The organism is uncultured Bacteroides sp. (assembly GCF_902491285.1).
In the GTDB taxonomy this organism is placed as follows: domain Bacteria; phylum Bacteroidota; class Bacteroidia; order Bacteroidales; family Bacteroidaceae; genus Bacteroides.
Map to the genome: position 1 here is coordinate 1 of NZ_CABUHK010000045.1, position 46536 is coordinate 46536.

Genomic DNA, 46536 nt, shown 5'->3' on the forward strand with positions numbered 1-46536 from the left:
AAAGTGGATTGCACCACTTCTTCAGCCATATATTGATTGCCGGAAGAAAGCCGCATAATAAAATTGTACAGTTTGCCACTATACATCGTATATAACTTTTCAAATGCCTGAAAAGAACCTTCCTTTAACTTGATTAATAAAAGTTTTTCAGCAGTAGAGTCAATCATATTTTAGAGTTTTGTGACAAAGGTATGTTACTGTTGGTCTGAAACAGATGACAATATTATTAATATTTTCTCAATTATCCGATTTTTCGGGAAGGTTTCTGCATAATATTTATTTTTACTAAAGTCCAAAAATAGTTAATTAACTCCTTAGACTATTCAATATTCCGCTAGCATACAAGGATATTTTCTATCTTTGCAATAGAATTACGTTATCAAAGATGAAATGTAATTTTAAGATTAAATATAATGGGCAATATCAAGACAAAACAAAAAAATATATCTTCTCAAAAGCAGAAGAATAAAATCAATCCCTCAAAAATTGATGATGGGAAAAAGTTTGTATTGTCTGATGTATCCAAAGAAGAACTAAGTAAAAGAAGGATTCCAGTATACCCTTACCTCCTCTAAATGTTAGAAAGCGCTTACCCATTCTTTTTCATTCAAAAAGATGAAGAAAATGAGGATGGACTTCTATCTATATCATTATACAGATTCAAATCCACTAAATCAAATTTGGTTTATATCGTTCGAGTAGAACAATATGAATACAATATCTATGCTGTAAAATTCTATCAGAAAAGCCATAGATTGTCCCATAATAAATACAGGATAATGACCAATACATTCGAGCCTAGAAGGATTATAAATACCTGTATTAATATTATGCTTTCTATTTATGAAGAAGATCCAAAAGCTTCATTTGGTTTTATTGGAGCCAACGGCTTCAACGAAGATACTAAGTGTACTAAAAGATATAGAGTCTATTCAAGAATTGTAGCAACTTATTTTAGCGACAGGGTTTTCTATCATAAAGAAAATATAGAGAAAAGTGCATATATGCTTATCAACAATATAGCACTAAAAGAAAATCCCGACTTGATTCAACAAATCGAGATTTTCTTTATCAACCAATATGATTATTTTGAATAATAGTTATTCTTATTAATAAGTCAAACGAATACCTGCCTGTATATTGAAATTGAACGGATTCTCCTTACGTATGGTCTGAATATCCGAACCGTCATCAAAATAATAAGCAACACCCGGTTCTACATAGATACCGACACGTTTCGTTGCATTCAACTGCGCACCTACTGCACCGGATACCGAGAATTGCAAGGGTTTCACTGTTTCTTTTTCAGAACCGAGCTTTCCATAGACGCATTTCTCAATCATACCGCCACCGGATACATAAAGAGTAACGAGCTTCTTATCAAGGAAATTCCAGTTGGCACGCAACGGGATACCGATATAATGGAGCTTCTGTTCTATCTGCTGGTCATTATCAGCCAGTTTGGCATCCGAAGAAAGCAGCGTATAAATCAAACCGGATTCCAGGGAGAAACCTTTGCCCAAAGCCTTACGAACAGACAATCCGAAAGAGATAGGCTGATGGTGTTTAATATCCACGATCTGTTTTGCCTGACGCAAGTAAGGTACTCCGTCTTCAAAAACCAAAGTTTGGTCGTTGGGAATTTGCATCAAGCCGTTTGAAACGGAAAGCATACTGACACGAGAATAAGGATATGCACCCGACCCTACTTCTGATGAAGCACCGCCCGAATTTCCAACTCCCAGTCCCATAGACCAGGTTCCTTTCTGAGAAGATGGCTTTTCTGTCGGGATATGATATTTATCTCTTCCGGAAGGACGGCGCGGTCTGTTGCTCGCTGTCGGTCGTTCCGTATCTTTCGTTTGAGTTTGACCGGCATTTGTTTCTTCTGCCGGTTCTCCCTCTTCGACAGCTTTTCCGGGTTCGTTTTCTTCAATTACAGGTTCCGGTTCGTCTTTCACTACGGGTTCATTAGCTACCAGTGTTTTATGTTCCGGGATATTCCGGTCTGCTTTCGCCAGCCGGTCTTCACGGGCAACGGGACGCAGGACAGGTTCGGCAGAAGTTCCTTGCACATCCGGTTGTTGCACGCCCGGCAAAGCATCGGGTGTGGAAGCTAATGCCGGTGTTTGTATATGACGCATTTCATCTGCCGCAGGTGTCCCCAGGAAATACAGGCTTACTGACGAGACGACAGCCAGCAATATAACAGCCGCAGCAGCCATCATCCATTTTCGATAAGGATATATCTTCTTCTCCACAGGGGGCATAAGCTCTTTCTCCAGTTGTTCCCAACCGGAAGCAGGTGTCGGCTCGGAATAATCTGCGAGCTTCTCCTTCAACTTATTCATCCACAATTCTTTCTCTTCCATCTCTATCTATCCATTATGCATTATCCATTCTTTTACTCTTTTTGCCAATACCGTCTTCGCCCGAAACAGTTGCGAAGCCGAAGATTTCTCATTAATACCTAATACCTGAGCGATTTCTTTGTGTGATTTATCCTCGAACGTATAAAGGTTGAACACTGTACGATACCCCGCCGGCAGTTCTTCGATAAACTGCATCAACACCTTTTGGGGTATCGCTTCCACATCGGAAGCATCCGGCTCTTCATATTCTTCGGGCAACTCTTCCAATGACGTTGCCTGATTGATTACATCATTCTTCCGGAGATACTGCAAAGCGGTATTGACCACCACCCGCTCCATCCAGGCCCGCAGGGAGCCTTCACCCCGCCAGGTGAACTTGTCGAAAGAGTCGAATATCTTTATAAAACTGTCGTGAAGCAGATCCTGGGCCGTATCACGGTCGCCGGCATAGCGCAGACAGATGCCAAGCATACGCCCCGCATACTGCTCATACAGTTCCTTGCGGGCCCGGTTGTTTCCTTGCCTGCATTGCTCCGACAACTCTAATTCTTCCATTCTCTTACACGTGTTTACCTTATAAATGCAGCAAAGATAGAAATACTGCATAGAGAGAACAAGTCTTTTAGCACTTTTGTTTCTTTAACAGATGCAGATGCAATATTTTGGGTTCCCGTGCATTTTTTGAGTACAAAGCAGTATTATTAATCAATCTAAAACTTAGTTTATATATGAAGAAATTGAAATTCATTGCCTATATCTTTGCTATTATGACCACAATGCCGATTCTCCAGTCTTGCCTGGACGACGATGACAGTCCGTCCGACTTACTGGTTATCAGCACAATAAATATGATGAGCCAGGATAGCAAGGATTTTTATTTCACCTTGGATGATGGAAAGAAGATGTATCCAAGCAACGGACAAGGATGGAATAACGCAGATTTTGCGGATGGGCAGCGTGCCTTTGTCATGTTCAACGAACTGGAGGAGCCGGTAGGCGGATATGACTACAATGTACGGGTAAAAGAGATTAAGGAAATCCTGACCAAGGACATCGTCACTATGGATGAAGAAGAAAACAATGAGGAAAAAATCGGAGACGATAAGATTAACGCTACTTATATGTGGATTAACAAGGATAAGAAATATCTGACTATCGAATTCCAATATTATGGTACGCACAGCGAAGATAAGAAGCATTTCCTGAATCTGGTTATCAATAACCTCACCCCGGCTCCTACCGCAGACGAGGATAGTGAAGAGGATGAGTTTATCAATCTGGAGTTCCGCCACAACAACGAAGGGGATTATCCTCAGACTTTAGGCGAAGGATACGTATCCTTCAGACTGGACAAAATCAAGGAACAGATGGAAGGAAAGAAAGGATTAAGAATCCGTGTCAATACTCTATATGGCGGAATAAAAACATATGAAGTGAAATTTCCCTAATCTGCTAATCGAAACATGAAAGACACTCTTTTTTAATATAATATATTAATTACGCAAAAGAGGGCGGTAGTTGTGAAACTCCCGCCCTTCTTATTTTTTGTTATAGGGAATGTAAAAACAAAGTTTCGGCAATGTACTTTTTCATACTTAATCAAGAAATTGTTTATTTATGGATTTATTCTCCCCAAATAGATAATTAACTCAGGGAATCAAAGTCTATATGTATAATTATGATTAACTTTGCGACATTTTTTAAACAAAGAAAATTACACCGAATGAAAAAAGGACTTTTTTATGCTATACTGGCCTCTGTTTTATGGGCTATTGTCAATCCATTTATCAAACAAGGACTAAGTTACGATTTTACTCCGATGAACTTTGCCGGAATCCGTTTTACTATTGTGGGGATTATTCTTTTCGCATACACCTGGCACAAGGGTATGTGGAAAGAGATACGTCAGCACAGCAAGTTATTCCTGAATCTGATTCTTATCAATATGTTTATGGGATATACGGCTTTCTACTTCGGTGTGGATTTTGTGAGTGGTGCCATCTCGTCTATTATCATGGGGATGACCCCGCTTATCAACGTGCTTCTGGCGCATTTGCTTGCTAGTAATGACAGACTGAATGTCCATAAAATAATCAGTCTTGTGGTCAGCCTTATCGGATTGTTTCTGATTATAGGAATGGGAAGCGATGGTGCGCCACTCGATTGGAAAGGAATCGCCGGTATTGTGCTGTTACTGCTCAGCATTATTTTTCAAGGATATTCCGCTATCTCCGTTTCGGAAGATAAGGGAAAAGTAAATCCTATTTTTCTGAATGCCGTGCAGATGTTCTTCGGCGGGTTACTCATATATATGATAGGACTGGGCACGGAAGGTTATCATTCTTTTATCGGAAAGCCGGGCGGATTCTACATCAGTCTTGGCATTCTGGTGTTTATTTCTGTCTTTGCTTTCAGCTTTTGGTTTATTGCTCTGCAAAGTAAAGGTGCGAAAGTCAGCGATATTAATATGTGCAGGTTGATTAATCCGATTCTCGGCGCAGTGTTGAGTTGGATGATGCTTCCGGACGAATATCCGACATTCAGTACGGTAGCGGGAATGGTTATTATCGTCAGCTCCTTGATTATTTATTTCAAAGGAGCTGAGATAAGCCAATGGGTCAAGAAGAAAACAGTGAAAGCAAACTGAGTTATTGCAGAAGCTGAGTTATTGCAGACTTTAAATTATAGTCTGCTTAGATTATAGTCTGCTTGAATTATAGTTGACTTTTAATTATAGTCTGCTGAATTATAGCAGACATTGAATGGCCTGCAAAGTCAGCATTTCTTTAGGTACCGCCGCTTTTATTTCTTCTTTCAGTACACAGAGCAGGCTATGACGCACGAAATCTCTGCTAGTGGTCAGTACAACTTGACGCGTGGGACGTGGTATAGCGAACGGACGTACCAGTTTCCGCTGCTCTTCTGATAATTGGGATACTGCCAATTCGGGAATAAAAGTTATCCCTTTCCCGCTTTCCACCATGCGCATAAAGGTTTCCATACTCCCCAAGCGGTAAGCCATCTGACTTACTTTTACAGCTTCCATCTGACAGAAGCGGACAAGCTGGTCACGGAAGCAATGTCCTTCATCCAGTAACCAAAGGCGTTCGCCGGTTATATCGGAAGTGCGGACAACCTCATGTTTGAAAGAGGGTTCTTTCTTGGATACATAAGCATAAAATTGCTCGTAGAACAATGTCTCCTCCGTAAGAAAAGCATCTTCCAGTTTGCTGGCTATGATTCCTGCATCCAAATCCCCACTATGCAATGCCTGCTGAATATCCTGCGTTTTCATTTCTGTGACACGAATATCCAATTCGGGATATTTCTCCATCAGTTGCGGAAAGAAGCGGGGAAGCAGATAGGGTGCAATAGTGGGCAATACTCCCAACCGGAATATACCGGATAGTGATTGCTTTTCTTCACTGATGATTTCTTTTACCTGAGCTGCCTGCGCCAATATCACACGAGCCTGGTCTAGCACTTTTTGCCCGATAGCTGTCGGGCAAACGGGTTGAATACTCCGGTCGAACAGTTTCACTCCCAATTCATCCTCCAGTTTCTGAATCATAGCGCTCAATGTGGGTTGTGTCACCCGGCAATATTCCGCTGCACGGGCAAAGTGCCGGAACTGGTCAACGGCTAAGATGTATTCTAATTGTTGTATTGTCATCTATCAAATTGTTTGATGTTATAGATTGTATCTATGCAAAGATAGAAATTTTCAGTTTGACAGCAAGCACTTTCCGCCTTATCTTTGCAGTACAGAAAAAGAAAACAAGTATAAATCATTAAAATAAAAAAGTATGAAAACTTTAGAATTTATCAAACTGAACGAATCGGGAGCAAACAACGTAGTAGCATCTTTGCAACAATTATTAGCAGACTTCCAAGTGTATTACACCAATCTTCGCGGTTTCCACTGGAATATCAAGGGACATAATTTCTTTGTACTTCACAGCCAATTCGAAAAGATGTATGATGACACTGCGGAAAAAGTAGACGAAATCGCAGAGCGTATACTTATGCTGGGCGGTACTCCTGCCAATAAGTTCAGCGATTATCTGAAAGTTGCCAATATCAACGAAGTGGATAAAGTAAGCAATGGAGACGAGGCACTGAACAGTATCCTTCAGTCTATCAGTTACTTGATTGGTGAGGAACGCAAGATTCTGTCTATCGCTTCACAAGCCGGAGACGAAGTTACCGTTTCGATGATGAGCGATTATCTGAAAGAACAGGAAAAACTGGTGTGGATGTTGGTTGCTTATAATAGCAAGTAATTTATAAAGGTTCAGGTTTTAAGTGAAAAAGAGAGAATATTTCCCCCAAAAGGAATATTCTCTCCTCCTGAATTAAAGACACTCTTCAAAAAGTTTCTGCATTTGAGGATATTTATCATCAGTATCTTCAGTCTCCATACGCAATTTTATCATCTCCTTTTTCATTTGTTTAATAACAGGAGCATACTCCTTCTCATTATACACACTACGATCTTCTTTCGGATCTTTCTGTAAATCATAAAAGTCCCACACGGGTGCAGTAGGAGTCTCCTGTCCATCCGTCATATCCAATGGTTCGCCATAATAGAAAATAAGTTTATAACGTTCATTACGAATTCCCATATGAGCAGGACGAATAGTATGATGTGTCCAGTAACGATAATAAAAACTACGCCGCCAATCAGTGGGTGTTTTTCCGCAAAGATTATCTACAAAACTGCGTCCTTGCATCTCTTTAGTAGGTTTGACACCGGCTAATTGTGCCAGAGTTGGAGCAAAATCAACATTCAGGATCAAGTCTTTCACCCGTTTCCCGGCAGGAAGTTTTCCCGGATAACGAATAACAAACGGCATACGAGCTGCTTCTTCATAAAACATACGTTTATCAAAAAAGCCATGTTCACCCAAAAAATACCCCTGATCTGAGACATATACAACAATCGTGTTATCAGCGATTCCCATATCATCCAATACTTTCAGAAGCCTGCCTATATTATCATCGACTGTTGCTCCGCAACGTAAATAATCTCTAATATATTTTTGATATATAGCTTTACGGGCTACCGCACGTTGCATTCCTTTTGTAGAAAACGGTAGTCCGGGATAACGGCACCACCATTTATCAGGATCGGCAGAAGCTAACTCCCATCGCCTTCCTATTTCTTCTAACTTTTGCCCGACAAACCCTCTTCCATTAGTTTCAGGCCCCCAGTCCATCAGATTTTCCGGTTCAGGGAAAACAACTCCATCATACAAATGTTCCATTCTAATCGGATAATCATACGGTTCATGGGTAGCCTTGAAATGGCAACACATCAGGAACGGCTGTTTATCTTCCCTGTTTTTCATCCATTCAATTGCTTTATCTGCCACAATATCTGTCGAAAAACCTTGTATACACTCACCAAAATTACGATTACCGGGCCAAGGATCAGTACTATTGATAAATAATGGATCGCGATATACACCTTGATCGTGAAAGATTGAATAATAATCAAATCCTTGTGGCTGTGACTTCAAATGCCATTTGCCTACCAAAGCGGTCTGATATCCGGCCTGCTTCAATATTGTCGCAATCGTAGGCAATGAAGTATCCAATGAATCGGCTAATGTATATACTCCGTTCTTATGGCTATATGCCCCTGTAAGAATGGAAGCCCGACTGGGTGAAGAAATTGAATTTGTACAAAAACAATTATCCAGCACCACTCCTTCGGAAGCTAAACGGCGAATGTTAGGATTATGAACATAATCGGCTAATATCCCTCCATAAATACCCCATGCTTGTGATGTATGGTCATCACTTAAGATAAAAAGAATATTGGGACGTTCATTTTCTGTATTCTTTTGCGCCCAAGCTTTTCCATTCGAGTATGCAGCCAATACCCCCAACACAGTCAGTGAAAAGATTCTATTCATTGTATTATTTTTATTTTATCAAAAAACTTCTGCTTATTTGGAACAGCCCTCGCTACAGGATATCTGTAACGAGAGCAAAATCCTACTTATATACAATCTATCGTATATTTATGTAACCAGTATATTCAAAGCCCATAGTAATTGCGGGATGTGGGAGACTCGCCGGTAAATTAAGCGCCCCTTGAATAGTATAAATCCGAGTCGTTTCATCATACTGGATAGTAAACGAACCAGGGTTATCAGTATCAAAGTTTCTATTGTTACCGAGGTCTGACGCTTTTAAGTTCACATATGAAATCTCATCTATTTGAGCTTTAGAATATTCTCCCGGAAGTAAAGCCGACTGCTTGATTAGAATCGCTGCCGTATTACCAAGATCATCTATAAGAACCAGCACCAAATTACCCTCCATAGATCGGCACTGTGCAGTTGTGAACTTGAAATACACATCTATATCAGATGCATCTTTTACCTCTATCATAACTTCTTTGGAAACTCCGCTATCATCATTCGCTATTATCTCAATAACCGCAACACCCGTTCCAAGGGCTTCAATTATGCCATTCTCCAATGAAATGACTCCATTTCCTTCTTTCAAATTATAAGAGACAGATTTATCAGCCGCATTATCCGGTAATACGGTGAGATTAGCATTCAAATCGAAAGTATCACCTACTTTCAGGCTCAAACTCTCAAATCCACCAGCCACAATAATTTCTTCAACCTTCACGACATAATCTACAGCTACTCTGTATTTGGATTGGAATCTCACCACATTTGCGTTATCCACCAATGTGATAGTCAGTTCTGCTTCACCTGCAGCAACACTCGTGATTACCCCTTCCCAATCTACAGTAAAAACTCCCACATTGCTCGAACCAAATCTGAAAGAGTATTCCTCCAAATTGCCAGCATTGTCCGGAATAACACTAACATGCAGGGTGGTGGTAGTTCCTAATCCCTCAAGCGTAATAACTCCTTCTTCGGTCATTAATTCATTTTCAACAGAAACTCCAGTAACAGGATTCTTCACCGCCTCCGCCTGATAGATTTCGTCATCATCACTACAAGCTGCGCATATAGCAGTCATAGCAAACATTAAATATAGTAATTGTTTTTTCATACTTGCCTAATTATTAATTGATTGGTTGATTTTCTATTCGGGACAACGTACTCCTTCTGTCCAACTAAGAGTCTTATTAATGTCCCAGCCATTACCAGTCCAGTCTTTGATTACCGAACCTTCTCCTTCATTAAATCTCCAATAAGCAATCATATCCTGATAATAATCCGGAGAAATATAACACATATTATTCTGAATCTCATTCTGTGTCAGAGCTTTCTTCCATACACGGACTTCACTTATGGAGCCATTCAAAAAGCGGGAATTCAACGAGGAACCAATACAGAATCTACGTTTATCGGTAGTTCCACATAGAGTAATAGGTCTACGTGGCGCATCTACTTGTCCGTCCAGTTCACCGTTAACATAAAGCTTAATACTGGAACCATCAAATACAACGGCAAGATGATACCATTTGTCAACTTCAAATTCTGTTTTTCCCGTTACGGGGAAACCACCACCAGCCAATTGTATTTGATTCGGTTTAATAGTAACATCTCCAAATCGTAATAAGAACTCCTCTTCTACTCCCATTACAGTACTAATATAGGGACTAGCCGTAGCAAACTTATTAACCTTAACCCTTGCCTCCATTGTCACCTGCGGAACACTTGCCAATGAAGGTTCATTTTCAAAAGGAAGTTGCATATTAGTGCCCAAAAGAGTAGCGGCATTGACAATCATCACCTGATTCAAAACAAGATACATTGTCCGGGAAGAGTCTAAAACAGGCATATCTCCAGTTACATCCGTGATAGTCAAAGGTACACAATAAGTGACTCCCTCCTCTAAATTTGTAGTCCTCAATAAAGAAAAGATTAATTGTTCTGAAATGTTCCCACCGGCTTTCAACACAATCTCATTATTGGATAACATATAATCCTCGGTCGGGACAATTTTATATTTTTTCCCGTACAGCGCGTTATAACCTTCCAGTTTATCCGGATCTACTTTGATTCTTATAGATTGATCACTCATAGTCTGGCAAGAAGCTGAAACCGTCACTCCGATTTCAGTCGGTCCATCTATAGTATACTTAACAGCAGGAGAATCTTCCGTACCGGTAAAGTATAAAACATCTTTAAATGTTTCCGCATTTGTACAGGCTGACAGGATGCCTACCCAAAATATAGTCAATAATATATATTTTACCTTCATATCTTTTTTCTTTTTAGACATTATTTTTTTGCAGGATTCATTATCTGAATAGCTTCACGAAGATATTTAAATTCAATATCCGTATGGTTGTACTCATATTCCATATGATAACTTCCCACTCCTCCTTTATGTTGATTTTCCGTTATATTTTCCGGCTGCCAACGTGCCATTCCAATCAAAGAAGGAATAGTTCCCAGTTCCGGATCAGCGTAGTCAACTCCTCCCGTTGACCAGTAACTTTCAAAATTCTCCGTAGCTATAAAGCGCTCCGGAGCAATATATTTACTCACTTTATTAAATCTATTTTGTAATGAAGACGGTCTGGAAGTACCATATGCCTGCGCAATTGCATAATCAGCATATTGCCATCCTTCTTCTGTGATTTTTTCAATGAATCCGTCTACACAAATAAGCTTGTCTTCTCCCAGATTAGCACGCATTTCTCTCAATAGAGTAGTCATATTCACTGCCTTATTGAATAAATCAAATCCACTACATTCATGGTCAAAGTCAACCCCATCATATCCATATTTGAAAACACTGTCAGCCACGGCCTTTGCTACGGCTGGAATATTTTCCGCTACATTTTCAAAGTTACCGGGAAAGTTAGCCATATTATGGGAAAAGATAGTAAATGTCACCTTGGTACCGTATACTTCTTGCACATATTTCAAGTCTTCAATCTGTGCAGGGGTCAAACTGTGCCAAGTTCCCCAAATAGATACCACATCTACGCTATCGGGCAAGTTACGCAAATATTTTACCGGAGACGTTCCGGTTGCTTTCCAACCTCCGAACCATCCAAAAGCCAACTGATGTTTTGACTTTTTATAAGCTCTCAAATTTTCGTAATATTGAGCATCGCGCACTACAGGCTTTTGAAGTGGAATATTTTCTATTTCTGTATCACATGCTACTATAATTATAGCCAATACGAAAAAACAAAAGATTCTATTAATTATTTTATTCATAATAATAAAATTAAATACATGATTAATTATTTCTTATCCCACCACAACTTTACATTTCCATAGTCATTACCACCAAGAAAATCAGTCACGGCTTTATTGACCTCCGTTGTATTTGTATCATACTCTGTAGATGGGAATGGAATACGACGGGGACCGGACTTATCTACCTGCCCAGCACTAGCATTCGTACCATACAAATCAAACAACTTGGGATAACCGGTACGACGATATTCACTCCAAGCTTCTTGTCCTTCCGGAAACATGGCAATCCACTTTTGCGTAATAATACGTTCCAGCTTCTTATCCGCCACATCATTTTCATTCCATGCAATGGTAATCGTTGATGCTGCGGCCACACTGCCCAATGTTCCCGATGGCGCAGTAAACCGTACAGGTTTATACGTATCACCTCTTGTCAAATAATCACCTAAAGCAACTCCCCATTGTTCAAAAGATTTCGTGATGCCTGCCTTATACAGTTCTTCAACTTCACCACCCATATTCCAACCATGGAGTTTTCCTTCAGCACGCAAAAAATAAATTTCCGCTGCACACATCCATTGAACGGGGCTTTCGGCAAATATATTCGGAGAAGACAACTTGACATAATTTTTCTTATCCGTAACATTGACTCCCAACCGGGCACCATGAAATTTATCACTGGCGTCTCCATATTCTGATTCCTGAAAATATTTAGAAAGCCGGGGATCGTTATATCCCTTCATTATAGACTCAATATCAGCTCCCATACGTACATCCGAATAATTGTCCCAACAAATTTTCAACGGATGGAATACTGAAATTCCGTTTCCGGATTGCAACAAAGCATTTTCAGCATTTTCTGTAATAACTCCGTCTTTTACTGCTTCTTCGGCTAATTTCCGTGAGGTTTTTCCATTCACCTCAAATCCATTCACATAATATGTGCGCATAGCCAAACGCAGTTTTAAGGAATTTGCGAACTTCAACCATTTAGTAAAATCACCACCATATACCAGGTCATATTTATTTAAAGGTTTACTTCCCGGATGGATAGCAATATAATTCTGCAACTCTGCTATTGCTTCATCCAAGTCTATAAAAAAAGATTTATAGATATCTTCCTGCGAATCATAAGGAGTTTCTAATCCCCCGTGACCAAATTGTAAATAAGGCAAAGGTCCGTATATATCTGTTACTCGATGCATAGTTGCCACCTTCAATATCTGCGCAACCGCATAAGCCTCCGGGAATTCCTCCTTGCCATTATCCCGGATCTGTTTCCAGGCCGGCATCACATTAGTAAATGCCACTTTAAAAGCAACATCATTCCATTTATCATATCGCAAATTATAATGAACTGCAGAGCTCGTCCCCCACGTACCGATCGGAGTCATATAACCGGAATGCATATCCCCACACAAATTTTGAGCACGTTGAAACTGATTAGCATCGACATCACTGGTAGGTATTACGTCCATCTGCATAGCAGGAAAGAAGTTACCGATTTTCATCAATCCGACTAACATGTCTTCAGGAACTTCAGTAGGGTTGGTATTCCATTCTTTATAATTATCAGTACATGAAGCAATCATCATAGCTACTCCCAATGTACATACTATACGTCTTATTTTTCCTAATCTTTTCATTGTATTATTCCTTTCTGGTTAATTAATATTGGAATTTCACACTAAACCCGATGCTACGTACACTTGGTTGCATAAAATAATCAAACCCTTGATAATATGTACCCGTAGAAGCAGATAACTCCGGATCAAAAGGTGCCTTATTATGGAACATGAATAGATTTTTGCCAATGAGCGACACTGTCAGATTTTGTATCTGGTTACCAAACCATTTTGTCGGGAAAGTATATCCTAAAGTCGCTTCTCTAAGCCGTACATTCGTCATACTATAGACGTAGTTTGACAGGACTCCGGTCGAGCCATTACCGAGCACATTATAATAATCTTTTGCAGTCACCCGACCGCTATTAAGGTTTACTCCACCATTATCACGTGCCATAGCCGATGTTTTAGAAGTTCCATAATAATCCATCTTAGCTTGTGTAGCCGAAACACCTACTCCACCGATACGAGCATCAATCAGGAAACTAAGATTAATTCCTTTCCAACTAAAACTGTTGTTCCATCCCCAATTGAATCGGGGTGCCGCACTACCGGCTTTTATCCAAGTGTTCGGATCAGCTTCAATAGCACCAGTATTCGCGTCAACTTTGATATTGCCCAAATAGTCCATCTTCAACCCTGTCACATAAATATCACTCAAAGTACCACCCTCTTTCACTATCATTTTATAGCTTCCTTGTGGATTGAAAGGTTCTATCTCTGTAATAGAAATTGGTTCTCCTGTAATTGGATTGGTAGCACCACCAGGCAACAGATAGACAACCTTATTACGATTCATTGTGAAAGTCAGATTTGAATTCCATTTCACAGGCCCAAGATCGGTATTGATACCCAAACGAGCCTCAATTCCCCAGTTGTTTACCTTACCGCCATTCAGCATATAATCACCGTAACCTGTACTTGGCGGCATAGTATAATTAATAAACTGGTTGTAGGTATTACTATTATAATAGGTAAGATCAATATTCAGCAAATTCTGAAACATTTTCAGGTTCATACCTACCTCTACCGATTTTGTACGTTCAGGTTTCAGGTCAGGATTCAATAATCTTGAAGAGGTATTGATAACACCATCTTTTATAGTATATGTAGGCATCGTAATCTGTCGCATCGGAGGATTACCAACTTCACTATATGAAGCTCTGACTTTTAAAAAGGAGATATATGCTTTTGACAAATCAACAATCTCACTAACAACTGCCGATACCCCTACCGACGGATAAAAGAACCCGCTTCTCTCATTATCAGTATTAGCGAGAGTAGAGAACCAGTCATTACGGGCAGTCAAATCCAGATATGCCCAACTCTTATATCCTAGTTGGAAAGTTGCAAACACGGCCTGATTATTATCTATATATCCGCCCTGTTCGGCCTTAGTATTTGCACCATTCTTACTTATATTGTTAAAAGAGAAAAAGTTAGGAACACTCGCCAGATGCCCTTCATAATTCGTCATTTCATAGGTTTGATGATTGAAACTGGCACCTAGGTTTGCTGTAATTCCCCAATTCTCCCAACGCTTGTTAACTTGGGCCATAACATCACCGTAGGTATTTTTATATCCCGACTTCATGTTCATATAATTACCATACTCTGATGCAAACAATTGGTCGGAAGAGGCCGCAATTTTACGTTCATAGGTGTCATTGCTATTATCTATACGCATACGGCCAACAACATTCATCCAGTCAAACACCTTATAATTCAAATTTGCCGAGAACATATAACGTGATTTATGATTACTCATATTCTCACGATTTACAATCCAATACGGATTTTCGATTGCCATTCCCTGATTACCATAAGGCCAGTATTGCACATCATAATATTTCTCACTATTATAACGTTCATATACTTTATACTTATTCAAATCATCCCCTCTGGGCATAAGGTATAACGCCACAAGAGGATTATGGTACTGCCCCTGAGACATCATATTATTGTCATTGGTGATCACATAAGAAGCACTCATGTCCAATGTCAATTTATCTTTTATTAATTCAGTGGTATTACGCAAGGTAAAATTATACCGATTATAAGTATTATTAGGTATAATACCGCGCGCATTAGTCGATGCTGCTGAAAAATAAGTCTGATTGCGGTCATTACCTGCGGACAAACCTAACGAGTTCGTTTCTGTGAACCCTGTTTGAAAGAAATCTTTAGGTTCCCATGTGGCATCCTTTTTAACTCCCCAACTGGCAAATTCACCTTCCACCGATCCATAAGTTGTCTGAAATTCAGGCATTACCAACGGACTCATAAACTGAGTATCGTTGGAGTAATTAATTCTCAATTTCCCTTCTTCTCCTTTTTTTGTTGTAATCAGCACAACACCATTGGCCCCCTGCGAACCATAAAGAGCTGCAGCAGCCGCACCCGTCAATACGGACATTGACTCGATATCATCCGGATTTATACTGGAAATCCCATCACTATCTCCTCCATCGGCATTCTCATAAAAGCTTTTTTCCTGATTAGAACGCATAGAAGCCATCGGAATACCGTCAATTACATATAAAGCATTGTTGTCATTCGTTATAGATTTCAAACCACGCATCACAACACGGGTGGAACCACCAATACCGGACGCACTTTGATTAATAGTCACACCGGCAATCTTACCTGCCAGGCTATTCATGAAGCTAGCATCCTTTACAGTAGTAAGATCGGCAGCTTTCATTTCTTGTACATTATAGGTCAATGATTTTACTTCGCGTTTGATACCCAAAGCAGTAACGACCACCTCATCCAACACTTCATTATCCGGACGCATAGTTATACTATAAAAATCCTTTCCGGAAACGGCTATTAACTGAGTGGCATATCCAATATAAGATACTTTCAAAGTAGAATTAGCCAAAGCTGACATAGAAAAATTTCCATCCAAATCGGTGATGGTACCAGTATTAGTACCATCCACTGCTACATTCACGCCAATCAAAGGTTCTCCCTTCTCATCAACAATTTTTCCTTTTACAGTCTTTGTAGTCTGAGAATTCGTTTCCTTTTTCTCAGGAACAATCATAATGTATTTATCGGTCAATTTATAAGAAAAGCCTGTTCCTTTCAAGATTGTTTTTAAGGCAGCCTCTAACGGTTGGTTTACTATATTCAAAGATAATTGTCGTTTATCTGAAAGTTGAGACTGATTATAAGCAACAGATAATTTAGATTGTTTTTCAACTTCGATTAATGCATTCTGTAATGTGATTTCTGCATTCTTTATAGTAATACGGATATTACTTTGGGCAAATACTGCAGTTTGCAATATAAACAAACAGCAAATAATTAGTGTACTTTTAGCTGTTTTTAGATATAAATTCATATCTTCGTAGCGTTTTTAGTGTTAAACTCATAATATTAATTCCATCAAAAACTTAGTATTCTATTTTTTTAATACTAAAAAACTTATTTCATATCCGGAACCTGGCGGCATCCTCGTTCCGGATACTTTTTTACATAATGATATATTTTAAGGTTAAACAATCACGTTTCTTATTCTATTCTACAGTTTTCATATAGCAAATATTCTTATCGATTTTGTAAGTGAACTTTCCTGTTACTTCTTTCATCACCTCCATCACTTCTCCAATATCCGTATTCTTGTTAAAGCTAAAATTATATTCATCGTCAGTAAACAAACTCGTATTATATTGGAAAGTAATGTCAAAGCGCCTTTCCAAAGTCAACAGAATCTCTTCCATTGTACTTCCACGAAATATAATCTGTCCTCTCTGCCAAGCTGTAACATCTTCCAAATTAGCGTCTGCTATTTTACTTTGGGCTGTCTTTCGATTATAAACGACCTGCTGACCCGGCCTCAAAATATAAGAATTATCCGACTGTTCATAGCCGACTTTTACCTTACCCTGAATCAAAGTAGCAACAATCTCCGGATCTTCAGGATAAGCAGCCACATTAAATTCAGTCCCCAAAGCCGTAACAGACATATTTGCAGATCGTACAATAAAGGGCTTATCCGGATTCTTCTTAACCTTAAAATCAGCTTCCCCTATTAGGTAAACAGTACGGGTATCTCCTTTAAAAGCATCCGGATAGAGCAACAATGTACCAGAGTTCACATGTACCCGGCTACCATCCGGTAATTCGAACTCATGTGTTTTTCCATCAGGAATATATTGTTCGATCATTGCAACCGCTTTCTCTTTAAATGTATTCTTTGTTAACCAAAATGTACCAGACACTGATACAACAAACACAGCGACTGCTGCCGCATATTTCCAAGGAAACAACCGATATTGCTTTTTAGTGCCGGCAGATACTCCGACTTTATGATATACATTCTCTAAAGAAGTCCATGTGCCTGCATCAACTTTTCCTTCTGTTTCGTTCCATAATGTATTCAATGCAGCATCTTTTTCGTCAGCATGTTCTTCATCCACTAACCATTGATGTACTTCTTTGGTTACATTCTCACTATGCTCGGAAGCAGTGAATACATTGATAATTTTTTGAATATAATTCTTCATTTTAGATTTGCCTTATATAATATAGACAACTTGCTAAAACGGACTACTCAACTGAAATAGAAAAAAAATGCAATTAAGATGACTTTTTTTAATTCTTGTAGTGCAAGGTAGATGTGGCGCTCCACTGTACGAATAGAAAGTTGCAGTCTATCAGCAATTTCCTGATTACTCATTCCGTCTTGCCGGCTCATAGAGAAAACCTTTCTACGTTGCTCCGGCATATTATCTAAAGAAAGTTTTATCAGAAGCTGTAGTTCCTTTGCATAAAGCTTGTCGTATATATCAAATTCAAAAGAAGGAGAATCTTCCTGCAACAGCTTCTCCTGATAACTAAGTTCTACGGACTGATGCTTCAAAAAGTTATAGATCTGATTACGAGCCATCGTATAGATATAATTATCCCATGTTTCTTTGTTTTCCCAGATTTCCGGATTATCCCACAGTTTGACAAATATATCCTGAGCAATATCTTCAGCATCTTCTTCCGAACGCAAAATCTTCCATGCAAAAGCTTTTACCTTCGGAAAAGTAAGAATGAAAAATTGCTCGAATTTCTTCTTCTTTTCTTGTTCACCAATATGTGTCATCAGAGATTTTCGGTTATTATCGTTTTTAACGAAGCCCAAAAATAGAAGCTTTTGCACAAAAAAACAAATAATAGCAATAATAAAAGTTACTTTTGATATCCATCAACTGGCTGACACGAGAAAAGTACTATTTCACAGAAATAGAATCTTTCAATCTGATATCATCCGAAGAACAACCAATCATTATCCGGAACATTCCAGGCTCAACAACTGTCTCCAGATTCTGATTGACAATGGATAGTTCATCTTTTGTCAAGATGAAAGTAATTGTTTTCCCCTCTCCTTTCTTTAAATGGAAACGTTCAAAGTGTTTCAACTGCTTCATCGGTTGGACAACTGATGCATATTCATCTCTTATATAAAGTTGCGCAACTTCTTCGCCATCATACTTTCCCGTATTCTTCACTTTAAATGAGACTTCAAAAGAATATGGTGCTTTCTGTGTTATCTGTAAATCGGAATATTCAAAAGTGGTATAACTCAATCCATAACCGAAAGAATATAACGGAGTAGCTGACATCTCTACATAATCATGATTTTGAGGAGCTTTCTTATTATAATATATAGGTATTTGTCCAACCGAACGAGGTACGGTGATGGGCAAGCGACCTGCCGGATTATAATCTCCAAACAAGACATCGGCTATGGCATTTCCACCTTCCTGTCCGGGATAGTAAGCCGTTAAAAGCGCATCGGCATATTCTGAAGCCCAATTCTTTTCTAATGGGCGACCTTCGATATAAATCACAATCAAAGGTTTTCCCGTCTGTTTCAAAGCATGCAATAATTCTTGTTGCCCGCCAAGTAATGATAAAGTAGCACGGTCGAATCCTTCCCCACATTCCATATCGCTGATACTGCCCTTTCCGGTGACTGCCGCCCCTGTCTCTTTATAACTTGTCTTGAAATCACGGGCACTGGACCCGCCCACTACTGCAATGACAACCTCAGAACGGCGGGCAGCCTCAACAGCTTGCTCTATTTCATTCACAGCGGTATCACGGATAGCGCAGCCTTTCACATATTCTACACGCGAAGGAGATAGCTTGGCCATCACCCCGTCAAGCACAGTTTTCACATTACTATCTTCCTGAGGAGCGGTATAGTCCCCTAACATATTGTACCGATTATCAGCATTAGGGCCAATAACCGTTACCTTATTTATTTTCTTACTTAAAGGTAGAACAGAGTTTTTATTTTTGAGAAGTGTAATGGAAGCCTGTGCTATTCTACGCGCCAAACCGATGTGCTCTTTACTGCGTACTGTCCTTGCAGCAATCTTCGGTTCCACATAAGGATGCTCAAACAACCCCATTTCAAACTTCATTCGTAATACACGGCATACCGCTGTATCAATCACCATCCTATCAATTTGTCCGGTTTGAACAGCATGACAAAGATGAGTATAAGCCTCTCCACCCAAATCAACATCTACCCCTGCCAAAATAGCTTGTATTGCGGCATTTTCTTTTGTCGGAGCCACAAAATGACTTTCGTGAATCCCTTCAATACTATATAAATCGGAAACCACAAAACCACGGAATTTCCATTCATTACGCAATAACTGAGTCAACAGATAATGGTTCGACGTGCAAGGGATACCATCTATTGAATTATACGAAGTCATTACAGACAACGCTCCTGCATCTATTGCCTTACGAAAAGGCGGAAGAAAATTTTGATGTAAATCCCGAAGACCGACTGACGCATAATTACCGTTCTGACCGCTTTCCGGTACAGCATACGCCAAGAAATGCTTCAAAGTAGCTATGGTAGCATATTCCTGTGACAAGTCACCACCACCTAACCCAGCAACCATGGCAGCTCCCAACGCGCTACTCAGCACAGGGTCTTCTCCAAATGTTTCTTCTACACGCGACCAACGAGGATCCCGACTTAAATCAAGCACAGGTCCATAACTGATATGCCCTCCCTGAGAACGAATTTCTTTAGCAACAGCGTTTCCTACTTCTTTGATAAGTTCCGGAGACCACGATGCCGCCATTCCTATACCGGTAGGAAAAACAGTAGTTCCAATAGCCATATGCCCATGAGGGGCTTCTTCCGCCAGAAATATCGGAATCCCCAGACGGGTATTCTCCATCACATATTTCTGCAATGCATTTCCCGCTTTAGCAGCAAGTTTCGGATTGAGTCCGTTCTCCAATGTCTTCCTCGTCCACGGGTCTGCACGATAAGTCGCCCAAAGCATTCCTGCATTTCTTTCTTTGACAAGTTGCTTGAACTTCCCGGAAGGATAAACTTCATTTCCCTGTATCTCGTACATTTCCCAGCCCAGAGGACAAAGTAACTGACCGACCTTTTCTTCTAATGTCATACGGGAAAGTAAATCCGCAACCCTCGTCTCCGTAGACAAAGCCGGATTCTTATAAGGTAAAGAAGAAGTCTGAGCAACAGACAGAGTAGTTACTACTAATACTAATATCAGAAGATTTAATCGGTGCGCCATAATACAAGATGTTATTATATTCATTTCTTTGTTACAAATGTTAGTTTTTAGTGTTTGCAATCATCTACTTTACCCTAGTATTTTCCTTCAAACACAATAGTATATACAGGACGCTGCACATCATTTGTTATAATTTTCACTTTGGCATCTAAAGAATGTTCCAATAAAGAGGGATTCAAATCAAATAAAATATCCAAAGTTTCATTTTGCTTTAACACCAGCTCTTTTTTGATATTTGTTGCAATATACTTAGGAGATTCTATTTTACGTATAATAAGAGGTTTCTTCCCTTCATTAGTTATCTTCGCCTTTTTTTGAATAGGCTCTTTCGTAAGAATCTTGCCCAAATTGAAATAAGATTGTGAACATTTGATTCGAGGAGCAGTCAATGTACTCACATTTCGCATATCATCAATCACTATACCAAAAACTCTTACAGGAGAAGAAGCCTGTACGGAATTTATCAGAAATCTTATTTTATCATTAAATGTTCCATAAAAGCCTTTTAAGGGAGAAGCTGTTATCTTTATAGTTGCAAAAGAATGTCCCCGAAGGGTTAATGGCATAGATACTTCCAAACATCCACTCTTATCCGATATAAAATGAGATAACTTTACTGTTGCGGCTGAACGATTATACAATTTTATTTCCAACTGTTGCGGGTTTCCATTTTGTTGTAACTGATTATACGATAAAGTCAGTTTATCAGCCATAATCTCCGGTGATAAAGAATAAGGGTATTCTTCCTCTATACTATTAGTTATATGAATGGTTCCTTTGATCTTTAAAATATTGATACTCTGTCCGGAGTTACAGACCACTCGTATATTCTTCGAAATATAACTCGTTTGTCCCTTAGGATCAAAAGTGATTGTAACTGCACCTGTTTTTCCCGGCATGACCGGTCGTTTGCTATATGCAGGAATTGCACATCCACAAGTAGATACCACTTCTTCAATCACAATTGGCGAAGTATGGATATTTGTAAAATGAAAAGTATGTGTCACCTTGCCCTTTGTCTCAGAAATACGCCCGAAGTCCCAAGTCGCATTATCAAAATGCAACACAGTTTTTCCCTGCCCGGCAAATGTCTCGACAAAAAAACAGCCCCAAAATACAACCAATAGCAAACATCTCACTTCCATTCCTTAACTTTATATAGTATTGGGAGTCACTCCCTATCCAAGCAACTCCCAACACAAAATCAGATTCTATTTTTCAGGTAAATTATTAAATTCCGCATTCCAAACGATATTGGCAGCTTCGGAGAAAGACAAATCTCGACCATTTCCAGAACTATCTTTCAATGTATTCCCTTTTCCTTCATCCATCTTCCAATACCCATATAAATCAGAAGCAGACGGAGAGGTTACCGTACGCAGATTTGCTTTTACCTCTTCTGCTGTCAGACATTTTTTCCACATACGAATATCAGCAATCAAACCATCAAAATACATACTTGAACTTGTATTACCAAATTGAATACCCGTCAAAGTATATCCCACCTGGAATCTTTGTGAGGAAGTAGGGCCATAACGTTTCGTTGGCTTGGCTGAAGCAACCTCCTCTCCGTTAAAGTAGAGCCGATAAGCAATTTCCGTATTTTGTCCGGTCTTCGTCCCGTCACAAGTAACCGTTACTCTGACCCACTGATTGGTCGGTAGATTGATACCCTGATTAGCCAAAGTCAAATCACATTGCCGATTGCCAATATTGGACGCTCCGGTTGCCCCAGTTACACGAAGTTCACAACCACCAAAAGCTTCATCTTTATTATTGGAATCCTTCCCACACCATGTACCTATATAATTGGTTCCACTATGCCAGCTATACGGATATATAAGCACTTCAAAAGTATGCGTATTCTCATCGATTGTAACGACCTCATTATTAGCGAAACTTAATGTAGTATACATATCTTTTGAGTAAGTGCTCATTTTCAATCCCGGTATATAATCCAGTTCACCGTCAATATTAATTGTGAAATAAGCGACCGAACGAGTATCCGTTGCAAATTCTCCGACACAAGTTTCATCTATTTCAGCAACAATAGGAAGAAGATACTCCTCTCCACCTACCAAACCATATAATGAAGCAAATTTCACAGACAGTGCGTTTGACTCTTGCTCGCCTGTTTTAATTACCACATTTTTAGCCTGCAATTCATATACAAATGAAGGCATCATCTTATAAGACGTATTGTGCTCTGCATTATATGTATCCACTAAATTTTCATCAACAGAAATGCTGCACAATAAAGGTGTAGAAGCCGGCTTATCCAGTTTTACCGTATAATCATAAATAAAACTCCCCTCATTCAATATTTCCCTATAATCAACAGCCACAGGTCCCATATCCGACTGAGGCATTTCAATTACCGGAAGTTCCATGGTAATATCATCATCATCCGAACAGGCAGTAAAGCCCAACCCTCCTAATAATACAATCAAAAGGAGAGATAATCTATCTATCTTGGTTTTCATTTTCATAATGTCTATTCATTAATCTATGGTTTACTCTATACATTTATTCGTATCGTCATACGTCCAATCAATCGTTATGCCATTTTTGTAGCTTATATCCCGCTTAGAAGGTGACAAATCATAAAAAATGGTTCCTTCGCCTTCATTCATTCTCCAATAAGATAACAAACCATTGGTAGAAGGATCTACACCACACACATTTGCCTTGATCTCACGAGCAGACAAAGGACGATTCCAAAGCCGCATTTCACTCAGACGTCCGTAAAACAATTGCGATGACTGATAACCACTTGAAGGCATTCCTATCTGTACGCCATACAGCGCATATTCATAAGGAGATACTGTTATTGAATTATCTTTCTCCCCATTAATATATAATGTCAAAGTATTACCATCGTTCACCAAAGCCACCGCATACCAAGTGTTCAAGGCAAAACGAGTATTAGAAGACATCTTTCCCTGCTTAGTCGTTACATGCAGTTGGTTCGGGTCATCCGTTCCCTCACCGAAACGGAGCAGATTCTGGTCGCACTTGAAACCACCGTCATCAATAGCCCCGCCTTCTACCGAGGATTCATTTCCACCAAAAGAACAGACACGGGTAGTACCGGAAGCTCCGGAAGAACGGAATTGAGTAGCATAAATCTTCACTTCCCATGTATAAGTAGGCAATGAAGGAATAGGATCCGGAAGTAAAAACTGGTAAGCCATAGCAGCCTGCCCCACATAGGGAGCATAGAAACGTAATGTTCGAGACACTTTCAGGAAAATAGTCCGCCCAGACTCTATAATATCCAGCCCACCTGTTGCACTTTTTATTGTAACCGGTATCAGATAAACACGCCCAGGTACGAAATCCGTATCATCATTAATGGAGAGAGAAGCTGTTGAAGAAACTGCTTGCCCCGCCGATATAACGACATTCTGATTTTCCAGTTTATAAGAGTTGTCCGGAATAGGATAATAATTAGTACCCATTTCCGCATTATAGCTGTCCACCAAATTCTTATCCACAGCCAACTCCACCTGCACATCCGACTCTACACGAGAAGTCGAAGTCACGGAAACAGCATAGATAGAAGGAAATCCGTCAATAGCAAACTTCACTAAACGGTCAGAACTGGTTCCGGTCATCAACAGTCCGTCACCTCGTTGAGCCGCTTCCTGACATCCTCCCAACACCAAAAATAAAACTCCAATAGCAAGAGCAAAGAGTGTTCTTATTGTATTTTTCATCGTTTTCATTTTTATCATGTATTAATCATACAAACAATTATTTACCTGCCGGATTCTGTTCCTGAATACCACGTCTAAGACTGTAATATGGAATAGCCACTTTTTCTTTATCCCCAATAGATTGATTTGTAGGCCGAGTAGTATTATATTCATACTCAAAGTAATATCCTCCAAATCCACCTTTCCGTCCCTGTATCGGATTCCAACGAGCCATGCCAATCACCGAGTATAACGGATTTCCCCATGAGTCAACCGTATTTCCATCGGCCTCCGTAAACTTTACTCCGCCATTCTCCCAGTACCAGCCCATCTGTTCTGTGGCAACAAACTTTCCGGGCGGACACCAGTTACTAAGTCCGTCATATTTTGACTGTAACGTCTGGGCTGAACTACTTGTATAACATTGTCTTACAAAATAGTCAACATAAGGTTCTGTTTCAGCAGGCGGTACTTGATTGTAGAAATCAACTATCAAAAGCTTGCCTGTTCCAGACTGTGGCCCAAAGTAATTGCCTAATACCTTGATAAATTTTGTAAAGTTAGCATTCTGCAACCAATCGCCTTCCGGTTCATAGTCCAAATCCAGTCCGTCCAGGTCATTACGCAATACACATCTCACAAGATGCATGGCATAGGCTTCAATACCCGCATCCGTTTTAGGAAACTCCGTATTTGCAATCCGGCAAATCGTACACATCACCACTCTTGTTCCTTTCACTTTACGGATATAATTCATCTCTTCATAAGCGGTGGGCAAATAACGTTCATTATATTGACTTGTCTCCACATAAGCCGGATTATTGGAAGGAATACTCGACCACAAACTTACAATATCCAGACTATCCGGCAATCCGGTGAAATGAAGTCCTGCCGATGGAGATGCTTCTGATGTATAACCGGCATACCAACCGAAACAAATAGCATGATCCGACTTTTTATATTCACGCAGATTCTGAAAATACTCTTCACTATATGCATTCTCTTTCTGAATGATTTCCGGTTCTATGTCAGTATCACAGGCTCCCACAGCAAATGCCAGAAACCATATCAACATAATATATATATAATTTTTATTCATATCCAACATGATTTTAAATGACTATTATTTTTTTGCGTCCCACCATAACTTAACACCAGGATTGTCTACACCGCCCAACAAAGTAATACCCTTATTCAGTTCCACCTGATTCGTATTATATTCTGATTCAGGATAAGGCAATCTTCGAATCTGTATATCCGTATCGACGCAACCGCCGTTACTTTCATTTACAACCACCGGGAATACCCTAGGATATCCGGTACGGCGGAACTCCGTCCATGCCTCTTGTCCTACGGGATAAAGAGCGATATATTTCTGAGTAATGATTTGCTCCAGATTCTCATCAAAGTCAGCAGACGTTTTCCATGCAATCGGAATGCTACCCAAAGCATCCTTTGAATGACCGGAATTGACCGGATCTTCATATTTAGCCGGAACATATCCTTGCTCCGAGGTCCTTGCCAGATATGAATCCACATCGGACGCACTGTGCTCATCAAAAGACATTCGGATGCCCTCTTCATAATACCTCCGGGCATCATCATTCGTTCCCCACCGCAAAGCATATTCCGCAAGTAGGAAATAAGACTCGGACGCACGCATCCAGACAACATTGGAAGTAGCCGTCGCTTTAGGAGTAGAGAATAAGCCGGTAGTATAATCCGCTTTTTTCGTATCCTTAGACAAACCGGCTCTTATCCCTCTATATTTTCCGTCGGTAGCTGCATCAAAAAAGGAAGAGCGACGCGGGTCCTGATATCCGTTCATATAAGAATCAATAGTTGCTCCCATACAAATATCATCCCAACCTTTAATGATATACAACGGACTTTCATAATTGGCTATTGGAGTGATATGTTGCAATTCCGCTATATCATTCTTTGCCTCCATCAGCCCGTAACTATTACCGATAGCCAGATCTGCTTCTGATTTTGCTTTTTCTTCATCAGCATAAACAATATGCATAGCCAAACGTAAACGCAAGGAGTTTGCAAACTTCACCCACATCTTCACATCACCGTTAAACACGCAATCCCATGAAGAAAACACCTTACTTCCGGATGCGGCATAACTGTCCAAATTCTTTATAGCATCATCCAGTTCTTCAAAAAAACGGTAGTAAACATCCTTCTGCGAGTCATAAGGTACTTCTTTGGATATTCCAAAATTCAAGTAAGGAATAGGTCCATAAGTATCCGTTACCCGGTGCATAGCCGCAACTTTCAGGATCTGCGCCATAGCAAAACGCGGGTCCGCATCATCGTCAACCGCTTTTCTCATCTCACGCCAAGCATTCATGGTGGTCAGATAATTGGTGGTGAACATATCGCCATACCAACTCCTTTTATCCCAATTGTACCGACCGGCCGAATTGATAGAGGATGAGGGAAAGCCGAAATAACCGACAAAACCATCCCCGCCCATTACTTCTACCGTTTGATACCTATCGGTACCGATACTTAGTCCCGGTTGTGCCACAACTAATACGTTCTGTTCCATCTGCAACAAAAGAGAACCAGTCCTCACATTGTCCCAGTCGGTCATTTCTTCAGTTGCCTCATTTGGATTGGTATTGTACTCCAGAAAATTATTCGTGCAACCTGCATTTATCATAGCTACTCCGACAAGTAGATATAAACTCCTTACTTTAAAAAATTCACGTATGCTCATCATCATTTTTTTTAAAGGTTATCCAATTAAAAAGAAATCTTTGCGGAAAATCCCATAGACCTCAAACTGGGCTGCATGAAATAATCCATTCCCTGATTGTAAGTTCCCGTACTTGCCGTAGATTCCGGATCAAACGGCGCTTTGCAATAAAGCATCCATAAGTTGCGGCCGACAAATGAAACGTTTAGTCCTGAAATCCATTTGCACCATTTCTTTATAGGGATGTCATATCCTACGGTCAGTTCTCCTAAACGAACATTTGTCATGCTATATACATACATGGAACCTACATATCCAATCCCGTTGGCACCAATAGTCTGATACCATGTTTGCGCATCAATCATCTGTCCGTTAATCTTCACGCCACCATTATCTCTGGCTGTTGCCGATGTTGCGGATACTCCATAATAATCCATGACGGCTTGAGTCGCAGAAACTCCGACACCGCCCACACGGGCATTCAACATAAAGCCGAGACTTAGACCTTTCCAATTAAACTCATTTCTCCAACTTAATGTATATTTCGGATTCGTATTGCCTGCATAGACATAATTATTTTTATCCGTTTCCAATGCTCCTGTCATGGAGTTTATCCAGATTTGTCCATGTTCATCAGTCCTCATTGTGTTCACATATACGTCTCCCATAGAACCACCCACGGTTAAACGTTGCTTGGCTCCTCCCAAAGAGTAGACATCCATTTCATCCAAGTGTACAGTTACACCTAGCTCCTCATTCGTATATTCGGGGAGCAATTGGTCTATACGGTTTCTGTTCAATGACCATAACAGAGTAGTTTTCCAGTCTACCGGCCCTATGTTCTGTTTAAATCCGAGTGACAGTTCAATACCTTTATTCGTCACTTTACCCGCATTTACATACAATTTGGAATATCCGGTTGTAGTAGAGATTTCCGGGCTGAACAGTTGATTCTCCGTATATGTTTTATAAGCGGTTACGTCCAACGTCAATTTGTTATTGAAAAAACCTAAGTTGAAACCACCTTCCCATGAATGGGTTCTTTCCGGCTCCAAGTCTGTGATCGGGAAATAAGAGGTTGTATTCAATCCGCCCATTACCGAATAAGTGGTGATAGCCTTGAATCTTTCCGGAGCATTACCCACTTCACTATAAGAAAGACGAATCTTGGCATATGAAAGTAGTTCCGATTTCTTTGCAAACATATTGGTCAGGATAGCAGACGCACCGATAGAAGGATATAATATACCCGAGTGATTTGTTCCGGCCAGAGCAGATATCCAGTCATTACGCAACGAACCGTCCAGATAGACCATTCCTTTATAGCCCAACGAGAATGTTCCGAATAAAGAATTTGTGCGATCATGATAATTGGCATTCTTATAGGTCAACTTATTCGATACATCCACATTGTTTGATGTAAACAAATTCGGTATAGTCAGCAAGCCACCGCCGAAATTAAGTTCTTTATAATCCAGGTCAAGTAAGCTGACACCGACAGATGCCGTCAAATTCCAAATATCATGATAAAAATATTTATTGATATTCACCATTGCATCTGCATAAATCTGCGTAGTGTTCCTGTTCGTTTGCACATACGATCCTTTATCAGAGTTTTCGGAAATCACGTTCAATGTAGAAGCATACATTTTCTTTTCCACATTGACCGCTTCTCTATCTAATTTTACACGACCTGATACATTCAGCCAATCCGTCAAGGTATATTTCAAAGAAGCGCTTGTCAGGAAACGGTCTTTCTTATTGGTGTACATATTACGATTCGTAATCCAATAGGGATTCTGCATAGATAATCCATTTTCCTTCAACGGCCAGAACTGTGTCTGGATATTACGGTCTACATCATAGCGTTCATAATACTGGTATTTTGAGAAATCGTCTCCACGCGGAAACAAATAAACCGGCACCAACGGATTGGCATATTCTCCTTGCGCAAGCATATTCTGTTCTTTCACATTCGAATACATAAAACTCAGATCCATATCTAATTTATCATTCAACATGGAAGTTGTATTGCGAACTGAAAAATTATATCTGTCGAGATCATTGTTCTGGATGATACCGCGGGCATTCACCGAACCAATGGAAACATACGTCTGGTTCTTCTGCGTGCCGGTAGTCAGGCTCACTGTGTTGGCAACATTATAACCCGTCTGAAAGAAATCTTTAACATCATAATCAGATGGATTAGATAATTTAGAAGCCCAGCTATACCACTCTCCTGTTTCCGACCCGTACGTATTCTGAAATTCGGGAGTAATAAACGGAGAATAGAATGTCGTATTGTTACTGTAAGTCAGTCTCGTCCTGTCAACTGCCCCTTTTTTGGTAGTAATAAGTACTACACCATTTGCAGCAGCCGAGCCGTACAACGCAGCAGCAGCGGAACCGCTAAGGACCGAAATAGACTCGATATCATCAGCATTGAAATTGGCCAATCCGTCGCCGGACTGTCCTGCCCCGGTATACTGGTCGCTGGGTTGTTCGCCTGAAATATTTGCCAATGGCACACCGTCCACCACATAAAGCGCATTGTTATTACCGGATATAGACTTCGTACCACGCATCACAACGCGGGCTCCACCACCGATGCCGGCTGCACTTGAATTAATATTCACCCCTGCCACCTTACCGGCCAGACTATTCATCACATTCATATCCTTCACCTTAGTCACTTCATCGCCACTAATTTGCTGAACATTATATGTTAACGATTTCGACTCACGCTTAATACCCAAAGCAGTTACGACAACTTCATTCAAAACCTTTGTATCTTCTGTCATTACAATAGACAACGGTTTATTATCAGTAACTTTAATCTCCTGCGATGCATATCCGATATAGGAGACTTCCAATGTTGCACCTTTCTTAGTCTGAAGGGTGAATTTACCGTCAAGATCAGTGATTGCCCCCGTACTAGTTCCCTTCACTTTCACATTTACACCAATCAGGGGATCACCTTTTGAATCCAGAACTACCCCTTTTATCAGTAATTCAGGTTCTTGCTCCGTTACATTCAATTTATTGGTGGACAGGATAATCTGTTTATCAACTACCGTATAAGTAACATCTGTTCCTTTAAAAATATCATCAAGAATATCAAGAATCTTACCGGAGTTATTCTTTACGGAGATGATACGATCCTTTTGAATCGTCTTATCATTGTAAAGAAAAACATAGTCGGAAGTTTCTTCTATTTTGTTCAGTACCTGTTCGACAGATACATTGGCCATGGAAATAGCAACCCGCGTACGCTGGGCATAGCTATTTTCAGCAGAAAGTTGTAAAACTACTGCAAAAAGTAGTGCTAGACTAATCCTCATAACTAAAGGAAGTTTTAGATTTAAAGCATATTTAGGACATAATGCAATAAATGAATGATTTTTTTTCATACATTTGCGGTTAACTAGAGTTTATTACTAAAATGGACTATGGTTCGATTCCGGATAGCGTTTACGAGACCCTGTACCGTGAATCTTGAAAAATCGAGGGGAAGACAGCTGTTGGTAGCAGCTTTCTTCCTTTTTTGTTATTTCTGTGTTATATCATAGGCTACTCATATTTTTAATTGGGTTACTAATATAATTCGACTATTATCTTTTTCTTTGTAAACGTACCGTCCGCCTGTTGTACAGCTTCCTCAGACCTCCACTTCAAGGCCGCAGATTTTGCTAAATAATCCAATATCTGCAACAATGTCTCATCACGGAAAGTCGCACGATACTTATATTCTTTCCCTGACTTATTATCGAACTGGATATCCACATTAAAGTGCCGCGCCAAGCGTTTAAATATCTCATCCAGTTCGGCGTTGCGGAATATCAGTTTGCCGTCTTTCCAAGCCACTTTCTCATAGACATCGACTTTACTCTTCGAGAATTTCCGGTCAGATTTATTATAAAGCAATCGTTCGCCCGGAGCTAACTGGACAGTCGTTTGCCCGTCGGGAGAGATAACATTCACTTTACCTTTCTCCAATACTGTTTCTATGCAGCTATCCTCTTCATAAGCATTTACATTAAACTTCGTTCCATAAACATATACACTTACTCCTTCCGACATATGTACATAAAAAGGACGTTTCCGGTCTGCCTCTACTTCAAAGTACGCTTCACCTTTTAATTCCACGTTGCGGTTGTCCTTCTTAAAAACCGTAGGATAACGCAAAGTACTACCGGAATTCAGCCAGACTACCGAATTATCCGGAAGCTCATATCGAATCACCGACCCCGTTGCCGCTATTACCTCCGCATATTTCTCCTCCGTATTCATTCCACTCCAATACAGATACCCTAAAACCAAGGAAGACAGCAATAATGGTATAGTCAGAAACGCAGCATAACGCATCAACTGGCTATATGCACTCTTTTTACTGTTCATCCTTACCCGGGCTTGTGCCTGGCGATAAGCACCCGATACATCAATGGACTCCATTTCTTTAATATCATCCCCCAATGCCTGTGCTTTACGAAGTAATGATTCCGGATTCATATTTTCCATATTCTCTTTCAAAATCTTATCTTTTAATTGCAATTACACTAATAATACAAATGACCTCACCGGAAAGGGACAGGAAAACCGAACTTTTTTTATTTTATTTTTCCAGCCAGGCCAGATTGAAACGATAATGCAGTCTACTACTAAGAATATGTATCACATTATCAGGAGTTTGAGTACCGGCAAGATACCCTCGTGGTTCCGCATGGTTTTGATCCATTTCAAAATATCCCGTCCAGGCTCCTCCATTTAAAAAACGTTTTTCTCCATCCGTAAGCAATCTTTTTACCGGCCATGTCTTCCCTTCATCATAAGAAAGGGCTGCGTACATACCATACCCCTTAGAAATATTTCCGTCTTTATCCTTAAACTCCAATCCCCGCTCTTCCAACGGAGTACGCAACGGATGATCCGTAAAAGAGACTAATAATAAAGGACCTTCATTCAGTCGCATCAGAACAAGGCGTTGCCCACCGTCAATAGGGGGAAGTTCACTTGCCATATACTTCCAACTTTTTCCCATATCGTCAGATATACTCATAGGCATCCGAAGTTTTCCCTCTTTATTCTGTATGCTGTTGCCACGCCCCAATGCCATCAAGCCGCCCTCTTTTAGTTGTACAATTCCAGCATGAATACCCGCAATCGTACTTCCGGTTCCACCGTCCTTGAAATCCGGCAGGGGAGCGCCGTCCCAAGGATCATACCAAGTCTCACCTTTATCTTTGCTGACTTGGACAGCAGCCCCGTCGTGACTGCCCGGACCGGCATCACACGCCTGAACCAACCAGCCTTCACGCGTTTGAATAGTACCGGCAATCACCTGATGACGTTTTGTATGTTCGGGAGCAATCAGTCTGGGAGTACTCCATGAGGCACCATTATCTATACTGGTACGCAATACCATTGCCAAATTCTGCCAATCTCCCGAGGCTTCTACTCCATTGACGTGATAGATTGTCCCTCGACCGTCATTCAAAAGAGCACTCCCCGTCATATTCCGATCAGGAACTTTGAAAAACAAGGAAGCTTCATCCCAACCTTCACAACCTGCCCGTAAACGGGAAGCAAGAACTACCATCCCTCTCCCATTCTCTTCATTTGCAGAAAACCATACCGCTAATAAATCTCCATTATCACACCAAGTAACTGCGGGTTGATGATTATGCAAATAAAAAGGAGTGCCCGAATCACACGCCGGACGAATAACAAATGGTATTGGCGGCAAGAACATCGGCAGTGTAGCAGACACCTTCTTCCATTTATTTTGTTTCTGCTCCACGTATTCCTGATTTAGCGGTTTGGAAGCCAATGCACCGGATACATTCAGATGGGTATCAGATTCCACTATCCTGAATCCGGTTTGAGAATGTTTATCTCGCGGAAGCATTGCCATACGATTGGCACTTCGCAAATATTTCTCCGGTGTATGATGGCTTCCGCCCCTTGTCACACGAAAATCTCCCGATAACGGCCCTACCGGATCTATCTGCTCCTTTCCGGAGTAAGGAGCATACCAATCCAAGCACCATTCTTCCACATTCCCATGCATATCATACAGCCCGAAAGCGTTGGAAGGAGTTTGAGCTACTTTCAAAGATATTGTATCAAAATCACGAGCAACCTTTTGATTGCGATGATAAACGGCCGGTAAACCGTCTCCCATAGAGAACAAAGTGTATGTACCTGCCCGGCAGGCATATTCCCACTCCGCCTCGGTAGGCAAACGATAGTTTTTCCCCTCTTTCCGACTAAGCCATTCGCAGAAAGCAACAGCATCAAAATAACTCACATTCACTACTGCTTCTTCGTCTTCCAAAGAAACTCCATTTTTCCCACGCAATGCCCGGTGTTCCGGACGGAAGGCTTCATATTGCGCATTGGTTATTTCTGTCATTCCCATACGAAACGGACGAGATATTACTACTTGATGAACAGGAGCCTCATCAAAGTCTTCACCCAATCCTTCACTTCCCATATAAAAACTTCCGGCCGGAATCTCAACCATAGGAATAAAAGATTCGGAAATTCCCTGCGAATGTAAAGGTAAACAAAAAGCCATAGCCAATAAAAAAAACTTGTTTTTCATACTTTCAATCTTGTTTGTATATAATACAATTGTGCTACTTATAAAAGGACAGCCCTATTGGTATTTTTTCCAGTCTCTTCCATTGAAAGACAAAAAAAAGAATGGGAAATTTAGGTTTTGATAATTATCTTATTATATATTTGCAGCAAAATGAAAAACCACAGAATCTCTAAATAATGAAAATATCTTTTTCCAAACAGACCAAAGAACGAACTTTCAAACAACTTTATGAGGAATATTACGCCCCATTCTGTTTGTATGCAAAAAGGTTTGTTGACGATAAAGACATACGGCAAGATATTGTCTCGGACGTGTTTACTTCATTATGGGACAAGTTGGACACCGATTCTTTCGACTTACAGTCGGACACTGCATTGGGATATATCAAGATGTGCGTGAAAAACAGTTGTTTGAATTATCTGAAACATCAAGAGTGTGAATGGAGCTACGCTGAGAATATCCAGAAGAAAGCTCCCATCTATGAGACGGAACCAGATAGTGTATATACACTCGATGAATTATACAGAATGTTGTACGAGACATTGAACAAACTTCCCGAAAACCATCGCACAGTCTTTATGAAAAGTTTCTTTGAAGGCAAAACCCATGCGGAGATTGCGGAAGAGATGAATCTCAGTGTAAAATCCATCAACCGATACAAACAAAAGACCATGGAACTTTTGCGGAATGAATTGAAAGAGTATATGCCACTACTTCTCTTACTATTTTCCTATCCTGAATAGTTTTCATGCACAAGTTACCCTCATACCCTCACTATCAGCCCCTCACCCCCTGTTTATCGGCATTTCAGCTATGAGAGCAAGTATAATAGTCCCCCTGAGAGTAAAAGTTACCCTCACTCTCATCTATACCAAAAGCACTGGATGTAGAGATACGACTAGTTTCAAGGTTCGAAACTAGAGTTTCACACATAGGAAACTAAAGTTTCACCCGTTTGAAACTTTAGTTCCAATTGCTTGAAACCATTGGTTTCTTACCGATGAAACTCTAGTTTCCCTTTGTTGAAACTAAAGTTTCAAGCAAAGGGAACTAACTTGGAACTTGCTTCTAAAAGAGGAAGCAAGAAAAGGTGTGACAGCAAAAGTACTGTCACCGTGCTATCACATGCTGCTGTCACAGTAGTACTCATTCACAATCAGACATTTGAATACAAACATGTGACAGGTGACAACAGATTTTTACTTTTTAATTTTCTAGTAGTGTTGAGAGATTATACTTCGACATTTCCATATAATTCTGCTTATTGTTGTACTCAATGACTATATTCCTTACTATCTCTTCTGGTGAACCCATTTCACGGGTAGCTGTACGCCACCAAATAACATACGATGAAGTTGTGGCAAAATTTAGCTCTATCATAATAAATAATACAACAGAACAAGTGAATCATAGCTACATTCTTGAATTAAAATACCTGCCTAAAGATAAGTTTGAGACACAAGCTGCAGAACAATGGAAAGAGGCTATCAATCAGATTCATAACTATACGGCAGATTCAAACGTGCGCCAATTATGCCAGCGCACGCAACTCCATTGCATCGTTATGCAATTCTGCGGATGGGAATTGACACGAATAGAAGAAGTATAACGACTACAATAGCATTTCCGCTAAAGCGCGGCATTCGACACGGTTGATTTTACCATTCCCCGTCTGAGGAATTAAATCCACCGTTCGGATATGTTTAGGACGATGATAAGGAGGCAGTATCTCCTGCATCTTATTTTTTAGTTCTTCCATATCCAACCGACCTTCGAGCAATAAAGTCACCGCTTGCCCCAAACGAGGATCCGGAACCGAAGTGATGACAAATGGTACAAGAATGAAAGGACGAAGTAACTTCTCCACCTCTTCTGCCTGTATCTTAATACCACCGCTATTGATTACATTATCCTTACGTCCCAAGATAATGAAACTTCCATCGGGATAGATACGAGCGATATCATTAGTCTGTAAAATCTTATCGCAGACCAAAGGAGCATCGATCACCAATGTACCCTCAGAGGATAATGACAGACGGACGGAAGAAAAAGGATAATAATGGTCGGATGCAGAATTTCCGTTCAAGCGACGCAGGGCAATATGGGATAATGTTTCGGTCATGCCGTAAGTGGAATAGACAGCTATCGGGAGAGATTTTATCTCTGCTTCCAAAGCCTCATCTACTGCCCCGCCACCTATAATTAGAATCTCAGTTTGCAGCAACTGTTCTTTCTCTTCAGGAGTATGAAGAGTATTATAAACCTGCAAAGGAACCATTGCCGCAAATTTCAGCGGTTCGTTTATATCGGAGAGAGGATGACCGGAAGCAGGACGCACTATCAGATTCAGTCCTGCCACCAAAGAGCGTACTACTACCATCATGGCTCCGATATAACGGAGATTCATACATAACAAAGCGGCGTCTCCTGCTTGCAGATTCAGAAATTCGCAAGTCAGGCGCGCACTTTGCATCATTTTGTCCTTGCCAACCATTATCTTTTTCGGTTCTCCGGTAGAACCCGAAGTATGAACAATCATAAAAGGAGAGTCAGCAAACCACTCCTGCAAGAAATCAAATAGCATTTGTATGGAAGAAGCGTCTTGTTCTCCTCCTGCCTTCGCTTTCAACAAATGCAAATCATCGACCGTGTACCGTACCCCTTCAAGCAGAAGTGATTGCTTTTTTCTCTCAAATTCCATTTCTCTCAAATTCCATTTTTATTGAATCTCATTTTTATTAAATTCCTCCTCTCAACAGTTCCAACATTTCTTCTTTAGTCAACTTATGCGCCATGTTGCTTCCGTCCAGCAGAGAATCGGCCAGTGATTTCTTACTTTGATGCAGTAAGACAATCTTCTCTTCGATCGTATTGGAAGAAATCAACCGGTAAATAGTGACCGGACGAGTCTGACCGATACGATAGGCACGATCCGAAGCCTGATCCTCGGCAGCAGGATTCCACCACGGATCCAGATGAATCACGTAGTCGGCAGCAGTCAGGTTCAGTCCCGTTCCTCCTGCTTTGAGACTAATCAGGAACAAGTGTCCTTCTCCCTGTTGAAACCGGCTAACCTGTTTTTCCCGTTCATTCACGGACATCGTTCCATCCAGATAAAGACAGGAGATTCCCTTTGAATCCAATTCCTTACGAATCAAAGCAAGATGAGACGTGAACTGGCTGAATACCAAAGCGCGATGCTGGTTACCGATAAGGTCGTCTACCAACCCCATGAAGACTTTTGTCTTGGACGAAGCTAGTTTATTAAACCCCTCATTGACCAAAGCCGGATGACAAGCTGCCTGACGCAAACGAGTGATTTCCGCCAATGTCCGCACAGGGCTCGACGAGCCTTCTTCAATATTCGCAATAGCTTGCTGACGCAGATGCTCATACAAAGCCATTTCTTCGGAAGAAAGCTCTACCTTTTGTACTATTTCAGTTTTCGGCGGCAGTTCGTCCAACACTTCTGTTTTGGTACGCCGAAGCAGGAAGGGTTGCAATATCTTTTTCAATTGTTCCTGCCGCTGCTTATCCCCTGATTTCTCAATGGGAAGAATAAACTTTTGAAAAAAATGCGGAAATGTCCCCAGCAAACCGGGATTGGCAAACTCAAACAGGTTCCAGATTTCACTTAAGTGATTCTGTATGGGAGTCCCGGTCAACAACAAACGAAATTCACCGTTCAGTTGCATCGCTGCCTTGGAAATCTTAGTGTCTTTATTCTTGATTGTATGGGCTTCGTCCAGCAGGATGACATTCCATTGTTTATTGCTCAACAATACGACTTCCGCGTTCAACAAACCATAAGTGGTAAGCAAAATATCACAAGCGCCGACTTCCTGTATCATCTGCTCACGATTACCACAACTGTCATGCAACACCCGACAAGTGAGCGAAGGAGCAAAACGATTGATTTCACTCTGCCAGTTAAACAATACGGACGCAGGAGCAACAACCAGAGAAGCCCCTTGCTTTCCTCTGCTGAGCATCAGGGCAATGGCCTGTATCGTTTTACCCAATCCCATATCATCCGCCAGACAAGCACCGGCTCCCCAATGCGCCAACCGGGACAACCATTGGAAACCTTCCATTTGATAATCACGCAATTCCGCCTGCAAAGTGGCAGGAACAACAGCTTGAACAGTCTCCGCCTTTTCTATTTTTTGTTGCAGTTCCTTAAACTTACGGTCTTTTTTCAGAACGACTCCCTGCTGCTCCAAATCAACAAGCAGAGCGGCATTGAAACCGGCAACTTTCATACTTTTATCATTCATCAGAATGGCGTCGAGTTCTTGCAATCTCCTGCGCAACTGACTGCTCAATGCCAGAAAGTCCGAATCGTTCAATGCTATAAAACGTCCTTTGCTCTCACGTACCTTTTTCAGGAGTTCCGCAATCTTTATCCGGCCTCCATCTTCAATCTCCAATTCGCCGCCTATCTCAAACCAATGCTCCATCCCTTTCATGGATAATTTCAGCTGTGGGAAATCCGCTACGCCTTTTATCGATAATTTAGTACCCTCCGGCCACTCGGAACGCGAAACATCCGATAGTCCGCGAAGCTCTTCTATCAGGTCCAGACATTGATAGTAATCCTCGAAATATACCGTATCCCTAACAGTGGGGTTTCCGCTGACCCGCCGAAGAATCCGGTTAACGACAACATAGTTTTCTCTTTCTTTCTCCAGATCGCGCACAGCTTGCACGTGTTCGCCCTTCACTGTTCCAATCACACTCCCCACTCCTTTACCGGCTTTGCAGTATGGCGGCTGTTCGGTGAAGGGCTTTACAAACAGTTCTACCTTGATTCCATCTCCTACCGGCAGTAGTTGCACCGTTATCAGCGAATCGCCTTTTATCTGCTTAAGGGTTCCTTTATTACGTATCAGATCCGAATGTATCGTCACGTTTTTCCCCAGTTTTCCCAACACTTCTGCCAAGCGGTCTTTAGCCTTTAACGGAAAACGGGAAGATTGTTTTAAAATTTCTAAAATAGAACGCTGTTCACGGTTCAGTTCCACAATCCGGAACAGTTGGTCGTTCTCCTTCTTTAAAATAAGATCTGAACTTTCGGGCCGCCCCACATTACTGTTTACCTGATACCCGTCTTCCAGTTGAGTGACCACCAGTTGCAGTTCTTCTTTTGTAATTACGACAGGTAGGTCCGGATTTTCTGCCATATATACAAATGGATAACCCACCAGTAGAGACAACGCTTTCGGTCCGCCCAATTCATAGATATCTCCCAAAGAATATCCGGCATTATAATGCTCGACACACGCCGAAAGGCTTTTGTCCAGCGCGCTCATCCCTTCTACTGCATTTTGTTGGAAAGTAGACAAGGCAATATTCCGTCCTCCCGTCCAGGTAATTCCATCTTTCGACTTTTGAAGCCGGGGGATTATCTGACCATGACTCGTAATATGATATACGATACGCACTTGTGCGATGCCGCCCACGGCTCCTTTCGCCGTTTCTCCTGCTTCCTGACTTCGCGCCATCTCCGCCAACCTGTCCAATGCCATTTCCCAAGGTTCCCGCTTCACATAGACAGGAAGCAGAGGTTCCACGCCCATCTCTTCCCTCAACTGTGCATTTTTAAGGCTAAATCCCACAAAATCACATGAATACTCTAACTGCAATGCTTTAAAGCAATCGTCTTCCAGCAGTTTCTCAATAGGGCGGTTGTCTATACAAATTTTCTCATTCAGTTTATAATGCTCCAAAAGCAAATATAATAATGCCTTTACCATATTCGATTGCAGCTCGTAGTTCCGCTCTATCCATAAGACGAGTTCTTTCGTATCTCTTCCCAAAGCAATCAGAAGCATTAAATAGGCCGGCAGCCATTGTCTTTCTTCACGAATCCGCTTCTTTGTCACTAATCCGTCCATCTTCTTCTTTGAAGCCGCACTTCCCTCGCGCATCAATGCTATGACGTACATCAGCGAATAGAAAGGTGTATCAAAAAGATACCGGCTTTCCAAATATTTGAGAGCTTGCCCATAAATTTTGAGTGCCTTTGAATAATTCCCATGATATTGGGCATGAAGCGCATGGGCACATAAGCCAACAGCAGAACGGGTACTTACATTCTCCGGGATTTCGTTAATACGACCGGACAATACATATTCATAGAATGAATAGGCTTCCTGGAAATACTCTTTAACGAAAGAGGGCATAGATTCATTCTTTATATAAAGGTTCTCTACAAAGGACTCGTCTACTTTTTTCAACCGGTAATTCCAACAGTCTGCATCCCTATCAATAATACTGAACAAGGCAGCGACAGAAAGCCGGCAATATAAGTCGCGCCATTCTGTGGAATATGCCATTTCACGAAATAAAGGCAGTGTTAATTCATCTACCGGCCAATGTATAATTATATCATCATCCAAATTTCCCGTCGCAGCCCAATGCAACATTGCATTTCGCAATGCTCCCATTTGGAGTTCGACATATCCGGGTTTCGGTTGTTCTTTTTCAAACTCCTCACACGATTCATTTCGTATAAGCCATAAATACTTAAGATGAACGCCGGGCAGTAACCGGCATTTTCTATTTCCGTGATTATACTGGCTTGAAGTAATTTCCATCTCACCATTCTCCTGCATTGACTTCAGGAACAGAACAGCCTTGGCAGGGGAAAAACCCATCTTACAAAGTCTGCTCAATGCGTCGTTATATAGTATTGGAAGTATATTCCATGCCATATATTTCACAAAAAGAGTTTTGATCTTTTTGTCCTCATCAGTATCTAATATTGCCATATTTTATTTATGTCTTTATATTGTTGGTCGAATATCATCAAATAACATTCAAATAGCATCATTACAAAACCACAAGCTGTCTTTTCTTATTTCAAGTGGCATCTCTACGTTGTCGATAAAGAGTTGTCCTGTTCCCAGTCCTTGAGGTAACGGATTATCAAAGGTGGCGCACCATTGGGCGATAGCATTCAGACCGATATTCGACTCCAGAGCAGAAGTAATCCACCAGCCGATCTGCCGTTTTTCCGCTTCGGTAATCCATTCGTTACCCCCACATACTCCACCATGAAGAGAAGGCTTGATAATAATATATTGCGGACGGATGGTTGAAAGCAGCTTTTGTTTTTCTTCCAGAATGTTACATCCTATCAGTTCCTCATCCAAGGCTATCGGCAACGGGGAGTCGGAAGTAAGACGTGCCATTTCTTCCCATTGTCCGGCACGGATAGGTTGTTCGATAGAGTGCAAGTCAAGTTCGGACAGGCGTTTCAGTTTTTCCATTACATCTGCCGGAGAGAAAGCACCGTTGGCATCCACACGCAATTCTATTTCTTTAGAAGAAAAGCGGGCGCGGATATGGCGGAGCAATGCCAGTTCCTCTTCAAAATTGATAGCACCAATCTTCAGCTTGATACAACGGAATCCGGCTTCCATCTTTTTCTCTATTTGAGAAAGCATTTTGTCAAAGTCTCCCATCCAGATAAGGCCGTTTATCGGAATCCCCGCTTCCCCACGCGAGAAAACAGTATCAAATAACGCCCAACTTCCCGAAAAGAAATGGCGGATAGCCGTTTCCAGGCCGAATAGTATAGAGGGATAATCACACAAAGAATCGACATCCAGTCTCCCTTGCCGTTCTTCCAACCGGCGGCAGGCTTTAGTCAGGATATCTTCATAATCGGTGAGGTCATCACAGCTTAACGCAGGCAAGGGGGCGCACTCTCCTATCCCCACCCTACCCGGAAAATCAGGAGAAGTCAGATGAAGATACCAGACTTTCCGTGTCGTATAAGTCCCCCGGGAAGTTCCCGCCGGTTGCTTGAAATGAAGCAACCGGGGAATAATTTCTATCTTACAGTCCATTATGAATATTAAGGGAACTTGGGATACTGCTTAAAGTTCGGTTTGCGCTTTTCCAGAAATGCATTCTTTCCTTCCTGAGCTTCATCCGTCAGGTAATAAAGCAACGTCGCATCGCCTGCCAGTTCTTGAATACCGGCCTGACCGTCCAGTTCGGCATTCAGCCCGGCTTTAATCATGCGCAAAGCCAACGGGCTGAGTTGCATCATTTCTTCCGCCCATTGCACATATTCGTCTTCCAGTTGTTCCAAGGGAACTACTTTATTCACCAGTCCCATATCCAGCGCTTCCTGTGCATTGTACTTCCGGCAAAGGAACCAGATTTCACGTGCTTTCTTCTGGCCTACCACACGTGCCAGATAAGATGCACCGAATCCGGCGTCAAAGCTACCTACACGAGGGCCTGTCTGACCGAAAATGGCATTCTCTGAAGCGATGGACAAGTCGCATACCACATGAAGCACGTGTCCGCCACCGATGGCAAATCCGTTGACGGCAGCAATCACCGGTTTCGGGATGCTACGAATCTGTTTTTGCACGTCCAGTACACTCAGGCGGGGAACACCGTCTTTGCCGATATAACCGCCACGCCCTTTCACATTCTGATCGCCGCCCGAACAGAAAGCCTTGTCTCCGGCTCCGGTGATAACAATCACATCAATGTCCGCTTCTTCGCGGCAAATGCGCAACGCGTCACTCATTTCGGCAGTAGTAGTCGGGGTGAATGCATTCCGATAACGTTCACGGTTGATAGTGATACGGGCAATCCCATTATAATAATCAAAAAGAATATCGTCGTATTCTCTGATGGTTGTCCACTCTCTTTGTGTTGACATAATCTATTTTTGTTTTAATTGATGATAATAATTTTTCAGCATTCGTGCGTCTTTGTTCTTGTTGGTAAACACTTCCAGCAGCACAGGGCACTCCTTCGCTTCCGGTTGAGTAAAGATCTGCATGGTTTCTGCCAACTCTTCTTCATTCTCCGCCTGCAGGTAAAGGAACCCGCGTTCTTCCGCCCAACCTTTGGCGGACGTTTTATGAACGGCTGCGATAAACTTATGCGAAGTACCCGACATATCCAATCCCGGCAGGGTATGGAAAATCTCTCCACCACCGTTATTCAACAAAAGAACACGCAGATTGGGACGGACATTGACATTCCACAATGCATTCATATCGTAGAAGAAACTCAAATCCCCGATAGCTATGAAATTCAACTTATCGGAAGCAGCCGCATAACCGACAGCCGTAGAAAGCGAACCTTCAATGCCGCTTGTCCCCCGGTTACAGCAAACTTCAATCGTAGAAGGAATGGTATATAACTGGGCATAGCGGATGACCGAACTATTCGCCAGATGCAAGGCACATGACTCCGGCAAGGATTTTATCAATGCACCGACAGCCGCCATTTCCGAATAGGCAAATTCCGGTTCGGGGATGATTTTGCAATAATTCTCCCACACACGGGGATATTCGGGAGTGCGGTTATCGAGCAGACTCGCTATCTTTTCCAGAAATTCGAACGGATCCATTTCAATCACGGTAGTCAATGAACCGTAGAGGTCGACCACTTCGCCATCCGGTGATACATGCCAGTGTTCTTTGGGCGGATGCTGGCGAAGGAACTTCTTCAACCGTTTGGAGACAACGTGTCCGCCATAGGTAATCAGCAATTCGGGAGTCATCTGGTCTATTTTCTCTTCGGGCATGGCATAAAGCGCCGCGTCGAAGTTCTTCACCGGCATACCGGGAACAGTCTGATTGCCGATATGCTCCGTCAACCAGGCAAAGTGTTTATATAATAATTTGGTATATCTCTTTTCAAACAGATAGATAAGATTCATCTGACCGACAATAATCATCCGCTTCTGATATTTATTCATCCGGTCGATGAGGTCGTTATAATCGCGGTCGTATACGTTCAAGCCTTGATAACGGGTAATGACACGTACTTCGGGCAGGGTATCCACCGTAAACTGAAACAAGGGTTCGGAAATAGGAACATTGATATGTACCGGACCTTTCCCATGATGATTCGTCTCCAACAGGGCTTCATTTATCAGACGGTTGCAGTACCATTCATCCTCATCTGTGTGAATCTCAGGAAGATTGACCGACTTCTTGACCAGCGATTGGAACACGCCCGGTTGCGGAAGCGTCTGTCCGTCCATTTGCCCGATCCAGGCGGCAGGACGGTCGGCAGAGATGACGACCAGCGGAACATTCTGATAAAAGGCTTCCGCCACAGCCGGATGAAGATTCAACAATGCCGTACCGGAAGTGCAGCAGATTGCGGCAGGCTTCCCCCCATTCAACGTAAGGCCGATGGCAAAATACCCCGCACTCCGTTCGTCCGTCATCGCATAACAGGTAAAATCAGGATGATTGGACAAAGTATGCACGATAGGTATGTTACGGCTGCCCGGACACAATACAACCTTAGTAATCCCGTGCGCCTGAAGCAGCGCAATCAGTTGAAGTACATTCTTCTTATCTGTGTACATGATGATAATAATTAGTAGTTTATGAATAAAGGGGCACTGCTATAAGCCGTTTCATGGTTTGCAATTTCTTTTCCGTTTCCAGCCATTCGTCATCCAGTTCCGAAGAAGCCAGTAATCCGCCGCCGGCATAAAGGGTCAGTTGCTCGTCCTCGATATGCATGCAGCGCAGGTTCACATATAAATCCGTTCTTCCGTCAGGGTCGAGCCAACCGATAAAACCGGAATAGTAACGGCGGTCGTAACCTTCGTTTTCCAATATGAATTGATAGGCTTCTTCCTTGGGCAGTCCGCACACAGCAGGTGTCGGGTGCAGAACTTTCAGAAGATTCCCCAAATCCCTGTTATCTTTCAAAGAGAAACGGAAATCCGTTTTCAGATGCGACAATGCCCCGGCATAGGCAGGATAAGGGCCGTTCTCCGTAGACTGAATACCTAATGAAAGAAGTTGCCGGCGGATATAAGAGGCTACATAATCCTGTTCTTTCCGGTTCTTCTCGTCCCATACCTGCGGTAACTTGCCGTCTTGCAAAGGTTGCGTTCCCGCCAGTGCGACAGTGTTCCATCCGTCTTTCTCGCCCGATAAGATAATTTCGGGCGTGCTACCCAGCCAGATACCCGTCTGAGGGGTATAGCATAAGTATATATAAGAATGAATATAACGTTTGCAAGCCGCACGGAATACTGATGAAGGAGAGAAGTCCGGCATCTGACCGATAACGAGTTCACGGGAAAGCACTAATTTATCAAAAGTCTCGTCGCGTAAGGCATTTATAAATGTGTGAAAACATGCGGCATACTTTTCCGTGCAAGTATTCAGAAAAGTTTCCTGCCCTTGCATCTGCCCGGCTTTCTCCTGTTCTTCGTCCGTATCCGCGTCCACCGGTAAAGGCTGGCCCGATTGCTCTGGCTGTATCAGCACAACCGGACATGTCTCACTCACCCGGAACGGAGCGATGACAAATCCTCTCTGCCCGTTCAGGTCTTTAAGGTCATAGATCAAACGGACAGCCCCCCCGGCCTGTGTCAACAGACGAGGGGTTTTCTCCCCGGGAATACGGTAAACGGCAAACGGTTGCTTTTGCCGGATAAATGAATCAATAGCTGTCAGATTACTTATTTCTTCGTCAATCATCTTTTTTTCATAACACTGTTGACTACCCGTATGGAAGACACCAGCTTGTTGGTTGAAGTAAAGACGTCTACATTCCACACATGGGACGAACGTCCTTTATGTACAATAGTCGCTACCGCCCGCACGGTATCTCCTTCGTGAGCAGAAGAGATATGATTTCCGCTGACCTGCATTCCTACAACGATTTCGTCCGGCTGGCAAAGAATCATCGAGCCCAGTCCGGCAACGGTTTCACCCAATGCAAGGGTAGCCCCGCCGTGCAGAATCCCGAAAGGCTGGCGCGTACGATGGTCTACGGGCATTGTCGCCTCTACGCGGTCTTCATCAGCGTAGGTATATTGGATTCCCAAATTTCCCATTAATGCATGGCGCGCCTGTGCATTCAACTGGTCAAGCGGGATTTCCGCTGCGCGTACTTCGGCAATAATCGCCTTTTCGACTGCAAGGGCTACGCCGTCTTCCTCATTCGAAGCTGTCACATAGTCGGCACAAGCTTTCACAGAATCCAGCGAATGCCCCATGGCCACACCCAGTCCCGCCAGTTGAATCATGGTTACGTCACACACGCCGTCACCAATGGCAATCACTTCCTCGCGCGTCACACCCAACACTTCCAATAGGGCCCCTAAGGTATTCGCCTTATCAATGGCGCAGGGAACCACTTCGAGGAAATACGGTTCGGAACGGAATACATCCAATGCTCCGTTCAATCGTCTCTTCCAATGTTCTTCCAGACCGACAAGCGCTTTTTCATCATCGCTGACAAGCATACATTTGCAAGGAGCGAAATCAATGGCTACGGAGAACTCTTCTTCCCGAATCACTTTCAGGTTATTCAGCCGGGCTTCACTCTGAATATGTTCATTTTCGGGAGAATTAGTGATAATCGTATCATCATGATACGTGAATAACGCAAAGCCATTCTTACGGGCTTTCTTTTCCAGATAAGGCAGCATTTCGGGATTGATACGCCGTTCGAACAAGATTTCTCCGTTCTGTGCATTAATTATCTGACAACCGTTATAAGAAAGGATAAACCCACCATAGTTTCCAAGTTCAAGAGACTTGGCCAGCGGCAACAAACCATAAGTCGGTCTGCCGGAAGCCAGCACGATACGTACTCCCATCTGCTGAATTTTCAGCAAGGCGGCCAGTGTACGTTTACTAATTTCTTTCGCATCATTAAGCAATGTTCCGTCTACATCCAGGACCAATAATTTATACTTCATGGCTACACGATTTTGATTTAGATTACAAAATTATATAGAAAAATCGAGTTTTTCTACACCGGCACAATAAAAACCGAGGC

General features: G+C 41.7%; 33 protein-coding genes and 1 pseudogene. 6 read left to right on the forward strand and 28 right to left on the reverse strand.

Annotation, left to right across the window (positions count from 1 at the left end):
* On the reverse strand, positions 1-167 hold a 167-nt coding region (locus RDN93_RS12655; protein WP_374047411.1), incomplete at its 3' end, for an RNA polymerase sigma factor.
* Positions 168-575: 408 nt separating this feature from the next.
* On the opposite strand from RDN93_RS12655, the gene RDN93_RS12660 reads away from it, so the two are divergent.
* Positions 576-1097 (forward strand): hypothetical protein, encoded by a 522-nt coding sequence (locus RDN93_RS12660; RefSeq protein ID WP_308745871.1) that lies wholly within the window; start codon positions 576-578, stop codon positions 1095-1097.
* A 12-nt stretch (positions 1098-1109) separates the two neighbouring features.
* Here RDN93_RS12660 and RDN93_RS12665 read toward each other — a convergent pair whose 3' ends face one another.
* On the reverse strand, positions 1110-2372 hold the full coding sequence (locus RDN93_RS12665; protein ID WP_308745872.1) for an outer membrane beta-barrel protein: 1263 nt from the start codon (positions 2370-2372) through the stop codon (positions 1110-1112).
* Between the two features lie 6 nt (positions 2373-2378).
* Complete coding sequence (locus RDN93_RS12670; RefSeq protein ID WP_308745873.1) at positions 2379-2927, reverse strand: sigma-70 family RNA polymerase sigma factor; 549 nt, start codon at positions 2925-2927, stop codon at positions 2379-2381.
* 173 nt (positions 2928-3100) lie between these two features.
* Here RDN93_RS12670 and RDN93_RS12675 point away from each other — a divergent pair, with 173 nt between their 5' ends.
* Together RDN93_RS12675 and RDN93_RS12680 are read left to right on the forward strand one after the other, a co-directional pair.
* A complete protein-coding gene (locus tag RDN93_RS12675; RefSeq protein WP_308745874.1) occupies positions 3101-3820 on the forward strand; it encodes a NigD-like protein in 720 nt (239 codons plus the stop codon).
* A gap of 275 nt (positions 3821-4095) precedes the next feature.
* A complete protein-coding gene (locus RDN93_RS12680) occupies positions 4096-5019 on the forward strand; it encodes a DMT family transporter (RefSeq protein ID WP_308745875.1) in 924 nt (307 codons plus the stop codon).
* A 99-nt stretch (positions 5020-5118) separates the two neighbouring features.
* Here RDN93_RS12680 and RDN93_RS12685 read toward each other — a convergent pair whose 3' ends face one another.
* Positions 5119-6045 (reverse strand): hydrogen peroxide-inducible genes activator, encoded by a 927-nt coding sequence (locus RDN93_RS12685; protein WP_308745876.1) that lies wholly within the window; start codon positions 6043-6045, stop codon positions 5119-5121.
* Between the two features lie 133 nt (positions 6046-6178).
* Here RDN93_RS12685 and RDN93_RS12690 point away from each other — a divergent pair, with 133 nt between their 5' ends.
* Entirely contained in the window at positions 6179-6655 is a 477-nt protein-coding gene (locus RDN93_RS12690; protein WP_007754058.1) for a Dps family protein, read from the forward strand.
* A gap of 72 nt (positions 6656-6727) precedes the next feature.
* Here the strand turns inward: RDN93_RS12690 and RDN93_RS12695 are convergent, their stop codons facing one another.
* The 17 genes from RDN93_RS12695 to RDN93_RS12775 all read right to left on the reverse strand — a co-directional run bounded on the left by RDN93_RS12695 (position 6728) and on the right by RDN93_RS12775 (position 33735).
* Complete coding sequence (locus RDN93_RS12695; RefSeq protein ID WP_308745877.1) at positions 6728-8293, reverse strand: sulfatase; 1566 nt, start codon at positions 8291-8293, stop codon at positions 6728-6730.
* Between the two features lie 97 nt (positions 8294-8390).
* Positions 8391-9416, reverse strand: coding sequence for a hypothetical protein (locus RDN93_RS12700; RefSeq protein WP_308745878.1), 1026 nt, complete (start codon positions 9414-9416; stop codon positions 8391-8393).
* A gap of 33 nt (positions 9417-9449) precedes the next feature.
* On the reverse strand, positions 9450-10574 hold the full coding sequence (locus tag RDN93_RS12705) for a DUF1735 and LamG domain-containing protein (RefSeq protein WP_308745879.1): 1125 nt from the start codon (positions 10572-10574) through the stop codon (positions 9450-9452).
* A 20-nt stretch (positions 10575-10594) separates the two neighbouring features.
* Complete coding sequence (locus tag RDN93_RS12710; protein WP_308745880.1) at positions 10595-11545, reverse strand: glycoside hydrolase family 18; 951 nt, start codon at positions 11543-11545, stop codon at positions 10595-10597.
* 26 nt (positions 11546-11571) lie between these two features.
* Complete coding sequence (locus RDN93_RS12715; RefSeq protein ID WP_308745881.1) at positions 11572-13173, reverse strand: RagB/SusD family nutrient uptake outer membrane protein; 1602 nt, start codon at positions 13171-13173, stop codon at positions 11572-11574.
* A gap of 22 nt (positions 13174-13195) precedes the next feature.
* On the reverse strand, positions 13196-16501 hold the full coding sequence (locus RDN93_RS12720) for a TonB-dependent receptor (protein ID WP_308745882.1): 3306 nt from the start codon (positions 16499-16501) through the stop codon (positions 13196-13198).
* A gap of 175 nt (positions 16502-16676) precedes the next feature.
* Positions 16677-17666: a FecR domain-containing protein gene (locus RDN93_RS12725; protein WP_308745883.1), complete on the reverse strand. Its 990-nt coding sequence runs from the start codon at positions 17664-17666 to the stop codon at positions 16677-16679.
* Positions 17667-17713: 47 nt separating this feature from the next.
* Positions 17714-18253 carry an RNA polymerase sigma-70 factor gene (locus tag RDN93_RS12730; RefSeq protein ID WP_308745884.1) on the reverse strand — a complete coding sequence of 180 codons (540 nt, stop codon included), beginning with the start codon at positions 18251-18253 and terminating at the stop codon, positions 17714-17716.
* 127 nt (positions 18254-18380) lie between these two features.
* Complete coding sequence (locus tag RDN93_RS12735; RefSeq protein WP_308745885.1) at positions 18381-20723, reverse strand: glycoside hydrolase family 3 N-terminal domain-containing protein; 2343 nt, start codon at positions 20721-20723, stop codon at positions 18381-18383.
* 74 nt (positions 20724-20797) lie between these two features.
* Positions 20798-21790 (reverse strand): DUF1573 domain-containing protein, encoded by a 993-nt coding sequence (locus RDN93_RS12740; protein ID WP_308745886.1) that lies wholly within the window; start codon positions 21788-21790, stop codon positions 20798-20800.
* Between the two features lie 144 nt (positions 21791-21934).
* Complete coding sequence (locus tag RDN93_RS12745; protein ID WP_308745887.1) at positions 21935-23206, reverse strand: DUF1735 and LamG domain-containing protein; 1272 nt, start codon at positions 23204-23206, stop codon at positions 21935-21937.
* Positions 23207-23236: 30 nt separating this feature from the next.
* Positions 23237-24442, reverse strand: a complete 1206-nt coding sequence (locus RDN93_RS12750) for a DUF1735 and LamG domain-containing protein (protein WP_308745888.1) — start codon at positions 24440-24442, stop codon at positions 23237-23239.
* Between the two features lie 37 nt (positions 24443-24479).
* Positions 24480-25520, reverse strand: coding sequence for an endo-beta-N-acetylglucosaminidase family protein (locus tag RDN93_RS12755; RefSeq protein WP_308745889.1), 1041 nt, complete (start codon positions 25518-25520; stop codon positions 24480-24482).
* Between the two features lie 24 nt (positions 25521-25544).
* A complete protein-coding gene (locus RDN93_RS12760; RefSeq protein WP_308745890.1) occupies positions 25545-27158 on the reverse strand; it encodes a SusD/RagB family nutrient-binding outer membrane lipoprotein in 1614 nt (537 codons plus the stop codon).
* A 20-nt stretch (positions 27159-27178) separates the two neighbouring features.
* Positions 27179-30472, reverse strand: coding sequence for a SusC/RagA family TonB-linked outer membrane protein (locus RDN93_RS12765; protein WP_308745891.1), 3294 nt, complete (start codon positions 30470-30472; stop codon positions 27179-27181).
* Between the two features lie 253 nt (positions 30473-30725).
* Positions 30726-31649 carry a FecR domain-containing protein gene (locus RDN93_RS12770; RefSeq protein ID WP_308745900.1) on the reverse strand — a complete coding sequence of 308 codons (924 nt, stop codon included), beginning with the start codon at positions 31647-31649 and terminating at the stop codon, positions 30726-30728.
* A 94-nt stretch (positions 31650-31743) separates the two neighbouring features.
* A complete protein-coding gene (locus RDN93_RS12775; protein WP_308745892.1) occupies positions 31744-33735 on the reverse strand; it encodes an SUMF1/EgtB/PvdO family nonheme iron enzyme in 1992 nt (663 codons plus the stop codon).
* Between the two features lie 176 nt (positions 33736-33911).
* Between RDN93_RS12775 and RDN93_RS12780 the strand changes: the two genes are divergently transcribed.
* Entirely contained in the window at positions 33912-34478 is a 567-nt protein-coding gene (locus RDN93_RS12780; protein WP_308745893.1) for an RNA polymerase sigma-70 factor, read from the forward strand.
* A gap of 656 nt (positions 34479-35134) precedes the next feature.
* Positions 35135-35344, forward strand: a pseudogene (locus RDN93_RS12785) (PD-(D/E)XK nuclease domain-containing protein); the annotation flags it as partial.
* A gap of 3 nt (positions 35345-35347) precedes the next feature.
* Here RDN93_RS12785 and RDN93_RS12790 read toward each other — a convergent pair.
* The 7 genes from RDN93_RS12790 to RDN93_RS12820 are packed head-to-tail and all read right to left on the reverse strand — an operon-like array spanning position 35348 to position 46456.
* The gene (locus tag RDN93_RS12790; RefSeq protein ID WP_308745894.1) at positions 35348-36436 is read right to left on the reverse strand and encodes an AMP-binding protein; all 1089 of its coding nucleotides are present in this window, start codon (positions 36434-36436) and stop codon (positions 35348-35350) included.
* Between the two features lie 37 nt (positions 36437-36473).
* Positions 36474-40508: a DEAD/DEAH box helicase gene (locus tag RDN93_RS12795; RefSeq protein WP_308745895.1), complete on the reverse strand. Its 4035-nt coding sequence runs from the start codon at positions 40506-40508 to the stop codon at positions 36474-36476.
* A gap of 48 nt (positions 40509-40556) precedes the next feature.
* On the reverse strand, positions 40557-41591 hold the full coding sequence (locus tag RDN93_RS12800) for an o-succinylbenzoate synthase (protein WP_308745896.1): 1035 nt from the start codon (positions 41589-41591) through the stop codon (positions 40557-40559).
* Between the two features lie 8 nt (positions 41592-41599).
* Positions 41600-42424: a 1,4-dihydroxy-2-naphthoyl-CoA synthase gene (gene menB, locus RDN93_RS12805; protein WP_024986206.1), complete on the reverse strand. Its 825-nt coding sequence runs from the start codon at positions 42422-42424 to the stop codon at positions 41600-41602.
* A 3-nt stretch (positions 42425-42427) separates the two neighbouring features.
* A complete protein-coding gene (gene menD / locus RDN93_RS12810) occupies positions 42428-44095 on the reverse strand; it encodes a 2-succinyl-5-enolpyruvyl-6-hydroxy-3-cyclohexene-1-carboxylic-acid synthase (RefSeq protein ID WP_308745897.1) in 1668 nt (555 codons plus the stop codon).
* A 19-nt stretch (positions 44096-44114) separates the two neighbouring features.
* Complete coding sequence (locus tag RDN93_RS12815) at positions 44115-45227, reverse strand: isochorismate synthase (RefSeq protein WP_308745898.1); 1113 nt, start codon at positions 45225-45227, stop codon at positions 44115-44117.
* Positions 45224-46456 (reverse strand): Cof-type HAD-IIB family hydrolase, encoded by a 1233-nt coding sequence (locus RDN93_RS12820; RefSeq protein ID WP_308745899.1) that lies wholly within the window; start codon positions 46454-46456, stop codon positions 45224-45226. The genes RDN93_RS12815 and RDN93_RS12820 overlap by 4 nt, the downstream gene beginning before the upstream one ends.
* Positions 46457-46536: the final 80 nt, after the last annotated feature.

Bases quoted from the DNA above. Each gene is read 5' to 3' on its own strand.
- RDN93_RS12735 (WP_308745885.1), bottom strand. From the start codon at position 20,723: ATGGCGCACCGATTAAATCTTCTGATATTAGTATTAGTAGTAACTACT.
- menB (WP_024986206.1), bottom strand. From the start codon at position 42,424: ATGTCAACACAAAGAGAGTGGACAACCATCAGAGAATACGACGATATT.
- RDN93_RS12800 (WP_308745896.1), bottom strand. From the start codon at position 41,591: ATGGACTGTAAGATAGAAATTATTCCCCGGTTGCTTCATTTCAAGCAA.
- RDN93_RS12775 (WP_308745892.1), bottom strand. From the start codon at position 33,735: ATGAAAAACAAGTTTTTTTTATTGGCTATGGCTTTTTGTTTACCTTTA.
- RDN93_RS12820 (WP_308745899.1), bottom strand. From the start codon at position 46,456: ATGAAGTATAAATTATTGGTCCTGGATGTAGACGGAACATTGCTTAAT.
- RDN93_RS12675 (WP_308745874.1), top strand. From the start codon at position 3,101: ATGAAGAAATTGAAATTCATTGCCTATATCTTTGCTATTATGACCACA.
- RDN93_RS12780 (WP_308745893.1), top strand. From the start codon at position 33,912: ATGAAAATATCTTTTTCCAAACAGACCAAAGAACGAACTTTCAAACAA.
- RDN93_RS12790 (WP_308745894.1), bottom strand. From the start codon at position 36,436: ATGGAATTTGAGAGAAAAAAGCAATCACTTCTGCTTGAAGGGGTACGG.
- RDN93_RS12755 (WP_308745889.1), bottom strand. From the start codon at position 25,520: ATGAATAAAAATTATATATATATTATGTTGATATGGTTTCTGGCATTT.
- RDN93_RS12720 (WP_308745882.1), bottom strand. From the start codon at position 16,501: ATGAATTTATATCTAAAAACAGCTAAAAGTACACTAATTATTTGCTGT.
- RDN93_RS12690 (WP_007754058.1), top strand. From the start codon at position 6,179: ATGAAAACTTTAGAATTTATCAAACTGAACGAATCGGGAGCAAACAAC.
- RDN93_RS12765 (WP_308745891.1), bottom strand. From the start codon at position 30,472: ATGAGGATTAGTCTAGCACTACTTTTTGCAGTAGTTTTACAACTTTCT.
- RDN93_RS12725 (WP_308745883.1), bottom strand. From the start codon at position 17,666: ATGAAGAATTATATTCAAAAAATTATCAATGTATTCACTGCTTCCGAG.
- RDN93_RS12685 (WP_308745876.1), bottom strand. From the start codon at position 6,045: ATGACAATACAACAATTAGAATACATCTTAGCCGTTGACCAGTTCCGG.
- RDN93_RS12665 (WP_308745872.1), bottom strand. From the start codon at position 2,372: ATGGAAGAGAAAGAATTGTGGATGAATAAGTTGAAGGAGAAGCTCGCA.
- RDN93_RS12745 (WP_308745887.1), bottom strand. From the start codon at position 23,206: ATGAAAACCAAGATAGATAGATTATCTCTCCTTTTGATTGTATTATTA.
- RDN93_RS12750 (WP_308745888.1), bottom strand. From the start codon at position 24,442: ATGAAAAATACAATAAGAACACTCTTTGCTCTTGCTATTGGAGTTTTA.
- RDN93_RS12670 (WP_308745873.1), bottom strand. From the start codon at position 2,927: ATGGAAGAATTAGAGTTGTCGGAGCAATGCAGGCAAGGAAACAACCGG.
- RDN93_RS12760 (WP_308745890.1), bottom strand. From the start codon at position 27,158: ATGATGATGAGCATACGTGAATTTTTTAAAGTAAGGAGTTTATATCTA.
- RDN93_RS12795 (WP_308745895.1), bottom strand. From the start codon at position 40,508: ATGGCAATATTAGATACTGATGAGGACAAAAAGATCAAAACTCTTTTT.
- RDN93_RS12770 (WP_308745900.1), bottom strand. From the start codon at position 31,649: ATGGAAAATATGAATCCGGAATCATTACTTCGTAAAGCACAGGCATTG.
- RDN93_RS12815 (WP_308745898.1), bottom strand. From the start codon at position 45,227: ATGATTGACGAAGAAATAAGTAATCTGACAGCTATTGATTCATTTATC.
- RDN93_RS12730 (WP_308745884.1), bottom strand. From the start codon at position 18,253: ATGACACATATTGGTGAACAAGAAAAGAAGAAGAAATTCGAGCAATTT.
- RDN93_RS12715 (WP_308745881.1), bottom strand. From the start codon at position 13,173: ATGAAAAGATTAGGAAAAATAAGACGTATAGTATGTACATTGGGAGTA.
- menD (WP_308745897.1), bottom strand. From the start codon at position 44,095: ATGTACACAGATAAGAAGAATGTACTTCAACTGATTGCGCTGCTTCAG.
- RDN93_RS12700 (WP_308745878.1), bottom strand. From the start codon at position 9,416: ATGAAAAAACAATTACTATATTTAATGTTTGCTATGACTGCTATATGC.
- RDN93_RS12710 (WP_308745880.1), bottom strand. From the start codon at position 11,545: ATGAATAAAATAATTAATAGAATCTTTTGTTTTTTCGTATTGGCTATA.
- RDN93_RS12660 (WP_308745871.1), top strand. From the start codon at position 576: ATGTTAGAAAGCGCTTACCCATTCTTTTTCATTCAAAAAGATGAAGAA.
- RDN93_RS12680 (WP_308745875.1), top strand. From the start codon at position 4,096: ATGAAAAAAGGACTTTTTTATGCTATACTGGCCTCTGTTTTATGGGCT.
- RDN93_RS12695 (WP_308745877.1), bottom strand. From the start codon at position 8,293: ATGAATAGAATCTTTTCACTGACTGTGTTGGGGGTATTGGCTGCATAC.
- RDN93_RS12705 (WP_308745879.1), bottom strand. From the start codon at position 10,574: ATGAAGGTAAAATATATATTATTGACTATATTTTGGGTAGGCATCCTG.